Origin of the sequence: Microbacterium resistens (genome assembly GCF_031456305.1) — a bacterium.
GTDB lineage: Bacteria > Actinomycetota > Actinomycetes > Actinomycetales > Microbacteriaceae > Microbacterium > Microbacterium resistens_A.
On record NZ_JAVDUM010000006.1, the window covers coordinates 113,258 to 169,043 of the forward strand.

Here is a 55,786-nt window from a genome sequence, read left to right on the forward strand (position 1 = left end):
GGTTCAACCCCGCGGGGGAGGCCGACGACACCGTGACCGTGGGCCGGTTCAGCATCGACGGTGCGGTGGTCGCGACCCTGGTCAACTACGCCTGCCATCCCACGACCCTCGCCTGGGAGTGCCGCGAGGTGTCGCCCGACTACGTCGGCGCCCTGCGTGAGACGGTCGAGGCCGCCACCGGCGCCCCGTGCCTGTTCGTGCAGGGGGCCTCGGGCGAGCTCGCCCCGCGTGAGCAGTACACCGGCGACGTGACGGTCGCGGATCGGCACGGCCGCTCGCTCGGGCACGCGGCGCTCGCCGCGCTCGCCGCGCTGCCGGCGCCGGGGGACGAGGTCGAGCTGGTCGGCGTCGTCGAGTCCGGCGCGCCGCTCGCGATCTGGGCCGGACGCCCCGCCGCGGCCGATGCCACGGCGGTGGGTCTGATGGAGAGCGTGGAGCTGCCGCTCCGCGACCTGCCGACGCTCGACGAGCTCGCCGAGGAGTGGCGGGGCATCGACCCGCGCTCCCGCGAGGAGCGGCTGGGTCGTGCGCGGAACCTCCGCGAGGGGTACATCGACGGTCCGACGGTGACCCATCCGGTGTGGGCTTGGCGCCTCGGCGACGCCGTCGTGCTCGGGCATCCCGGTGAGGCGTACTCGCGGCTGCAGCGGACCCTGCGCGCCCGGTTCCCCAGGACGCCGATCGTGGTGATGAACCTCACCAACGGGCCGGGGTTCGTGTACCTGCCGACGCGCGAGGCCTATGCCCGAGGGGCGTACCAGGCCTGGCAGACGCCGTTGGCCCCTGGCGCGCTGGAACTCCTGGAGGAGCACGCCTGCACCCTGGTGCAGCGGCTCCTGGGTGACCAGCCGTCCGCCGACCACCTGCCCGCTGAGCAATCACCCGCCGAGCAATCACCCGCCGACTAAGCTTGCTATAGCAAATTTCGAGACCGCTGAGGAGAGACATGACCGTTCAGGCACCCGTCGCCGTCGTCACCGGAGGAGCCGCCGGGATCGGCTGGGAGATCGGACAGCGCCTCGCCGCGGACGGCTACGTCGTCGTCGCGGCCGACCGCGTCCCCGGGCTCACCGCCGCGGAGAACCCGGCGGGCGTGCTCTGGCGGGAGCTCGATGTCACCGACCACGCGGCGGTGGATCGCGTCTTCGGCGGGATCGAGGCGGAGGTCGGCCCGATCGCCGTGCTCGTCAACAACGCGGGCATCCAGCGCCATCGTGCGATCGAGGACCTCGCGTGGAGCGAGTGGCAGGGCGTGGTGGACGTGAACCTGCACGGCGTCTTCGCCTGCCTTCAGGCCGCCGGTCGACGGATGCTGGAGCGGGGCGGCGGGCGGATCGTGAACATCTCGTCCATCTCCTCCCGGGGCTCCGCCGGGCGCGCGCCGTACGCGACGACCAAGGCCGCGGTCATCGGCCTGACCGCCACGGCGGGGGCCGAGTGGGCCGCGCGCGGCGTGCGGGTGAACGCCGTCGCCCCCGGCTACGTCGACACCGGCGTCTTCCGCCAGGGCGTCGAGGCCGGCACGCTCAGCCTCGACACGATCCTGTCCCGGATCCCGGCCGGGCGCCTCGCCGAGGCCGCGGAGATCGCCGCGGCGGTGAGCTTCCTCGTCTCCGACCAGGCCCGGTACATGAACGGCCAGACGCTGTATGTGGACGGCGGGTTCATGGTCGACTACGGCGTGCCGCTCGCGAAGAGGCCCGAATGACCTCGATCACGGGCATCGGGACGGCGACCGCCGTCCTCCCCCTCCCGGCACCGTTGCGGTTGGGGGCCATGACGGTGACCCGCCGGGAGTACAGCGCCGTGCGGGCGACCGCGGACGACGGCACGCACGGGGTCGCCTACTGCCTCTCCCGCGAGGCGCCGATGGCCGAGATCGTCGATCGGCTGGTCGCGGCGCACGCGGCGGGGGCCGATGCCGATGCCCCGGCCGAGACGTGGGACCGGATGCTCCGCGGTAGTGCGATCGTGGGGCGGGTCGGCCTCGTCCGTCGGGCGATCGGGCTGGTCGACATCGCGCTGTGGGACATCGCGGCACGTCGTGCAGGCGTGCCGCTCTGGCGGATGCTCGGCACCGGCGACGAGCCTCGCCCCTCGATGCTCGTGGCCGCCTACCCCGCGCCGGGGCGCGCCCCGCGCGAGGTGGCCGACGAGGTCCTCGGCCAGGCGGCGGGGTGGACGACGGTGAAGATCTCCCGTCTGCTCGATCCCGCCTACATGCGCGAGCTCATCGCGATCCTGAACCGTGAGCTGCCTGCCGGGACCGGGCTCGTCGTGGACGTCGGATTCGGCTGGCGCGACGCCGATCAGGCGATCGCCGAGATCGCGCAGTGGGGCGATCCGGAGCTGGCCTGGCTGGAGGATCCGCTGCTTCCCGAGGACGCCGAGGGCGCCCTGCGCATCCGCCGGGCATCCGGTCTCCCCGTGTCCGTCGGCGACGAGGTCACCGATCCCGCGGTGCTGCGCGCGCTCGTGGAGCGGGGAGGCGTCGACGTGCTTCGTCTCGACGTCGTCGCGATCGGCGGGATCACCCCTGCCCGCGAGATGATCGGCTGGGCGGCCGAGCGCGGGGTCCCCGTCTCCGGGCACGTCTATCCGGAGGTCACCGCGCACCTCGGGATCGGGGTGGAGACCTTCGCGCGTGCCGGGAACCCCTACGACCCGGCCCCGTCGTTCGTCCGCGGCGGCCCCCGCTTCGAGGGGCTGGTGCGTCCGTCTCCGGAGCCCGGCCTCGGCTTCGATCTCGATCCGGAGGTCTTCGACTTCGACGGGAGTGCCCGATGACGCCCATGCCCGACCAGAGCCCGAGCCAGAGCCCGAGCCCGAGCCCGAGCCCGAGCCCGAGCCAGAGCCCGGTGCCGGGTCCGCGTCCCGGTTCTCCGGGCCCTGCGGGCTCGCGCAGCGCGGTCGTGACCGGATCCGGCAAGGGGATCGGCCGAGCGGTGGCCGAGCGGCTCACCGCCGACGGCTGGCTCGTGGTCGGCCTCGAACGCTCGCCGGGGTCGGGGTCCGTGGAGGACGGCGCCGTCGCCCAGGTCGTGCTCGGCGACGCCTCCGCCCGCGAGGCGCACCAGCGCGCGGCGGAGGCGGCGATGGCCCTGGCGCCGCTTGCGGGATGGGTGAACAACGCCGGGATCACCAAGCGGACGCCGCTGCACGAGCTGGACGAGGACGTGGTCCGCGAGATCCTGGGCATCAACGGCTTCGGTTACGTGTGGGGATGTTCGGCCGCGGTCACGGCGTTCCTCGACCAGGGCGTCGCCGGGGCGATCGTGAATGTCGGCTCGATCCACGGCAGGGCGAGCCATCCCGACCACGCGGCCTACGAGTTCACGAAGGGCGGCATCGACGCGCTGACCCGCAGCGTCGCCGTCACCTACGGCGGTCTCGGCATCCGCGCCAACGTCGTCGCCCCCGGCGGCGTGCGCACCCCGCATCTGGAGGCGCAGATCGCGGCCTCCCCGGACCCGGTGGCCGCCGAGCGAGCGCTCGCCGAGGGCCCGCCGATGGGGAGGATCGCCCGGGCCGAGGAGGTCGCCGCCCTCACGGCCTTCCTGCTCTCGGACGCAGCGCCCTACGTGACGGGGCAGTCGATCGCCGTCGACGGCGGCTGGACCTCCTCGTTCGGCGACGTCTCCCCGGATCCCGCCCTCCTCGCCCGCTTCAACGCCCCGCCCCGCTGACCCGCCCCGGCCTGCGCCTTTCCCGCGAGACTGCAACTGCGTCTCGAGACTGCGTGAAAATCGCGCTGTCTCGTGGCGCAGATGCAGTCTCGCGGGTCGGGCCGGGCCGGCGAGGCGAGAGGGAGGAGCGGGCCGGCGCGGGCGAGGCGAGGGGGAGGGGAGGGGAGGGCGAGAGGCGAGGGAGATAGGAGGGTCAGGCCTTGAGCATCGAGGCGCGGGAGATCAGGCCGTCGACGACATCGAAGGTCGCGATCGTCTCCGTCGCGACGCCGGCGTTGATCACCCGCTCCTGGGCGACGACCCAGCGGGTGCCGAAGAGCACGCTCGTGTCGATCACGCAGGACAGCTCGGGGTTCTGGAGTCGCGGCTCGTAGAAGGCGCGGATCGCGTCGGCGCCCTCGATCGGCTCCGGGCCGACACCGGTGATGACGGCGTCGGGGGCGTAGGTCGAGACGAAGGCCGCGAGATCGTGGGCGTTGAACGCGTCCAGCTGCGCCTGGACCGTGTCCATCGCCGAACGCACCGCACCCGCCGCACGCTCCGCACCCGCCGCACCCACCAAACGCACCGCACCCACCGAACCCGCCAAACCGGCGCCCGCATCCTCAGTCAATGCGCACCCCGCCGTTCACGTCGTACGTCGCGCCGGTGACGAACCGGGCGCGCTCCGAGGCCAGGGAGGCGATGATCCAGGCGACGTCCTGCGGCTCGCCGAACGCGCCGAGGGGGATCGACCGCTCGAGCCTCTCCCGTCCCTCGCCCTGCAGCTGGTCGGTGATCGCGCTCGCGACGGGACCGGGGGTGACGGCGTTGACGCGGATCCCCTCGCCGGCGAGCAGCCGCGCGAAGCTGCGGGTGATCGCGAGCAGCGCACCCTTGCTCGCGGCGTAGTGCATGCCCGTCTGGAGCGCGCCGACCTGCCCCGCGATCGAGGAGACGTTCACCACCGATCGGTCGCCGCCGGCGGCGCGCAGCAGGGGGAGCGCCGCGCGGGTGAGGAGGAAGGTCCCCCGAGCGTTGGTCTCCATCACGAGGTCCCACTCGTTGATCTCGATCTCGTCGAACGGCACGTACGGGCAGACACCGCCGTTGTTGACCAGGACGTCGAGCGCTCCCCAGGCCTCGGCGACCTCGGCGGTCAGGGCGGCGATCGAGGAGGGATCGCGCAGATCGAGCCGGGAGACGCGGGTATCGGGGGAGCCGGCGGCGCGGCATTCCTCCGCGATCCGGGCCGCCTCCGCGGCGCGGCCGGCGTAGGTGATCCAGACGGCGGCGCCCTCGCGGGCGAGCTCCAGAGCGGCGGCGGCTCCGATGCCGGAGCTGGCGCCGGTGATGAGGGCACGGCGAACAGTCATGGGAAAACGCTATAGCAAAATCACGGGCAAGGGAACTACTCGCCCAAAGCTTGCTAGATGCTATAGCATTCCATCTCATGGCTGAGCCTCTGATCCTCATCACCGATTGCGACCTGCCCGGCGACGCCGCCGAGCGCACCCTCCGTGCGGCCGGCCTCCGGGCCGAGCGCGCGCCGGAGACGTCGTCCGCGACCCTCGCCGACCTCGGCGCCGAGGCCGAAGGGCTGATAGTCCAGTGGCACCGCATCGACGGCGACCTGATGGATCGGATGCCGCGCCTCCGGATGATCAGCCGACTCGGCATCGGCTACGACATGGTCGACGTCGCCGCGGCCACCGCGCGCGGCATCGCGGTGGCGAACACCCCGAGCTACTGCATCGAGGAGGTCGCCGCGCACACCGTCGCGATGATCGTGGCCCAGGGGCGCGCCCTCCCCGCCTACGACCGCGCGGTCCGCGAGGGCGTGTGGAAGGCGGTGGACGCGCGGCCGATGGCGGTGCGCCCGTCGCGCACGACCGTCTCCGTGCTCGGGTTCGGGCGGATCGGCTCCCTGGTCGCCCGCGGCGTCCGCGGTCTCGGGTTCCGCGTTCTCGTCGCCGACCCGTACGCCTCCCCGGACGTCGTGCGCGCGGCCGGGTGCGAGCCCGTCTCGATCGAGGAGGCGATCGCGGCCGCCGACATCCTCACGCTGCACGTGCCGCTCACCGCCGACACGCACCACCTGCTCGACGCCGCGGCGCTGGCGACCATGCGGCGGGGCGCGGTCGTGGTGAACACCTGCCGCGGACCGCTCATCGACGAGGCGGCGCTCGCCGAGGCGCTGGGCTCCGGCCGGCTCGGCGCCGCGGCGCTGGACGTCTTCGAGGCGGAGCCGCTGCCCGCCGGCTCCCCGCTCCGCGAGGCGCCGAACGTGCTCCTCACCCCGCACGCCGCCTGGTACTCGCCCGAGGCGCTGGAGGACCTTCCGGTGCACGCGGCGGAGAACCTGATCCGCTACCTGGGCGGCGAGCCGGGAGCCGCCATCGTCAACCCCGCCTACGCGGACGCCCGCTGAGCCGCGGGTCGAGAGGAGCAGTCATGGAGTTCATGAGGATCGGCCCCGCGGGGCACGAGCGCCCCTACGTCCGCGACGACGACGGGGTCGTCCGCGACCTCTCGCCGCTGACCGCGGACATCGACGGCGCCTTCCTCGCCGCCGACGGGATCGCCCGGGTCCGTGCGGCCCTCCGCGACGGCGCGCTCGCCGCGGCGGACGTCGACGGGATCCGGATCGGCGCGCCGGTCGCGCGTCCGGGCGCCGTCGTCTGCATCGGCCAGAACTACGCCGCCCACGCCGCGGAGTCGGGGTCGGAGCCGCCCGCGCAGCCGATCGTGTTCTTCAAGCACCCGAACACCGTGGTGGGTCCGGACGACACGGTCCTCCTGCCGCCCGGCGCGCGGAAGGTGGACTGGGAGGTCGAGCTCGCCGTGATCATCGGCAGGCCGGCGCGTTACCTCCCCTCGCCCGAGGCGGCGCGCGATGTGATCGCCGGGTACGCGATCTCGAACGACGTGTCCGAGCGGGACTACCAGCTCGAGGTCTCGGGCGGGCAGTGGTCCAAGGGCAAGTGCGCGGAGACCTTCAACCCCCTCGGGCCCGTCCTGGTGCCGGCCGACGAGGTCGATCCGCAGGCGCTGCGGCTGCGCTCGTTCGTCAACGGCGAGCCGAGGCAGGACTCGAGCACCGCCGACATGATCTTCCCGGTGCTCCGGCTCGTCCACGACCTCAGTCAATACATGGTGCTGGAGCCGGGCGATGTGGTGAACACCGGGACCCCGCAGGGCGTCGCGCTCTCCGGCCGGTTCCCGTACCTTCGCGACGGGGACGAGATGACCGTCGAGATCGAGGGGCTGGGGCGCCAGCGCCAGCGCACCGAGCGCGTGCGCCTGTCCTGATCCGGGGTCGCCCCGCCCGAACGGGGCGGCCCCCTCGCTGTCGGCGGCCTGCGCCTGCGGCACGGTCCTTCCCGCTGAGTGCGACCGTGCCGTGGGCACAGGCCGTCGGCCGGTGAGGCCTCAGCCGGGGGAACGGCGAGGCTTCAGCCGGCGAATCGGTGCGGTCGCGGCTGTTCCCTGCCCGGGATCGGCGGGCCTCAGCCTGCGAAGGGGAGCGCCGGAACGCCCTGCACGCCCGGCCGGACGGCGTAGACCGATCCGGCCTCGGTCCCGTGATCCCGCGGCAGCCCCTGCGCGGATGTCGTGATGAACAGGGTCCCCAGATCGTCCGTCCCCGCACCCGTCCCCGGATCGCTGCCCCCGAAGGTGCAGGCGCTCACCTGGGGCACGGGCAACGCGATCCGCTCGCGGAGCACGCCGTCCTCGTCGAAGCCGAGCACGGCGCCCCCGCCCCAGACCGCGACCCAGACGCCGCCGTCCGCCGCGACCGCCAGCCCGTCGGGGAGTCCCTCGCCCTCCGGGATGCGTGCGAAGACCCGCCGCTGGACGAGGCCGCCGCTCTCGTCCACGTCGAAGGCGTCGATCCGTCGCGTCGTGCTGTCCACGTAGTAGGCGCGGGTCCCCTCGGCGGTGAACCCGATCCCGTTCGACACGGACACCCCGGACAGCACGGTCGTCGTGTCCAGCGCGGGGCCGATGCGCAGGAGGGAGCCCGCGCCGGAGGAGCCGTCGTACGCCATGGAGCCGGCGAGGAGGCGGCCGCGGGGATCGCAGCCGCCGTCGTTCATCCGCACGGCCGGGTCGCCGCCCAGGCCGAGCGCGGCTCGCGCCGGGCCGTCCGGCCGGTCGGCGAGGTACAGATCCCGCGCTCCGACCGCGACGAGGCCTCCGCCGGCGCGCGGGCGCACGAAGGCGAGGTACTCGTCGTCCAGGTGCTGCCGGCCGATGCCGTCCCGGCCGAGGGACAGCAGATCCCCGGCCTCGGCGTCCACCCAGCGCAGGCCGCCCCAGGCGGGCCACCAGACCGGACCCTCCGCATGTCGCGAGATCGGCCCGGTGACGTTCTCCGGGATCATCGGAGGTCGGGCTTCGGCGCGCGCAGCGGCTCCGCGATCCGCGCGTCCGTCGTCTCCGCCGTCGGCTCGATCTGCAGGGCGACCCGCTTCTCCAGGTTCTCCACGGCCTCGTCCGAGAGCGAGATGAGGCCGTCCAGCTCCTCGCGGACGCGACGGTACGCGGTCTGCCGCTCGGCGGCGGTGGCCGATTCGTCGATCGCGACCTTGAGCATGTGCTGCGCGCGGTCCAGGCGCTTGCGCTCGGCCTCGGTGAAGGTGGAGTCGCGGAGCCGGCGGGCGTCCTTCTCGGCGATCTCGAACGCCACGGCGTAGGCGCCGACGGCGTCCAGGTACTCCGATACCTGCTGCTCGGTCACCTTCGCGCCGGCGGACGGAGGGCGCAGGGCGTCCGCCGTCTTCCTGGCGCGCAGGAACGCGGCGGTGAGGGGCTGGCGCCCATCGCTCATCGCGGGGAAGGCGATGAGCTTGGCGACGTCCAGCTCGTATTCCAGCCAGCGGGCGGTGATCTCGTCGTGCTCGGCGAAGAGGCGGGCGAGCAGGTCGGCGGAGGGGAGGGAGGAGCCCGTCGTCGAGACCGTGCGCGCGTTCGCGGGGACGCCCCGCGCCGCGATCTGCGCCGCCTTGATCTGACCCTTGACGCGCAGGGTCTCCAGGCGGCGCTCGTGACGTCGCCTGGCGCTCCGCTCCCAGGTCTTCGCGAGGCCGCCGGCCACGCCGAGGATCGGGAAGATCAGCCACCAGTAGTCGCGCGCGAACTCCCCGAAACCAGCGATGAACTCCTGCATGATCCCCTCAGCCTAGTGATGCCGGCGCCGGGCCGCAGGGGCGATCGGCGGCCGAGGATGCGGACCTCGCCGCGGGTCCGGATTCGGGTCCGGCCCGGGTGCACGATCCGGGCACACCTGCACGACGGATCGTCCGGTTTGGTCGTGCAGATGTGCCCCGGTCGTGCATGTGTGCCCGCGTGGGCGGCCCGAGACCGACCCAACCCGACCCCGACCCCGACCCGACCCACCCCGGGCCAGGACCTCAGCCCGGGGCGGGGATGAGGCCGAGCCCGGCGGCGGCGCGGGCGGCGAGGGCGTCCGGTGGCTCGTCGGCGTCGACCGTCACGCCGGGCTCATCGGGGGCGAGCGGTTCCAGGGCGTCGAGCTGGGACTGCAGGAGAGCCGGCGGCATGAAGTGGTCGCGGCGCCGCGATGCCCGGTCCGCGATCAGGGCGGCATCGGCCTTCAGATGCACGAACCGGGTATCGGGGGCGTGCCCGCGCAGCACATCGCGGTAGGCGCGCTTCAGTGCGGAGCAGGCCATGACGGTCCCCGGCCGGAGCGCCTCCCCGACGCGGTCCAGCCAGGGGGCGCGATCGTCGTCGGTGAGCGGCTCCCCGGCGGACATCTTCTCGACGTTGGTCCGCGGGTGCAGGTCGTCGGCGTCCGCGAACGTGCCGCCGATGAGCTCGGCCAGCGCCCGTCCCACCGTCGTCTTGCCCACGGCCGAGACGCCCATGACCACGATCGGTGGTGAGTCCATCAGTCTGCTCACCAGTCGTGGACGGTGCCGTCGGCGAGGCGGTTGTAGGGGAGGTAGGCCTGTTCGTAGGGATACCTGCCGGCCTCGTCCACGTCGAGCTCGACGCCGAGCCCCGGGGCATCGCCGGGATGCAGCATCCCGTTGGTCCAGGTGAAGGACTGCTGGAAGACCTGGTCGGTGCGGGCGCCGTGCTGCATGTATTCCTGGATGCCGAAGTTGTGGATCGCCAGGCCCAGGTGCATCGCGGCGGCCATGCCGACGGGGGAGATGTCGGTGGGGCCGTGCATGCCGGACTTGATCTGGTACATCGCGGCGTAGTCGAGGGTCTTCTTCAGTGCGCTGATGCCGCCCATGTGGGTGACGGCGCCGCGGACGTAGTCGATGAGCTGGTCGCGGATGATGTCCTTGAAGTCCCAGACGGTGTTGAAGATCTCCCCGATCGCGAGCGGGGTGGTGGTGTGCTGCCGGACCAGGCGCAGCGCCTCCTGGTTCTCGGCGGGGGTGCAGTCCTCGAGCCAGAACAGGTCGTACGGCTCGAGGTCCTTCCCGAGCCGGGCGGCCTGGATCGGCGTCATCCGGTGGTGGCCGTCGTGCAGCAGGGGGATGTCGGGACCGAACTCGTTCCGCACGGCCTCGAACACCCCCGGAAGGTGGTTCAGGTACGCGCGGGTGTCCCAGTCCTCCTCCACCGGCTTCGCGCCGCGGCGGGCCGGCTCATGGTCGTAGCGGGCGTCACCGCCGCCGGTGTCCGCCGACTGCGAGGCGATGCCGTAGATCGCCTGAAGGCCGGGCACACCAGTCTGGATCCGGATCGCCCGGTACCCCTTCTCCAGATGCGCGCGCACCGAGTCGAACAGCTCCGGCAGCTCCTTCCCCGACGCATGGCCATATGCGAGCAGCCCGGTCCGCGACGCCCCGCCGAGCAGCTGATACACCGGCATCCCGGCCTGCTTGCCCTTGATGTCCCACAGCGCCATGTCCACCGCCGCGATCGCCGCCATCGTCACCGGGCCCCGCCGCCAGTACGCGCTGCGATACAGGAACTGCCACGTGTCCTCGATCCGCCGCTCATCCGCCCCGATCAGCAGCGGCGCGACATGATCACGGAGATAGGACACCACCGCGAGCTCACGACCGTTCAACGTCGCATCGCCCAATCCGGTCACCCCGTCGGCGGTCGTGATCTTCAACGTCACGAAGTTGCGGTCAGGACTGGTGACGATCACCTCGGCCTTGTCGATGGTCATGCGGGGGTTCCTTCCGGGGTGAGGCGGGCGATGACGGCGTTCCGACGCTCGGAGGGAGCGAGCGCGTCGAGCTCGCGGGCGAGCGCCGCGTCGGCGGCGTCGGTCGGCTCGAGGGTGAGGAGGGAGGCGATCCAGGCGTCGAGGGCGGCGTGCTGCGCGTCGCCCGCCCCGAGTCCCGCGGTCTCGCGGCGGGTCAGAGGGGCGAGCAGTCGCACGGGGATCTTCGCCGTGCTGTCGCGGCGGATCTGGTCGAGCCGATGCGCGATCCGCGGATTGTCGAAGCGCACGCGCAGCGCGTCGAGCCAGGCGTCGACCTCGCCGGGCGGCAGATCGATCACCGCTCGGTGATCCGCCCAGAGCGCCTCGGTCGCGGCCCGGAGCGACGGGACGGCGAAGGCCTCGGCGATCGTGTCGCACCCCGCCAGGCGTCCGGCGGCGGCGAGGTAGCTGTGCGCGGCGTTGAGCAGCCACAGCTTGCGCTCCTCATAGGGGCGGACATCCGGGACGAAGCGTGCGCCGCCCGCCTCCCAGGCGGGGCGCCCCGCGGGGAACGCCCCGGCGAGCACCCACTCCGAGAACGGCTCGGTCACCACGGCGGCGGGGTCGTCGAGGCCGGTCAGCGCTCGGACCGCGTCGATGTCCGCGGGGGTCGTCGCCGGGGTGATCCGGTCGACCACCGTGTCCACGAACGACACCGCGTCGGCGATCCAGCCGGCGTCCGTCCCCGCGCGCGCGAGAACGGCGTCGCGCAGCACGCGGCCGTTGCCGAGCAGGTTGTCGCAGCTGACGACCGCGAGGGGGCCCGCCCCCGCGGCCCGCCGGGCGGCCAGCGCCCTGGCGATCCGCTCCGGAGGCCCCGACCCCGGCCGGTAGCCGGTCTCGGTGACGGTGACGGTGAGTACCGAGACCTCCGGATCGGCGACGGCGGCGAGCCACGCCCGATCGTCCGATCCCGGCACGGCGCGGACGATCGACTGCACGGTCTCCGTGCGGTCGCCGTCCGCCGAGCGCTCGGCGAGCGTGTAGACGCCGTCCTGCGCGGAGAGCCGAAGGGCCGCATCGGGCGTCCGGCCGGTGAACGCGACGATCCCCCAGGGACCGTCATCGTTCACAGCGCCATTCACAGCTCCATCCGCAGGGACGCGGGCGTCGTTCGCGCGCTGGGTGTACCAGGCCTGATGTGCGCGGTGGAACGCACCGAGCCCCAGGTGGACGGCGCGCGGCGGAGGGTGCTCGGTGCGCTGCGGGCCGCTCACGGCGTCCTCGACGCCGCGAGCGCCGACCGCAGGTACGCGAGGTCGTCGGCCAGACGCTCCTCCAGCGGGAGCGCGGTGGAGAAGTCCTCCAGCGTCACCCAGCCGTCGTAGCCGAACGCGGCCAGCGCCCGGAAGTAGTCGGGGACGCTCGCGATGCCCTCGCGCAGCGTGGCCCACTGCGCCTCCCACAGGACGTCTCCGTCCGCGCCGACATCGCCGGTGCGCGCCCAGAGCGCGTTCTTCACGTGCACGTGCGCGAGGTACTCGCCGAGGATCTGCAGGCCGGAGAGGGTGTCCTCCTGTCCTTCGATGAGCAGGTTGCCGAGGTCGTGGATGACGCCGATGTGCGCGGGGTCCAGCCCGTCGACCAGCCGGAACGCGGCGGACGCCGAGGACGAGATGGTGCGGTGGTGCAGCTCCACCAGGACCTTCACGCCACGCCCTGTCGCGTGCTCGACCGCTGCTTCCAGGTCGCGACGGGTCCGCGCGAAGACGGTCCGATAGTCCTCCGACTCGGGGAAGGGCACCCGCACGCGGACCTGGCGCGCGCCGAGCGTCGCCGTGGCGTCCAGCATCCGGCGGACGTCCTCGTGCTGGTCGGACATCGCGTAGCCGCCGATGCCGCTGAACTCCAGACCGGCCTCGCGCGTGATCCGGGCGATCTCCGGGAGGGAGTCCTCGAGTCCCGTGAGCGGCCAGGTGGCGCGGTTGCCGGCCCAGAAGCCGGGGGCCTCGGCCGGGTCCTGATCGGTGACGCGCCACTCGATGCCGTCCCAGCCCTGTGCGGCGATGCGCTCGGCCGCCTCGGCGGGCGTCCAGTCCGGGGTCGCCGCGGTGAAGACCGAGAACCTCATGCCAGGCCTCCCGTCCGGACGTCCGCGTCGTCGGTCCGTCCGTCCAGGACGTCGGCGATTCGCACCGGCGCACCGGTGGTCGCCGACACGTACACGGCCCGGACGACGGCGAGGGCGAGCAGCGCCTCCGGCACGCCGACCCTCGGCTCCCGGCCATCGCGGATCGCGGAGAGGATGTCGGACCACTGCCTGGCGTGGCCCTCGACGAAGTCGTCCTCCGGTCTCTCGTCGCCGAGGCGGTGCCCGACCGGGGCCGCGTCGAGGGTCAGATCGGTGCCGTCCCCGTCGACGCTCAGCCAGGCGAGCCTGTCGTCCTCCACGACGCCGGACCCTGCCGAGCCGTGCACCTGCACGCGGACGGGAAGGCTCGGGAAGGCCGCGGTCGTCGCATGCAGCACCGCGAGGGCGCCGGACTCGAAGCGGACGGTCGCGACGGCGACGTCCTCGACCTCGACGCGCTCGTGCGCGAGGAGGCCGGTCTGCGCGTACAGCTCCACCGGCGTCCCGAGGAACCAGAGGAGCAGGTCGACCGTGTGGACGCCCTGGTTCATCACGGCGCCGCCGCCGTCGAGCGCCCAGGTGCCCCGCCACGCCCCGGAGTCGTAGTACTCCTGAGTGCGCCACCACGGCACGCTGGCCACGGCGCTGGTGATCCGTCCCAGACGCCCCGAATGCGCGGCGTTGGCCACGGCGACCGCGGCGGGGTCGTAGCGGTGCTGGCTGATGACCGAGATGCTGACCCCGCGCTCCGCCGCCTCGGCGGCGAGGGCGGCGAGACGACGGCCGCGCTCCATCGACACGTCCAGCGGCTTCTCCAGCACCACATGCCGTCCGCCGGCGATCACCCGCTCGGCGAGCTCGACGTGCGTGCCGCTCGGCGTGCAGACGGCGACGATCGAGACGGACTCCGGGAGTCCCTCGACCGATGCGGCCTCCACGGGGCGCTCACCGCCGAGCTCGTCCGCGACGAGGTCCGCGAGCGCCTGGGCCGCCTCCGGCACGTCGTCCACGACCGCCGCGATCCGCAGACCGGGGATCCGCGCGATCGCTCTGGCGTGGTTGACGCCGATGATCCCGCAGCCGACGATCGCGACGCCGTGCCCGCGATCCGCCTCCGGGACGTTCAGGTTCTGCTGCGTCATGACAGGGTCACTCCGATCTCGTCGGTGAGGGTGCGCAGGGCGCGGGCCGCACGGCCGAAGGCGGCCGGGCCCGAGTACCCGCCGAGCGCGGTGAAGTCGGTCAGGTGCGGTTCGAGCGATGCGAAGCCGGCGTAGCCGTCGTCGTGCAGCGCGCGCAGGGTCTCGCGGAGCTCGCCGTCCCCCTCGCCGACCGGCACCACCGCGCCGGTCGCCGCGATCGCGTCCTTGAGCTGGAGGTACTCCAGGTGCGGACGGAGCATCGCGTAGCCGTCGGAGTAGGGGCGGACGCCCACCTGCACGAAGTTCGCGTTGTCCCAGGCGACGCGCAGACGCTCCGAGCCCACCGACTCGATCACGTCGAGCACGCGCTCGGGGGTGTCGCCGTAGATGTCCTTCTCGTTCTCGTGCACGAGGGTGATCTCCTCCTCCTCGGCGACGCGGGCGAGCGCCGCCATCCGGACGAGGACGTCGTCGCGGACCGCCTCCGCGGGCACGCCTTCGGCGCGATAGAAGGAGAACAGCCGGATGTAGCCGGAGCCGAGCGCCCGCGCGGCGCGGATCGCGAGACGCAGCCGGGCGACCTCGTGCTCGACCGGCAGCGAGACGTCCACCTTGCCCACGGGGGAGGCGATCGCGGAGACCGCCATCTCCCGCTCGCGGAGGACGCCGGCGAGGCGGTCGAGCTGACCGTCGTCGAGGTCCACGACGTTCACCCCCCAGGCGCTGCGCACCTCGATGTGCCGGGCGCCGAGCGCCTGCAACACGGCGGTCTGCACGACGGGGTCGGCGTCGATCTCGTCGCCGAAGCCGGACAGGGCCCAGGTCGCTCCGCTCACGTCAGTCCTCTCACTCACTTCACTCCTCCTGCGGTCAGGCCTCCGACGAGGTAGCGCTGGAACACGAGGTACAGCACCACCACGGGCGCGGCGCAGATGAGGGAGGCCGCCATCATCTGTCCGTAGAGCGGGACGGCGCCGGTCTCCTGCGTGGCGCCGAAGATCTGCAGCGCGACGGCCGCGGTGCGGCTCTCGCGGTTGGTCATGACCGAGGCGAACAGCACGTCGTTCCAGCCCTGCAGGAAGGCGAAGATCGCCGAGACCACGATGCCGGGCCAGCTCAGCGGGAGCACGATCCTGGTGAGCACGCGGAAGTTGGAGGCGCCGTCCATGCGGGCCGCTTCCTCCAGCTCGCGCGGGAGGCCGCGGATGTAGGTCACCATCACCCAGGTCGAGAACGGCAGCGCGAAGGTGAGATAGGTCACGAACACCGACCAGTGCGTGCCGATCGTGGGGACGCGGAGGATCGCCGACAGGGTCGAGAACATCACGAACACGGGCAGCAGCATGAGGGTGCCGGGGACCGACTGCAGGCCGAGGAGGCCGCGCAGGATCGTGACCCGGCCGACGAAGGTGAAGCGCACCAGCACCCAGGCGATCGACACCGCGACCGCGGCGCAGACGATCGCCACGGCGCCGCAGATCAGCAGGCTGTTGACGAGGCCGGCGCCGAGGTCGATCGTGCGCCAGACGGTGAGGTAGTTCTCCAGCCGGAGATCCTGCGGCCAGTATTCGCCCGCGGCGACGGCGATGTCGGAGTTGACCGACGCGAAGACCATGTACGAGACGGGACCCAGCACGAGCAGGCACAGCAGGACGTTCGCGACGACGAGCAGCGGACGCGGCAGCAGGCGCGTGATCTGCACGCTCCGGCCCGCTGTCCGCCGGCGCGGGTTGACCTGGGCGATCGTGGTCGTGGCGCTCATCGCTTCGCGTCCTCTCCGGTGTCCAGGCGCACGGCACGCAGGTAGATGAAGAGCGGGATCGCGACGATCGCGAGGGAGGCGACCGCCATCGCCGCCGAGAGCCCGAACCGGAAGCTCTGGAAGCTGGTGATGTAGGTGAGCACCGGCAGCACCTCGACGTCGGCGGGGGCGGGGATCCCGAACAGCACGAACGGCATCGTGAAGGCGTTGATGTTGTGCAGGAAGGACAGGATGAAGGCGAGGAGGATCGATCCGCGCAGATACGGCAGGATGACCTTCCGCAGTTTGATTCCCCAGCCGGCGCCGTCCAGCGCTGCCGCCTCGTGCACCTCCGCGTCCACGGCCTGGAGGCCGGCGAGCGTGAGCAGGTACACGAACGGCCAGCTCACCCACAGCTGCGCGATGATGAGCGTCCAGTAGCTCTGCGGGCCGTTCAGCCAGAGTCCCGGATTGATCCCGAACAGGCCGAATGCGCCGTCGACCACGCCCTCCGGCTGGAACATCGCGCGGAAGACCGTCGCCACCACGAAGGCGGGGAGGATGTAGGGGATGAGGTAGATCGAGCGGATCAGACCGCGACCCCGGAACGCGTTCTGGGTGGCGAGGGCGGCCACCACGCCGATCGGCACCGAGGCGACGGAGACGATCAGCGCGTAGCTGACGCTCAGCCAGACCCCGCGCAGCAGCGGCGAGGACGACACCGCCTCGACGAAGTTGCCGATGCCGATGAAGGGCGCCTGCGTCCACTGCCGGATCGTGTACTGGTCGAGATCGAGCAGCGAGATCCAGAACGCCAGGACGAGCGGCACCAGGATGACGAGCGTCATCAGGACGCCGCCGGGGATCAGCATCCACAGCGGCCGGGGGCGCTCGCTCGGCGGCGTGCCGGGGGAGCGGCGCCGAGCCCTCCCCGACGCGTCGACAGGGGGGTCGACGCGTCGGGGGACCTGTGTCGGCGTGCCGGGGTCGGCGTCGGTGAGGGAGGTCATCGGCGGCTCGTCACTTGGACTTGTCCAGGGCGGACTGGGAGGCGCCGGCGGCGTCCTTCACGGCTGCCGCGATCGCGTCATCGGAGAGGGAGCCGGCCTGGAGCGCCGGCAGCGACTGCACCACGACGTTCGTGAGCGCCAGCTGCGTGTCGCCCCAGGCGCCGGTGAACGGCGTCGCGACCGACTTCGCCGCGGCCTGCACGTTGGCGCTGAGGTCCGGGTTGTCCTTCTCGACCTGGGCCGCGGCCTCGGCGCCCGTGGGCAGCTCGCCGAACGTGTCGAAGTACTCCTTCTGCCACTCGGTGCTCGTGATCATCTCGATGAGCGCGAAGGCCAGATCCTGGTTGGGGGAGTACTGCGCGACGACGAGGTTGTCGCCGGAGAGGATGCTCGCGGCCTCCTTCCCGTCGGCGCCGCGCGACGTCTCCCCGGGCGGGACGGTGGGCAGCAGCGCGTAGGCGTAGGAGGAGGCGACGGGGGAGGAGGCGAACGTCGCCTTCGAGACGGCGGAGGTCATCGGCAGGAACGCGGCCTTGCCCTCGGCGAAGGCGGCCACGGCCTGGGCGTTCTTCCATCCGACCGCCGCCGGGTCCACGAGTCCGTCGCGGTACCAGCCGAAGTAGGTGTCGTAGGCCGCGGTGACCGCCGGGTCGTCGATGGTCGACTTCTTGTCCTTGACGTCGACGAGCGGGTTCCCGGCCTGCACCGACATGCCCCAGATGAACTTCCACGGGTCGTAGTTGTCGGCGTAGGCGACGGCGAGCCCGTGCACGTCCCCCGTCGTGGTCTTCTTCGCGGCGGCGGTGAGCTCGTCCCAGGTGGTCGGCGGCTCCGTGATCCCGGTGGCGGCGAGGAGGTCCTTGTTGTAGGCCATCACGAACGGGCGGCTCGCGAACGGGATCCCGACCTCGTCCTTCTCGCTCGGCCCGGAGATGCCGAGGAGCGACGGGGTGAACCGGTCGCGCCCGCCGACCTTCTCCCACTCGGCGTCGCCGAGCTTCACGAAGGCGCCGGTGGCGTATGCGGTGGGCGTGAAGGTCGTGCCGAGGCCGTAGACGTCGGGCCCCTGGTTGGAGAGCACCGAGGTCTGGATCTTGGTCAGCTCGTCGTTCGCCGAGGCGAACGTCTCGAAGCTGACCTTCGCGCCGGTCTTCTCCTCGAACGCGTCGGAGACCTTCTGGAACCACTGCTTCTGCTGTTCGGGGTAGAGGCCGTTGGCGGACATCATGACCGTCAGCGTCTTGCCGGTGCCGTCGATCGCGCCGCCGGCGGGCGCTCCGGTGCTGCCGCCGCCGGTGGATCCGGAGCAGCCGGCGAGCGCCACGGTCGCCGCGGCCGCCACGGCGACCGTGGCGAGAAAACGTCGGGACATCATTGGACTCTCCCTTGAGTCGGTGAGTGCGTGTGTGGCCACGGTAGGCAAACTCGGCAAATTGATGCAATCACTTGCCAGAATTTGCCACCTGTGCTTGCCTGGCACTCATGTCAGACCACGAGACCGCGCCGACCGGCCGTCGCGCGACGCTGGCCGACGTGGCCGCGGCCGCCGATGTCGCGCTGTCCACCGCCTCCCGGGCGCTGTCGACACCGGGCCGGGGGAGCCCCGCGACCAGGGAACGCATCGAGCGCGTCGCCAGGGAGATCGGCTACACGTCCTCGTCCGGGCGGAACGGCGGGCGCTCGCGGGTCGTCGCCGTGCTCGTCTCGGACGTGACGAACCCCTTCTACTTCGGGATCATCCGCGGCACGCAGCAGGCGCTGCGGGTGGCCGGGTACTCGCAGCTGCTCGTGCACACCGAGGAGTCGGACGAGATGGAGGAGAGCATGCTCGCGGAGCTGCGCGGCTCCTATGACGGCGCGATCCTCGCCGCCTCCCGTCTCTCGGACAAGAGGCTCGCCCAGCTCTCCGCGCAGACGCCGATCGTCGCCCTCAACCGGGCGGTCCCCGGCGTCCCCTCGGTCTTCATCGACACCCCGCACGGCTTCGACCAGGCGATGGAGCATCTCGCCTCGCTCGGCCACCGGCGCATCTGCTACGTCGCCGGGCCCACGAACAGCTGGGCCAGCGACCTGCGCTGGCGGGCGGTCACGAGCGCTGCGAAGAGGCTCGGGCTGGAGTGCGTGCGGGTCGGCCCGTTCTCGCCGCGGAAGAACGCCGGGGCCGCGGCCGCGGACGCCGCGCTGAACACGGGTGCGACCGCCTGCGTCGCCTTCAACGACCTCCTCGCGATCGGGATGCTGATGCGGCTGCGCGAACGAGGGGTCCGCGTCCCCGAGGACATGAGTATCGTCGGCTGCGACGACATCTTCGGGGCGGACTTCTGCAGCCCGCCGCTGACCACGCTGACCGCACCGATCGAGCAGGCCGCGCGGATGGCGGTGGCGATCCTCTTCGACCGGCTCCAGGCGGAGCGCACCGTCTCCGGCGTGCCGCGGCATCGTCAGGCGGCGGTGCTGCCGACGCATCTGACCGTCCGGGCCTCGACCGGCCCCGTGGCGGACGCCGGGTCCGGCGCGTCCTCATCGCGCGCCGGCGCGTCCTCATCGTCCGCGTCCGCGCGGCCTTCCGCGTCCCGGCGGGGCGCTTCCGCTTCGACCCGAGGAGATCGATGACGTCCGCACCGCTGACCCCCCACCCCGATCGGCTGCTCCCGGCCGACCCCGGAGTCCGGCGCATCGCCCGCGCGCTGTACGCGGAGGTCGCCGACGCCCCGATCCTGTCTCCGCACGGGCACGTGGACGCCGCGCTCCTCGCCGACGACCTGCCGTTCCCCGATCCCGCGACCCTCCTCATCACGCCGGACCACTACGTGCTGCGCCTGCTCCACGCGACCGGGACGAGCCTGGACGCGTTGGGGCGAGGGCCGGCGCCCGCCGATCCGCGGGACGTCTGGCGGGCGTTCTGCACGAACTGGGATGTGTTCCTCGGCACGCCGGTGCGGTACTGGTTCGAGACCTCGCTGTCGGAGGTTTTCGGGGTGACCGAGCAGCCGAGCGCCGGCAACGCGGACGAGCTCTACGACCACATCGACGGACAGCTGCGCACGGACGCCTTCCGGCCCAGGGCGCTCTTCGAGCGTTTCCGGATCGAGGTGCTCGCGACCACCGACGACCCGGCCGCCGACCTCGGCGCGCACGCCAGGCTCCGTGAGGACCCGTCCTTCCGCGGGCGGGTGCTGCCGACCTTCCGCGCCGACCGGTACATGGATCCGGGGGCGCCGGGATGGGCGTCGGCGCTGGACGAGCTGTCGGCGTCCGCGGGAGTGGACGCCGGGTCCCGGGCCGGGCTGCTCGCGGCGCTGCGGGCGCGACGGGAGGCGTTCCTCGCCGCCGGGGCCACCGCGACCGACACCGGTGTGCTCGATGCCGGATCCGATCCGCTCGCCCCCGCCGAGGCCGAGCGCATCCACGCGGCGGCCCTCCGCGGCGAGGCGACCCCGGCCGAGGCCGTCGCGTACCGCAGGGACATGCTGTACCGGCTGGCCGAGATGGCGGCGGAGGACGGCCTGGTGATGCAGCTGCACTCCGGCGTCATCCGCAACCATCACCGCGCGACGCTGGAGCGCTTCGGCCCCGACTCCGGGCACGACCTTCCGGACGTCGCGGCGTTCACCCGGCCGCTCACCCCGATCCTCGAGGCCTTCGGGACCAGCGAGACCTTCCGGATGGTGCTGTTCACGGTGGACGAGACCGCCTTCAGCCGTGAGATCGCCCCGCTCGCGGGGTTCTATCCGAGCGTGTACGCCGGAGCGCCGTGGTGGTTCATCGACACCCCCGACGCGATCGGCCGGTTCCGCCGCGCGGTCACCGACAGCGCGGGCTTCGTCAAGACGAGCGGCTTCATCGACGACACCAGGGCGTTCTGCTCGATCCCGGCCCGCCACGACATGTCCCGCCGCGTGGACGCGGGGTATCTGGCGGGCCTGGTCGCCGAGCACCGCCTCGACGAGGGCCAGGCCCTCGTGCTGGCCCACCGCCTCGTCGACGACATCCCCCGCGCCACCTTCCGCCTCTGAGCCCTGCCCTCTCCTCCGCTGGCCTCGGGCTCGCGCTGCTCTCTCCTGCGCTCGCACTGCAGCTCTCTGAACCGTTCCCGCGCCGCGTTGCCCGCGCTGCCTTTTCCTGAGTCGTCCTCAGCTCGCGCTGCTCTTTCCGGACCGGCTCCTCGCTCGCGCTGTCTTTTGCTGCTTACGCGCCATGGATTTCCGCCGCGCGTGCAGTTTTCGACAGCGCGAGCCCGGATGTCGGACGGCCGGGCGGCGACTCGACGGCACCTGTGCCTGTGCGCCTCCTCGGTGCCGGCCCGTTCTCTTCTGCTCCCGTCGCGATTTCGGCCGCTTCTCGGGCTCGCCAGCGGCCGAAATCGCGACGGGAAGCGTCGATCGAGTGCGGCGGGCGCGGGATCGACGGGCGACGGGTCGCCGAGCGACCGACGGCCGGGTCAGCCGAAGAGGACGGTGAGGGTCGTCGCGCCGCCGCCGACGAGGATCAGTGCGCCGATCGTCACCCAGGCGACGATGCGGATCCGGCGGTTGCGGCGTTCGCCGAGATCGCCGTAGTCCTCGCTGAGGTCGTCGCTCATGGGATCAGCCCACCGGCTCGGCGACGGTCGGGCCGAAGGCGGCGGGAAGGGTCGAGCGCGAGGTCTCGCGCAGCTCCGCCACGGTGACGGCGAAGACGTCCTGCACCTCGAGCGTCGGCTCGGAGTCCGTGACGCCGATCCGCAGCACCGGGTAGTCGCGACCCTCGCAGAGCCCGCGGAACTTCACGTCGTCCTCGCGCGGCACGGTCACGATCACGCGACCGGTCGACTCGGAGAACAGCGCGGTCGCCGCGTCCACGCCGTCGCGCTCCATGATCTCGGTGAGCCAGACGCGTGCGCCGATGCCGAAGCGCATCACGCCCTCGGCGAGGGCCTGCGCGAGGCCCCCCTCGGAGAGGTCGTGGGCGCTGGAGATCAGCCACTCGTCGCGCGCGGCGGCGATGAGCCCGGCGAGACGCTTCTCGCCGGTGAGGTCCACGGCCGGCGGGCGCCCGCCGAGGTGGCTGTGCACGGTGTCCGCCCAGGCGGATCCGGACAGCTCGGCGGAGGTGACGCCGAGGAGGTAGATGTTCTGCCCCTCGTCCTGCCAGCCGGAGGGGATGCGGCGGGAGACGTCGTCGATGATCCCGAGGACGCCGACGAGCGGGGTCGGATGGATCGGGACGTCGCCGGTCTGGTTGTAGAACGACACGTTGCCGCCGGTGACGGGGGTGCCCAGGGCGTAGCAGCCGTCGGCGAGCCCGTCGACCGTCTGGCCGAACTGCCACATGACCTCGGGGTTCTCGGGGGATCCGAAGTTGAGGCAGTCGGTGATCGCGGTGGGAACGGCGCCGGTGACGGCGACGTTCCGGTACGCCTCGGCCAGCGCCAGCTGCGCGCCGGCGTAGGGGTCAAGCTGGCAGTAACGGCCGTTCGCGTCGGTCGCGATCGCGAATCCGAGCCCCGACTCCTCGTCGACGCGGATCATGCCGGCGTCGTCGGGGAAGCTGAGGGCGGTGTTGCCGAGCACGTAGTAGTCGTACTGGTTGGTGATCCAGGAGGTGTCGGCGAGGTTCGGGGAGGCGACGAGCGCGAGGAACTGCTCGCGCAGCACGGCCGGGTCGCTCGAGCGGGGGAGGAGTTCCGCGGCGTCGGCCTGAAGGGCGTCGATCCACGTCGGGTAGGCGACCGGGCGGTCGTAGACGGGGCCGTCGACCGCGACCGTGGACGGGTCGACGTCGACGATGCGCTCGCCCTGCCAGTCGATGACGAGGCGTCCGTCGCCGGTGACCTCGCCGAGGACCGAGGTCTCGACCTCCCACTTGCCGGTGACGGCGAGGAACGCGTCGAGCTTCTCGGGGGCGACGATCGCCATCATCCGCTCCTGCGACTCCGACATGAGGATCTCCTCGGCCGTGAGCGTGGGGTCGCGGAGGAGGACGTTGTCGAGCGAGACGTGCATGCCGCTGTTGCCGTTCGCGGCGAGCTCGCTGGTGGCGCAGGAGATGCCGGCGGCGCCGAGGTCCTGGATCGCCTCGACGAGCTCGTCGCGGTAGAGCTCCAGGCAGCACTCGATGAGCACCTTCTCGGCGAAGGGGTCGCCGACCTGCACCGCGGGGCGCTTGGTCGGTCCGGCCTGGTCGAAGGAGTCCGATGCCAGGATCGACGCGCCGCCGATGCCGTCGCCGCCGGTGCGGGCGCCGAACAGCACGACCTTGTTGCCGACGCCGGTCGCGTTGGCGAGCTTGAGGTCCTCGTGGCGGAGCACGCCCACGGCGAGGGCGTTGACGAGCGGGTTCGCCTGGTAGACCGAGTCGAAGACCGTCTCGCCGCCGATGTTCGGCAGGCCCAGGCAGTTGCCGTAGAAGCTGATGCCGCTGGTCACGCCGTGCACGACCCTGGCCGTGTCGGGGTGGTCGATGGCGCCGAAGCGCAGCGCGTCCATGACGGCGACCGGCCGCGCGCCCATCGAGATGATGTCGCGGACGATGCCGCCGACGCCCGTCGCCGCGCCCTGGAACGGCTCGATGAACGAGGGGTGGTTGTGGCTCTCCGCCTTGAACGTCACGGCCCAGCCCTCGCCGACGTCGATGACGCCCGCGTTCTGCCCCATGCCGACCATGAGGCGTTCCTTCATCTCGTCCGAGACCTTCTGCCCGAACCGGCGCAGGTAGTTCTTCGAGGACTTGTAGGAGCAGTGCTCCGACCACATGACAGAGTACATCGCCAGCTCACCGGAGGTGGGGCGGCGGCCGAGGATCTCGCGGATCCGGGCGTACTCGTCGTCCTTGAGGCCGAGCGCGCCGTACGGCTGCTCCTTCTCAGGAGTCGCGATCGCGTTGGTGACGGAGTCGGGGACGTGTTCTGCGGGGGTGCTGGGCGTGGTCACGCAGGCTCCTGGAGACGAGGGCGGCGGGGCTTGTCCAGTCTACTGGGGCGGTGATGACGGGACGCGCGAGCGCATGGGGCCCGAGGTGAGAGAGCAGGCCGTCGTTTCGCCTCGGTCGTCTTCCGATACGCTCAGGGGCACGCGGAGGATCAACGGAGATCGGAAGAATGCCATGGAGTTTGCAGAGCGCCTTGAGTCCCTTGCCACGAAGGTGAAGAACCAGGCTGCGGCGATAGGCACAGAGGAAGCGACGAAGAACGCATTCGTCATGCCGTTTATCTCCACGATCCTCGGGTATGACGTCTTCGATCCTCTCGAGGTCGTGCCGGAGTTCACCGCCGATGTGGGCACCAAGCGCGGAGAGAAGATCGACTACGCGATCATGCGGGACAACGAGGTTCAGATCCTCATCGAGTGCAAGCCGTCGACGGGTGCCCTCAAATTCGAGCACGCCTCGCAGCTCTTCCGGTATTTCGCCGTCACCAATGCCCGTATCGCGGTGTTGACCAATGGGGTCCTCTGGCACTTCTACACGGACCTCGATGCGCCCAACCGCATGGACGCCAAGCCGTTTCTCGTTCTGGACCTCCTCGACATCGACGAGACGCTCATCCACGAGATCCAGAAGCTCAGCAAGGATAGCTTCGACTTGGAGTCGATCATCAGCGCTGCGGAGGAGCTGAAGTACATCGGCGCCCTCAAGCGGGAGATCGCGACGCAGTTCCGGGAGCCGAGTGACGAGTGGATCAAGTTCTTCACTGCTCGCGTCTATGACGGCGCATTCACGCAGCGGGTTCGTCAGCAGTTCACAGGTCTCGTGGGCAAGGCCGCTCAGCAGTTCCTCACCGAACGGGTGAACGACCGTCTGAAGATCGCACTCGGTGTCAGTGGAATGAACACCCCGGCCGTGGCCCCACCGGCGACCAGCGCGGAAGTCGCCGAAGAGGACCTCGACCGGGACACCGAGATCGTCACCACTCTCGAAGAGCTTGAGGGATATCAGATCATCAAGGCCATTGCATGCGGTGAGGTGAAGCCGTATCGCGTGACCCAACGTGATGCGAAGAGCTACTTCGCCGTCCTGCTCGACGACAACAATCGGAAGCCGATCGCGCGACTGCATTTCAACGGAAAGCAGAAGTACCTCGGACTGCTCGATGAAGAGAAGAACGAGACACGTCACCCGATCGACGATCTGGATGAGATCTACGGGCACGCCGACGGCATCCGCGAGGCCGTGCGACGCTACCAGTAGCCACGCTCACGCCCTTACTGGACCGACCACCCGCCGTCGGAGGCGAGGATCGCGCCGTTGATGTTCACGGCAACGACGGCGGCTTCGCTCCGCTGGCCATGCGATCACCGGGCCGCGGCGAGCGTCATCAGGCCGCAGCCGTACCCCTTGGCGCGCCCGAGCCCGAAGCTGAGCGTGTGCACGAACGCCTCGCGATCCGTGACCTCGAGGACGCCTTCATAGCTGGCGATCCGCAGGGTGACGCTCGTCTCGCGGCGGGAGAAGGACAGCGTCCGTCGGTCGGACACGATCAGGTCGTCGTCGCGGAGGCGGAAGCCGGATCGTTCGGATCTGTCCCGCAACCATCCCTCCTGCTGCGACACGGTGACGTGGCCATAGGTCTTGCCGCGGCCCCCCTCCACGTTCCGCTCCGTGCGAGTCGGGTTCGCCGTGAGCCGGAACTGGTACTTCTGCCCGTCGGCGATCCGGTCCAGGACCTCGTAGGGACGTGACTCCCACGCCTGTTCCAGAGTCGGCCATCCGGCCTGCTCGGCGAGGTGCGTGAGGTCGGGCTGTTGCGGGGAGACGACATACAGCAGCTTCTGGTTCCGGCTGCTGTCCAGACGCCACAGCACCCGACCGGTCTCCGTGGCCGTGGGGTCGGGGAATCCGGCGAGCACGGCGGCATGCAGGGCGTGGGGCGATCCGAGAAGGCGCTGCGCCCCGCGGCGGGCCGGGTTGAAGGTGAAGCGAGTCAGATACATCAAATCTCCTCGTCGGAGAGCAGGGAAAACGGATCGTGGTCCGTGGGCGAGCCGAGCAGCCCCTCCCGGACGGAGGAACGGCCCCCTCCCGGGCGGGGATCCGGATGGTCCACGAGCACGCGTCTGATGGTGACGTCTCGGGCGCTGTAGCGGCGTCGGCGGGGATCGAAGCTCTCCGGCACATCCTGTCTCGTCTCACCGGACGGCTCTCCTGCCGCTCGATCGGTGATCGTGGAGAGGGAGACCTTCTCTTCCGAGTGGGTCCGTCGGTGGTGAGGTCGAGCGCGCCAGGGTGCGTCGCGGAGTGCGTCGTTCAGAGGGGCGTCGACCAGTTCGGTGAGGATCGGTCCGCTCGGCGGGAAGGCGCGTCGACCCAGGAAGAGCGGGAAGTACGGCCGTGCGATGGCGGCGCGGAGCTCGACGAGTTCGTCGGAAGGGCCCTCCACGCCGACCAGGAACACCGCGTCGGCCAGGTAATAGCGCTGTGACAGCGGATAGGAGGTGGAGCCGTCGAACGAGCGAGCGGTCTGAAAATCGCGCTCCAGAGTTCCCGGCTGGTCCAGGCGCACGCCGATCCGGAGGTCGCGGAACCGATCTAGCGGCTCCGTCCGCTCCATGCCGAGCGCGGCGGCGAACAGCCCGATGACCCCACTGCGGGTGGGGGCGAGCTCCGTCGCGCGGGTGGCGTAGCGGCTGCGGGAACCCCAGGCCTGCTGAGGGCCGCTCAGCTCGAGAAGGAGGGTCGTCACGACGACGCCTGGAGCCGCTCTGCGACCACGTCCCCCAGACGCGAGACGGCCTCGTCCAGGGACACTCGTTCGCCGAGGGCGTCCAGCGCGGCAGCCCCGGGCGCGGCGCGAACGACCCAGGTCGCCACCGGCGTGGTGCCGTACGCCTCGTCCACCGCGGCGGCGTGCTCGGCGAGCGCCGTGCTCGCCCGCTTCAGACGCTGCTGATCGGTGATCGCCTCCTCGAATGCGCCGACGAGGTTGACGGACTGGGTGTCGCGGACGCTGATCACGATCGCATCAGGCAGCGTCCGGTTGGCGAAGGTGTTCTGCTTGCCGCTGGGCAGGCTTCTGCTGAAGGACTGCACGAACGCCTCGACAGCCCGGCGGGTGGCCCTTGCGTCGCCCAGGTTCTCCAGCAATCGGTTCCCATCCACCGTGGCGTAACGGTAGAGGGTCGAGGAGGTGAACTCCACCACCCCGATCATGCCGGCGCCCGCGTCCTCCTCGTCGTCTGCGTTCTTGTGGTCATCGACCGCGGTGAAGTAGTCGAACTCCGTCGCCGCCGAGTGCACGCTGATGGCGTGGGCGACCTGCGCGGCAGCGTCGACGTTGAGGTCGGAGGCATCGGCGACCATGCGGCCGAAGAGCGCGAGATCGACGGAGTGGTCGAGGTCGAGCGACTTCTTCAACCCAGCGGCCTTGAGCGCGGCGGCGGCGTCGTCGCTGCCGTTCGCCTCGATCGCCGCCGCCGCGAGCCGGTCGATCTGACGGGAGCTGAGGAACAGCAGGTATCCGGACTCCTCCGGGAGCGGGTTCTCCTTCGTCGAGCGGCGGGGTGCGGAGAGCTTGATCCCGGCGGCGGGAAAGGCGAGCGTCGCGAGCTCCTCGGCCCGCTCGGGGGTGATCGATCGGTCCGTTTCGACGATCCGCTCGGCGAGCAGCTCCACGACCCGCTTGGTGCGGGTTCCCAGCTCGCTCCGGTCCAGCCGGCTCTCGAAGTCCTTCCGGGTGGCGCGCTTCCAGGCCTGGCTGGAGACGCGGGCGCGGCTGACTCCGCCATAGATCGCGGTCTTCGGGCTGCCGGTGTCGTCTCGGTTGAGGTTCGACGGCGGAACGGTCTGCAGAATGTTGATATCGATGATGGTGCGGGACATGTCGGTCTCCTCCGGAGGTCAGTCTTCGGGTGTCGTGGTGGTCGCGTCGTCGGTGTCGGCGGCGTCGTCGTCAGGGTGGTGGACGCGGAAGTAGTCCCGTCCCCATCGCGCTCGCACGCGGTCGGCGAACGGTCCGTGGAGGTCGAGGAGATCGCGGGCGAAGGCGCCGTAGTCGAGGGGTATCCGCTTCTGCCGGAACTGCTGGATCAGGCCGCGTGCATGACGGAGCGTCTCCTCCCGCGTGGACGCCGTGCCCAGCGCAGTGAAGCGTCGACGTACCGCGTCGTCCGTGCCGAGAAGACGAGAGGAACGGCCGAACGAGTAGCCGCGCCGATGCATCGGGGCATCGCGTCGTGACTGCTGGTGCAGGGCGAAGAGCGTGATGGCATCGAAGGCCGCACGTTCCTCCGGGGCGATCTCGTCGCCGCGGAGGTCGAGCAGATCGTAGAGCGAGTCTGCCTGGTCCTTCTGGGATGGCGGGAGTTGAAGGGCGAGTCCGAGCAGCTCCAGATCTGCTCCCGGTTCGCGTCCGATCCCGCGGCGGAGCCGCGCCAGGGCGGAGACGGCCGAGGCGACATTCTTTTGATACTGCGCCTGCAGGGCGCTGACGCGGGCGGCGACGAAGTCGGCCGTCCGGTCAGCACGCTCCTGATAGTCGGTCATGCGATGTTCCCCTCTTCCGGCTTTTCGTCCTGACCTTCGCTCGACGGGTCCTCGATGGCGAAGGTCTTGTGCAGTGCGCGGAGGAACCTTCCCTCGGCGCGTGGAGTGTTCAGGAGCTCCCCCTGGACCTCTCGCCCCGCCCATGCGGCGGGGCTCGCGTTGCTCACGAGGTCGGCGCCCAGACGACGCAGCAGGCGGTGCGCGTCGTCGCGCCATGCCATGATCGCCTTCTCGGTGTCCGTGCTGTCGTCGAGACCCGCCAGCCACTCGCGGTACATCCCGTCGAAGTGCGCATAGGCGGTCGCCTCAGCGCGTTCGCGTGGCCCCTCGCCATCTCCTCCCGCCGCGCGGGCGAGGTTCTCCGCCAGGTAGCGGAGTACGCGGACCCCTTGATCGGCGAGCGAGACGGCACTCTCGGCGATGGCGGCCAGGGCCGGGCGCTCGCGGCTCAGGAGTGTGAGTGCGAGCGTGATGCGGTCGTCGATGATCTCGTCGATGACCGAGTTGTTGCTGCCGTAGATTACCCCGATCGCGCGGACGCGCACGCGCCTTCCGGATCCGAGCGTGTCGATCCGCCTCTCGGCGGATTCGAGCACGGCAGGCGCACGGAAGCGCTGATGCGGGTTCTTCTTCGCATCACGGATCATCTGGGTTTCTGCCCGACTCGGCAGGAGCCCGCCGATGCCCCGCCAGAAGGCGCGGTCGGGCTGATGCTCGCGGGGCATGTAGGTCGTGACGCCCGCCTTCTTCGACTGGGGCTCGCTGTACCGCCAGCCCGTCATCGGCTCGTGGTTCTGCTGGTTCTGCGGGGTCAGCGCGTCGCCGTTGGCGAGGACGCAACCGGTCACGCGCTCGCCGTCTGTCACGAGGCGGATGCGGCGGGACTGCCAGGTGAACAGGCGCACCGGGCCGGTGGGCGCCAGCGCATGCCGGACGGCGGCGGTATCGGGCGCGTCGTCCTCCCACGGGGGAAGGTCCAAGCGTCCTTCCGCGTCGATGTCGACGCCGGGGAGTGCGAAGTTCAGCAGCAGCGTCTCCTGAAGGGTGTCGCCTTCGACGAGCACCCCGCCGAGCAGCCCGGACCAGGAGACGCCGATCGGATACCCTCTTCCGCCTTTCACCCGATCGTCTCCGACCGCTCCGGACTTGATGCCGGAGGCGTCGAAAGCCTGCGCGTTCACCAGCCAGCGCGCAGCCTCGGCGAAGGGGAGTCGTAGAGACTCCGCACCCGAGCGGGTGGTGAAGAGGCGGTTATTGCTCGGCAGGTCGAAGACGAGCGGTGCAGTGTCCTTCGTCTCGCCCGAGCCTGTGCGGAGGTCCGGCACCTGGAAGAACGGCCGTTCGGGATGGAACAGGTCGAAGCGCTCGGCGAACTCGTCCAGGTAGTCGTCGATATCCTCGGTGGGCAGCCCTTCGTTCCACCAGAGGGCCCAGTCGTCGTGCCAGCGGTCGTTCTCCTCGTCGTAGGAGGCGCGGTACAGGATCGCCAGCAGCAGTCGGGTCAGAGCGAACGTCTGGGTCGGCAGTTCTCCATCGATCCCCCGGATCGTCGAGGCGTCTCGGAACGCGGACCGGACGGAGACCTCAGAGGTGCTCCCGTCGACATACCGGACCGGGATCCAGGGCTCCTGCAGAAGATCGAAGCGTGCAGGGGTCATAGCGGGAGCTCGCTTTCGGAGGAAGACCGGGAGAAGGACAGGCCGTCTTCCCGGGTGTAGAGGAGGTCGAAGGGCTCCAGGGTCACCCGGCCGTCGACATCCAGGACGAGGATCAGCTCTCCCCGGAGTGCGTGGCTGCCGTGCCAGGCGGGAGCGGGATAGCGGTGCTCCAGCGTGCGGATGTGCTGGTCGATGTGCTCTCCGCGGCAGAGCGCGAGGGGAAGCCGCAGGGAGCAGCCGAGGATCACGTCGCTCAGCCACGGCGCGGGCAGGGACTCGGTCGGCACGGCGGCGCCCCCGTGCCTCCTGAGCCAGGATGGCGTCCGGAGAACCCCCTCCTCATCCTCCTGGAGGACGAGGACCTCCAAGGTCTCCTCGGTGTCTCGAACTGCTCCGCGGGCGGAAGGGTCCCGATCCGGGTCCCCAGCGTCGTCCTTGATCCAGTTCAGCAGGTTCGCGCTGTCAGCGGTGTTCACCGTGTCGAGCCGATAGGTGGTGGCCTTGGCGCGCGCTTTCGCCTTGCGATCTTCGGAGCGAAGACGTGCGTCTTCCTCCGGAGAGGACCAGTGGAGGGGGGTGGCGGGCTCTTCGTAGACCTCCTGGACGAGGGACGGGGTGTCCCTAGGGAGATCGAGGGAGCGGCGGTCGGCGAGGACGGCGAGAGTCCGCAACAGAATCGACCGGTCATAGACCCGCTCGTTGTCGCGATAGGTGCGAGGCGGCTCCTCGCTCCATTCGGCGCCGGTGAGGACGAGGCGTGGCTCTCGGAGCAGGGGAGGGCGGCCTGTTCGGGGGTGCCGATGCAGCCGTCCGACGCGTTGCAGCAGAAGATCGATCGGAGCGATATCGCTGATCATGATGTCGAAGTCGATGTCCAGCGACTGTTCGACGACCTGGGAGGCGACGACGATATGCAGACCGGGGCGTGCGCCCCTCGGGCCGAAGAGATCGAGAAGGCGCCGGTCGCGGGCTGCGCGATCCAGACCGAGGAAGCGGGAATGAGCGACGGTCACTGCGTCGCCGCCGAACTGCTCGCGCAGGTCGGCGGCGGTTTCCTGTACGCGGCGCACGGTGTTGCGGATCACGACAGCGCACCCTCCGTCGACGAGGGCGTCGGCGAGGAGAGCGCGCAGCGACGCAGGATCGTCCTCGACCCGGTCGAGCACGATCCTGCGCTCACGACCGGTATCGGCGGGGTGGACGATCAGCGGGTCAGCGTGGGCGCGCGAGACCACGATCGAGGGGTAGCCGATGTCTCCGGCGAGAACGTCCGTCGGCGCGGGACCGGTCGCTCCTGCTTCCGCGGCTGCGCGCCGAGCAGCTCGGCCGCGCCGGACGATCGGCCGCGGGCGCCCGCTCTCGTAGGCCTTGACGAAGCTCTTGCGTCGCTCGGCGGGCAGCGTGGCCGAGAGCATGATGACGGGCACGTCGTAGGCGCCGAGCCAGTGCAGGATCCGCTCCATGTACTGGTTCATGAAGGTGTCGTAGGCGTGGACCTCGTCGAGGATCACCACTTTTCCGGCGAGGGCGAGGTGGCGAAGAGCGACGTGACGGGTCCGCAGCGCACCGAACAGGGCCTGATCGATCGTGCCGATGACCAGGGACGAGAGCGGGCCGCGTTTCGAGTCCGCGAACCAGGTGTGCGCCGTCACCAGGTGGTCTTCGGAGGCATCGTCCATCGCGACGGATCCGAAGGCGGTGCGGAGCAGTCTGGCGTTCTGCTCGTTCAGGCGGGCCTTGCCGTGGGCGAGGAAGACGTTGAGCGGCTCGTTCAGCTCGAGACGTTCGGCCCAGGACAGGATGCGGGTGAACATCCCGTCCGCCGTCGCCTGGGTCGGGAGTCCGAGGAAGATTCCTGAGCGGTCGAACCGTTCGCAGAGGATCTCCGCCGCCGCGAGTGCCGCTTCGGTCTTGCCGATACCCGTGTCGGCTTCGAGGATGATCAACGTCGGGGCATCGATCTCGCGGGCCAGGCGCATCATCTCGCGCTGGATCGGGCGGGGTTCGGCGTCGATCCCGAACCGGGTGCGGAACAGTTCGCGATCGTCCGCCGGCGCATGGGCGGTCCACGGGGGAGGCATGGCGAGCTCCCGCCAGGCCCGGGTGGCGCGGACGGCGGCGGATTCCGTCGGCTGGGTGCCGGGCGCCGCGAGCGGGAAGTGGTCGCTGCTGGCGATCCAGTCCGCGACGATGACGAACGCGCTGAGGAGAGCGAGAGTCGGCTGGGTGATCGTCGATTCGCGCCACCAGGCGGGGTCGATATCGAGCTCGGCGGTGATGGCCTCCAACAGCTCGACGCGGGCGTGCGCCCAGAGCCCGTCTCCGTGCAGGCGAGCATCGCTTGCCGTCTGCCGAACAGCGGAGGGACCGGGCGGACGGCCGTGGTGGGCGGCGAGGACACTGCCTAGCTTGTCCGCGGTGGGCATGCCGTACCCGTGGACATCGCGGAGCCAGGCGGTGACGGCCAGGTGGCTGACGATCTCGTGCCGCGCGACTCGTCGCTCCTCCGTCCCCTCGATGGATCTCGCGATGTTCAGTCCTTGCGACTGCATCGGGTGAGCGAGTGCGCGCACCTGCACCGCGAACGCCGGTGAGATCTTCCCGAGGTCATGGGTGCCGGCGAGCCAGACCGCGAGAGATCGCGCATGTTCTGCCGATCCGACATCCTTCGCGATGAGGCGTTTCACCGAGGGGGACAGCCATCGGTCCCAGAGGAGCCCGGCGATCGCCGCTGTGTCCGCGAGGTGCTGGTAGACCGGAAGCCAGCCCTTCACCTCCTGGGTCACTGGGTCCATGTCGGACTTCGCCCAGGCGACACACACCGTTTCACTCAGCCCTTGGAAGGGGTCGGGTGCGGTGTCGCTGGTCACGTGAGCCTCTTCCTCGGGGGCCGTCGTCATCTGCAGGATAGGGGATGGCTGGGAGCCCCGAGGAAGCGTCGCTCGCCTCGGGCGCGGCGGGCACGGGTGTTTCGGCGAGGACAGCGGAGTCATCAGCGATGGCCTGCATGGTTACGTGTGGTTCGGCCTGTGGTTCGGCCGGCCACCGGTGCGGACGTCAACGGGCCGGAGCCCTTAAGGCATCGTTCGTCCGGCACCGTTGACGGGGCCCGTTGTCTCCTCGAGGGGTGACGTTTTTGGACTGCGAGCGAGGCACCCAACCTTCTGGTCTGTAGCCTGCCCGCCCGGATCATCCCCGCAGAGGCGGGGAGCACCCGAAGGTGTGCTCGACAATGGTCGTGAAGCCGGGATCATCCCGCGGACGCGGGAAGCACGGCGCCCATACGCATCAGGAGCAGATCGACATCGGATCATCCCCGCGGACGCGGGGAACACGGGATCGTGATCAGCGTCTCGACCCAGAGGTACGGATCATCCCCGCGGACGCGGGGAGCACCGGGACCGATCATCGCCCGCTCGTCACCCCACGGGATCATCCCCGCGGACGCGGGGAGCACTCTTTCTGATCAGGAGTTTATCGCCGGGTGTATGCGTTTCTTCATCAGTTTCAATCGGGTGGTTCCGTTCGAAGCGGAGCAGGAACCGCGCTCATACGGCCTGCGCAGGTCATGGCTGAACGGACGTCCGCCCTTCTCGATCGTCCCGACCGAGAAGGGCAACACGTCACGCTCACGCCCTTACTGGACCGACCACCCGCCGTCGGACGCGAGGATCGCGCCGTTGATGTTCACGGCGTCGTCGGAGAGCAGGAAGGTGATCGAGGCGGCGAGGTGCTCGGCGGTCGCCACGGTCGGGATCGCCTGCTGGAACGGGGCGAGGCGTCCGGATCCGTACTCCGACATGTGCGGCGGCATCGGGATGCCGGTGGCGACGCCGCCCGGAGCGACGGAGTTGACCCGGATACCCTTCGGGCCGTACATGAACGCGGCCGACTTCGTCACTCCGACGATGCCGTGCTTGCTCGCGGTGTAGGCGTTGCCGGAGGAGTTGCCGCGCAGCGCCGCCTCGCTCGACACGTTGAGGATCGCGCCGGCGCCTGCCGCCTCCATCGCGGGGAGCACGGCGCGCATGAGCTTGAACGGCGCGGTCAGGTTGATCGCGATGACCCGGTCCCACACCGCGTCGGGGGTCTCGCCCGCGGGGGAGAAGTCGTCGTTGATGCCGGCGACGTTCGCGAGGCCGTCGATCCGCTCGCCCGCCGCGGCGACGACGCGGTCGATCGCGTCCTGGCGGGTCAGGTCGCCGTCGACGGTGACGATGTCGGCGTCCGGGAGCTCGGCCTTCAGGGCGTCGAGCTTGTCGGCCGCGATGTCGCAGGCGATCACCCGGCCGCCTTCGCGCGCGATCCGCGATGCGGTCGCCTTCCCGATGCCGGACGCGGCCCCCGTCACGATCACCGTCTTGCCGGAGAAGCGGCCGGGCGCGATCCGCTCGAACCATCCCGTGCCCGCCTCGTCCTGGGGGATCTCGCCGCCGTTCGCCGCGCGCACGAGGTCGTCGACGACGGACTGCGGCATCGCGCCCTGGCTCATGACGACCAGCTGCTGGAGGGGGAGGCCCAGCACGGGGGTCAGGGACTCGGGGTCGGCTCCCGACTGCGCGAGCAGGCCGCGGATCAGGTCGCCCCCGGTCGGGTCGGCGAGCCAGTCTCCAATGGAGGAGTGCGCGGTGAGGGCCATGGTTTCTCCTGTTCGCTCGGACGTCGGTCGCGTTCGGATTACGCAACGATGCGTCCACTTATGGATCAGGCTACACCTCGATACGCTCGGGGGATGCCCCGTCCGCGCAGTGAGAAAGCCCGTCGTTCGGTGCTCGTCGCGATGCGTCGCGCGATCACCGTCGAGGGGTACGACGCGGTGACGATCGAGGGGCTCGCCGCCGAGGCCGAGGTGTCGAAGCAGACCATCTACCGCTGGTGGCCGTCGAAGGCGGCGATCCTCGGCGAGGCGCTGCTGGAGGGCTCCCTGCCGGGCATCGCCGACCCGGTGCCGACCTCGTCGGATCTGACCGCCGACCTGCGGGCGTGGCTCGCCGCAGTGTCGGACGGACTCGCGCGTCCCGAGGGCGTCGCGCTCGCCCGAGCCCTGATCGCCGTGACGGCGACGGACCCCGCGCTCGGCGATGCCCTGAACGAGCGGCTCGCCGGCCCCATCGTCGCGTGGATCGTGGAGCGGATCGAGCGCGCCCGCGCCGCGGGAGAGGTGCGAGACGACGTGGACGCCGAGGCGCTCGCGGATCAGTTCGTCGCGTTGGCGTCGTACGAGGCCTTGCGGGGCCGGCCTCTCGGCGCCGATCGTGTGGACGCGACGGTGAGGATCGCGATGTGGGGGATCGCCGCGGCCTGAGGCGACGCTGCGTGGCTACTCCGCAGGAGTGTCGTCGGGCAGGCGCCGTCGGGCTCGTCGTTCGTAGAACTCCTGCGACACCATCCAGATGATCATCGCCAATATGGCGGCAAGGACGTTCCAATAGCTGAATGGCATGCTCGACACGAGGGGGAGTAGCAGGAGGATGAGGGGAGCGGGCAGCCCCCAGAGGAACCTCCGTATCCACTTCATCATCGCCTCCTGGTTCTCACATTCAGGCTCCGTCCCATAGTCGCTCGAACGACGGGAAGCCCGCGTCCGCCGTTAGGGGGACATCTGCGCTCGAACCTTCCCATCCGATACATCCCGATATATCGTTAACTATCGCTCGCGCGGCACCGCGGAGCGGCATCCAACGAGGAGATCATCATGAACGGTTCGTTCGGGCAGGGCGGGTTCGGTGCGGGTGGGGGTCGCGGGTTCGGCGGTCCCGGCGGATTCGGGCGGCCGGGCGGTGGCCCGGGCGGCGCGCTCTGGGAGGCCATGGACCAGCTTCGGGCGACGTTCGAGCAGCGCGGCGGGACGCCGCGGATGGCCCGGGGCGACGTGCGGGCAGCGGTGCTCGCACTCCTCGCCGAGGAGCCGATGCACGGCTACCAGATCATCCACGAGATCGAGGATCGCAGCGGCGGATCCTGGAAGCCGAGCGCGGGGTCGGTGTACCCGACGCTCCAGCTGCTGGCGGACGAAGGGCTGATCACGGCCGAGGAGCAGAACGGGCGCAAGACGTACTCGCTCACCGACATCGGGCGCGAGGCGGCGGCGGACGCCGCGGAGAAGCCCGTGCCGTGGGAGACGTCCAGCAGCAAGCACGGCGCGCGCGTCACCGCGCTGCCGAAGGCGGGCATGGAGCTCGCCGGTGCGGCGGCCCAGGTCGGGCAGACCGGGAGTCCCGAGCAGGTGGAACAGGCGATCGAGGTGCTCGACGAGGCGCGCCGCAAGCTGTACACCATCCTCGCTCAGGGCTAACGTCGGCGTCGGACGGATCCGGCGTCCCGCCGCAGCGCGGCGCGCCCGGATCGGAAGGGGACCTCTCGATGGCTGACGGAGCACACCGCGCCCGCTATCGCCGCATCCTGCTCTTCGCCGCGCGCCATTTCGTGCAGATCTGGTGGTACGAGCTGATTCTGCCGAGGCTGGGGCTCGCCGCCGTGGCCGAGCGGACGAGAGCCGCCAGGATGACCCGGCTCGCCAAGCGCTTCCACGCGCTGGCGGTCGAGCTCGGCGGACTCATGATCAAGGTCGGCCAGTTCCTCTCCTCGCGCCTGGACGTGCTCCCGCCGGAGATCACCGCGGAGCTGGAAGGGCTGCAGGACGAGGTGCCGGCGGTGCCGTTCCCGGACATCCGCGCGCTCGCCGAGGCGGAGCTGGGCGTGTCGCTGGAACGCGCCTTCGCCGCCTTCGACGAGACGCCGGTCGCCGCCGCATCGCTCGGGCAGGCGCATCGGGCCCGGCTGTCCGCGCCCGACGCCGCCGACGCGGGCTTCGAGGACGTGATCGTCAAGGTGCAGCGGCCGGGCATCGACGAGATCGTGAAGGTCGATCTCGCCGCTCTCCGTCGCGTAGGCGGCTGGCTCCGTCGGGTCCGCTTCGTCGCCACGCGCGTCGATGCTCCCGCACTCGTCGAGGAGTTCGCGCAGACGAGCATGGAGGAGATCGACTACCTCCATGAGGCGGCCAACGCCGAGCGGTTCGCGGAATGCTTCGATGGAGACATCCGGGTTGGCGTCCCGCGGATCGCATGGGAGCGCACGACGCGGCGGGTGCTGATCCTCTCCGATGTGTCGGCCATCAAGATCAACGACACCGACGCCCTGCGGGCAGCCGGCATCGATCGGTCCGAGGTCGCGCACGTCTTCGCGGCGGTGATGTTCGATCAGCTCTTCACGCATGGATTCGTGCACGCCGACCCGCACCCGGGGAACATCTTCGTCACCCCGCTCCCCGAGGGGGAGGGCCCCGCGTGGCGGTTGACGTTCGTGGACTTCGGGATGATGGCCGAGGTCCCCGCCGAGCTGCGCAGCAGCCTCCGCATGCTCGTGATCGCCGTCGCCGCCCGCGACGGGCGTGGGCTCATCGACGCGGCGCAGCAGATGGGAGTGCTCCTCCCCACGGCCGACAGGGTGACGCTGGAGCACGCGCTCACCCAGCTGTTCGACCGGTTCGGCGGTATGAGCTTCACCGAGCTGAGGGACGTCGATCCGCGGGAGTTCCGCGACTTCGCCGTCGAGTTCGGCGACATGGTCCGAGCGCTCCCGTTCCAGCTGCCCGAGCGGCTGCTGCTCCTGATCCGCGCCGTCTCGCTCACCTCGGGGCTGTGCAGCGGGCTCGACCCCGACTTCAACATCTGGGACTCGGTGCAGCCGTACGCCGCGCGGCTCCTCCGCGAGGAGAGCGGCGGCATGATGCGCGACCTCGCCCAGGAGGCGCTGGCGAACGCCGGGGTGATCTGGCGGCTTCCGAAGCGCGCGGACGCCCTGATCACCAGGATGGATCAGGGGACCGTCACCTTCGACACCTCCCGCCTCGAGCGCCGCCTCGACCGGCTGGAGAGGATCGGCGTCCGCGTGCTCTCGGCGGTGCTGTTCGCCGCCCTCCTGATCGGCGGCGCGCTGCTGATGCCGGTCAACCCGGTGCTCGGCACCGTCCTCGTCATCGTCTCGGCGATCCCGCTCGCCCACACCCTGTTCGCCGGGCTCTTCGGGCGCGGGCCGCGGTAGTGCCACGGCCCGCGCGCGGATGCCCGAAGGCGCGCACGGCCCGGCGTCGGCCCGGCGTTGGTAGCGTCTGAGGATGGCATTCGCGACGGTCCTCAAATATGTGCTGATCGCGCTCGCCATCGTGGGGGTGATCGGCGTGGCCTGGTGGGCGCGCAGGCATCCGAATCGATCGAAGGAGCATCCGGATCGCGTGCGGATGCCCAAGCTCTTCCTGGTCCTCGCCGCTCTTCTCGTCGCCGCGGGGTTCCTCATGGGGCTCGCGGCGTTCACGGCGGAGGACGTTCCCGACCTGATCCCGATGAAGATCGCGGCCGTCGTGATCCTCCTCGGCGGACTCTTCCTCCTGATGATGTACCGCAACTGGTACGTCGCCCCTCGCGCGGACGAGGTGGCCTTCCGCACGATCCTCGGGCGTGAGCATCTGATCGCCTACACGGACATCGTCGACTACCGGATGTGGATGCAGAACGGCCGGCCCACGCTGAGCATCCGCTCCTCGACGGGGGCGAAGCTCCGCCTGAACCTCCGCATGTACGACATGACGCCGCTGCTCATGGCGATCGAGTTCCGCAGGAAGTCCGGCCGCTGGCCGCTCCGCGGCGAGATGGTCGCCGCCCCACCGAGCGGGCCGGGCGCGGGGCGTTTCGGCGGGCGTCCCCGGCGCTGAGACACGTCCGGATCGGCGTTCGCGTCAGCGTCCGGCGGCGTCGCGGACGGCGTCGACGAGGGTTCGCCACGGCCCGTTGAGCTGCGTCTCGGGCACCTCGCGCTCGCACCGGCGGGTCGGCATCCGCACATCGATCCGCCACACGAAGCGATCGGCCCCATGATCGGTATCGCGCTCGACTCCGCGATCGGTATCGTGCTCTGCTCCGCGATCGGCCTCGCGATCAGTGGGTGCGGGGGCGTCCCAGGGGCACAGGTCGACGAGCGCCGCCCAGCGCTCGGTGCCGTCCTGCGGCGGCTCGACCCGCCACTCCCGGCGGATTCCGGCGATGCCGCCGCTCCGCGTGACGATGATGACGATCGCGGAGGCCGGGGCGGGGCCGGGCTCGGGGCCGGGGGTGGGGCCTCCGTTCACGTTCTCCCCGCGGTCGTCATCGGGAGGCGTCGGATCGTGCATCGCCCTTCCCGTCCTCGATCACACCCACGGCCGTCCATGCTCGACGCAATGCCGCCACGACCCGGTCGCCGTCTGCTGCGGCGGCGGACACCGTCGCCTTCGCGAACGCGGCGAAGGTCGCCGTGGGGGAGAGGCCTCCGGTCAGCGCGCGGTACCAGACGCCGCCCGCGGTCTCCCAGGCGTTGCCGCCGAGGTCGCGGGCGAACAGCGCGAACGCGCGGTTCGGGATTCCGGAGTTGATGTGCACCCCGCCGTTGTCCTCCTCCGTGTGCACGAAGTCCCGCATGTGCGCGGGCTGCGGGTCCTTGCCGAGCTCATCGTCGTCATAGGCGGTCCCGGGAGCGAGCATCGACCGGAGGGCCTTCCCCTCGACCGCGGACGTGAAGATCCCCGCGCCGATCAGCCAGCTGGCGGCGGAGGCGGTCTGGCCGCGCAGGTGCTGCTCGGTGAGGGCGCCGAGCACGTCGGCGATCGACTCGTTCAGCGCGCCGGACTGATCCCGGTACTCCAGGCCTGCGGTGCTCTGGATCACGCCGTGGCCGAGCTCGTGCCCGATCACCGAGATCGAGGCGGTGAAGCCGTGGAAGACCTGTCCGTCTCCATCGCCGAAGACCATGCGCTGCCCGTCCCAGAACGCGTTGTCGTATCCGGTCCCGTAGTGGACAGTGGCATCGAGCGGGGCGCCGGCGCCGTCCAGCGAGTTGCGGGCGAACGCCTCCCCCAGTAGATCGAACGTGGCGCCGAGCCCGTCGAACGCCTCGTTGACCGCCGCGTCCGCGACCGGGCCGTCGTCCTCTCGGCGCACCACCGTGCCCGGGAGCTTCTCGGTCCCGCGCGCATCGCTGATCGTACGACTCGGCGCCGCCTCGATCTCGGCGACGAGGGTGCCGTTCTCGTCGATCGACAGCTCCAGGCGGGACCGGAAGACCGGCCTGCCGACCGTCAGCGTCTGTCGCGCCGCCTCAGCCGCCCTCGGGAAGCGCTCCGATCTGGCCAGCCGTGAGAGCAGATAGGAGGGGATGATCCCCTGTGCCTTTTCCATCCGTGCACCTCCGGTCGTGCTGTCCGGTGTCCCCTCTGGCGACGATACGCCTGCTCCCCGCCCACGGCACCTTCGTTCACCACGTTCCCGTTCGTTACCCACGTTCCCGTTCGCTACCCACGTTCCCGTCGCGAATTCTGCCGCCCGAGCGCGATGTGAGCGGCAGAATTCGCGACGGGAAGCGGATGGATCTTGACGAACCGCCGACCCTGACGTAACGTGCAACCAAATGGTTGCACAAACAGAGTTGAGCGATGAAGAGACCGACCGGGTGTTCCAGGCGCTGGCGGCCACCGTGCGGCGCGACATCCTGCGGCGCACGCTCGCCGAGGAGCGGTCGATCTCGGAGCTGGCCGGCGAGTACGACATGTCGTTCGCGGCAGTGCAGAAGCACGTCGCCGTCCTGGAGGCCGCGCACCTCATCATCAAGCGCGCCGAGGGGCGGGAGCGGCTGGTCCGGGCGGATCCGACCATGATCGCCCGCGCCAGGGCGCTGCTGGCCCGATACGAAGACCTCTGGCGGGCGCGCGTCGATCGCCTCGATGCGCTGCTGGCCGAACCGACCCCCGAACCGATACATTCCGAAGGAGCCTGACCATGCCCGTGACCTCCGTCACCACCGACCCCGAGAACTTGACGATGACCCTCGTCGCCGACTTCGCCGCGCCGGTCGAGCGCGTCTGGTCGGCCTTCTCCGATCCGCGCCAGCTCGAGCGCTTCTGGGGCCCGCCCGGATGGCCCGCCACCTTCTCCGCCTTCGATCACACGGTCGGCGGACGGGCGAGGTATCACATGACCAGCCCGAAGGGGGAGAGTTCCGCGGGGTCGTGGGAGTTCCTGGCGATCGAGGAGCCGAGCCGCTTCGAGGTCCTCGACAGCTTCGTCGGAGACGACGGCGAGCCGCTCGACGGCTTCCCCTCAATGCGCATGTCGTTCGACTTCGCCGCCACCGCCGACGGCACGCGAATGACGAACACCACCTACTTCACGTCGGCGGAGGCGCTCGACCAGGTCGTCGCGATGGGTGCCGTCGAGGGATCCACCATGGCCATGAACCAGCTCGACCGTGTGCTGGAGGGGCTGCGCGCCTACGCCCAGGGGAAGGGCACGCAGACCGAGCTGCTCGACGACACTCACGTGCGCATCACCCGCCTCGTCGAGGGGCCGCGCGAGCTGGTCTGGCGAGCGCACCATGAGGAGGAGCTGCTGCGGCAGTGGATGCTCGGGCCCGATGGCTGGGCGATGACCGTCTGCGAGCCGGCGACCGAGGTCGGCCGGGCCTACCGCTACGCCTGGGAGCCGATCGGCGACACCGAGGGGCAGGGCTTCGGGTTCGACGGCGAGGCACTGCTGATCGATGCGCCGCGACGTGCCGTGACGACCGAGCGCATGACCGGCGCCGGCGGGCCGTCCACGCTCAACGACCTGAACCTCGACGAGGAGGACGGCGCCACGCTCATCACCCTCCTCATCGAGTATCCGGACAAGGAGACCCGCGACATGATCCTCGCCACCGGCATGACCGACGGCATGGAGGCCTCCTACGCCCGCCTGGAGGCTGCGATCCTCACGGTCTGAGCCTTGTCGGGCTTAGGCCGGGGCTGGTTCCGGTCTGGTTTTGGTTCCGATTCCGGTCCGGTTCCGGGCTGAGTCGGTCGGGTTTCTGACTCCGGTTCCGGTTCCGTGACCGGGTGTGCGCGGGGCCTCGGGTGCAGGTCCGGGCACGGATGCACGACTTGGACACGGGTGCACGATGATGTGGTTGATCTCGTCGTGCATCTGTGTCTTGGTCGTGCGGATGCCCAGGCGCAGGTATGGCCGCGCGGACAAGCCTCGGGTCCCGCCACGGGGCGGCCGCCATGGGGTGGGTGAGGGCAGATGCACGACCTGGGCACGGGTGCACGACGATGTGGTTGATCCCGTCGTGCACCTGTGTCCCCGTCGTGCGGTCGTGTCCGGAATGGTGGAACGACCCGATGCGATCGGACCCACCCGATCCCGACCTCGGCCTCGACCCCGGCCCCGGTTGAAACCCTGACCCTGGCCGCGCCCCCACCCTCCGGCATGTCCGAGGCTCATGCTTCGATAGACGAGATGGATCAGGTCGAGAAGCTGCGGCGCGAGACGCGAACGGTCGTGGCGACGGGCGTCTGCTTCGTCGTCGGCGCGATCCTGGGCGCGCTCGTGCTCGGCGGCGTTCCGCGGCCGCTGGCCGGCGCCGGATCCCTCGGTCTGCCTGCCGCGCTCATCGCGGGCGCGGTGTCGGCGGCGGCGTTCCTGGTCAGCACGATCACGAACCGGCGCGGCGAGACCAGGGCGATGCCGCGATGGCAGACGATCGTGTCGGATCTGGCGAGCACCGCGGTCACCGTGGCGTTCGGCGCCGTGTCGGTGCTCGGTGTCCTCCTGGCCGGTCAGGTGCTGGCTCAAGGGTTGCAGGGGCTGGAGGTCGCGGCCATCGGCGGCGGCCTCTTCACCGGCGCGGTCAGCGCCGTCGGCGGGCGTTTCGCCTACAGCGCGGGAATCGATCTGCGCACCCGCGATCTTGCCGGCCTCGTCTTCGGCTTCCTCATCATCGGCACGCTCTTCGCCATGCTCACAGCCACCGAGCCGCGTTGGTGGGAGAACAACTTCTCTCAGCTGGGGCTCGGCGAGGGCGGGTGGGCGTTCAACGGCACGCTCGTGGTGGCAGGTTTCCTGATGGCGACGGTCGGCTCGTACATCGGACGCGACCTGCATCGTCTCCTCGGAGACGGGGCACTTCCGCGCATCACCGTCGCAGTCTCCCTGTGGGCGGCCGCGGGCATCGCACTCGCCCTGGTCGGCGCGGTCCCGGTCGAGCCGATGACGGTCCTGCACGTCATCGCGGCGGTGGCGTCCCTCGCGTTGTTCCTCGCGGCGGCGTCGGTCACGGCGTGGATCCTCCCGGGCCCGCCCCGCGCTCTGTCGCTCACGACCTGGGGGCTCGGCGTTCTCCTCGTCGGCTCGGTGATCCTGTGGATGCCGATGCGGATACTCTCCGGCGCGGCGCTGGAGGCGATCGCCGTCGGGCTGGCCCTTCTCTGGATGACGACCCTGGTCCGCGTCCTCGGAGCCCTCGCGCCCGCAGCCTCCCGCCCGTCCTCCCGGCGAGCCCTGCTCCACGCCTAGGGGCCCGGGCGGGGGCGTTGTGTCCGGAGGGGGCTTGGACCTCCGGGATTTGGACTTGCCTTGGGTCTGCCGCCGCGCCTTTTGCTGGCTCACGACGCGCAGGCGACCAAAGCCTCGCGAGACTGCAACTGCGTCTCGAAACAGCGCGAATTTTCTGCTGTCTCGAGACGCAGTTGCAGTCTCGCCGATGAGGCTGGTGGATCATCCAGACGGTGAGGAGCGCAAGCTCCTCCCGATCTGGACCGAGCTGCCAGGCAGGCCATCCCCAAGTACGCGGGGAGCACCCACGCCCGCCCGCGAGCCGCTCCGACCGGGTGGGATCATCCCCGCGTACGCGGGGAGCACCAGAAGCTCCCGGCGACGACCGGCGCGTACCTGGGATCATCCCCGCGTACGGGGAGCACCCCGGCGAGACTGAGGTCGACGTCACTATGGGCGGATCATCCCCGCGTACGCGGGGAGCACGAGAGCGGCGGCAGGGTCCGGCTTCAGGCGGAGGGATCATCCCCGCGTACGCGGGGAGCACTGCTCGATGCCGACGAGACGGCCGGCACCGCTGGGATCATCCCCGCGTACGCGGGGAGCACGTCGCCATGTCCGACCTCGACAGAGTGCCCCGGGGATCATCCCCGCGTACGCGGGGAGCACCCTCTCTCTCACCGGAGCAGAGCATTCAGCCGGGGATCATCCCCGCGTACGCGGGGAGCACCGGGTGCCCTCTGGGGCCGAGTAGCCGTAGTGGGGATCATCCCCGCGTACGCGGGGAGCACTCTTCCTGACCTGGGCTTTCCGTGGAGGAAGAGGGAAACTGAGTTCACTTTAGAGCCAACCGAGAGGTCAAGACGCTGAGTCGGTTCCGTTGCCGCTGCGGCGAGTGCCTTGGATCGGGGTCAGCCCGATGTCGACCCACTGTCCCAAGACCGCGTCGACACCGTCGGACATCCGCGGCGGACCACCGCCGACCCACGACACCCAAAAATTACTTAGACTGTCTAAGTAATGACTGCGCCTGAAGATCCCCTCTCCCGTACCGCCACCGATCTGAGGTTTGCCGCGTTCCGCCTCGCGCGACGCCTCCGCTCCGTCCGTGCGGTGGACGCGATGAGCGACGCGCAGCTCGCCGTCCTCGCGGCCCTCCGCATGCATGGGCGGCATTCGATCACGGCGCTCGCCGTCCGCGAGCGGGTGACCGCGCCGTCGATGAGCGCGATGGTGAGCGGCTTGGAGGAGCAGGGGTACGTCACGCGGATCCCGGATCCGGATGATCGCCGTCGCGTCCATGTGGAGATCACCGAGGTCGGGGCCGAGATCGTCGTGGAGACCATCCGGCGGCGGGACGAGCTGCTGGCGGGGAAGCTCGTCGAGGCCGGCCTCACCGAGCACGACCTCGCGGTCCTCCGCGAGGCCAGCGCCCTGATGCGGAGGGTGGCCGAGCAATGAGCGCGATGTTCCGATCCTTCTCCTCGTTCAACTATCGGGTCTGGTTCCTCGGCGCGATCATCTCGAACATCGGCGGCTGGATGCAGGCCACCGCCCAGGACTGGGTGGTGCTCACCGAGCTCACCGACAACGATGCGACGGCCATGGGCGTCACGATGGCGCTGCAGTTCGGCCCGCCCCTCGTGCTGGTGAGCCTCACCGGCTGGGTCGCCGACAGGTTCGATCGACGCATCGTGCTCTTGACGACGCAGTCCGCGCTCATGCTGCTGGGTCTCGGTGTCGCCGTGCTGCTCCTCACCGGCGTCATGACGCTGCCGCTGATGCTGCTGTTCGCCCTCGGGTTCGGCATCGCGAACGCCTTCGACGCCCCCGCGCGGCAGGCCTTCGTGTCCGACATGGTTCGGTTGGAGGACACCTCCAACGCCGTCGCCTTGAACTCGGCGTCGTTCAACATGGCGCGGCTGATCGGCCCGGCCGTCGGCGGGCTCCTGATCGTCGCGATCGGATCGGGCTGGGTGTTCGTCGCGAACGCGGCCACGTTCCTCGCGATGATCGTCGCGCTGCTCCTCATCCGCAGGAGCGAGCTCACGCCGCGCGGCAAGCACCGCCGGTCCGGCGGGCTGGCCGAAGGCTTCCACTACGTGCGGGGCAGGCCCGATCTGATCGTCGTCTTCGCGATGGTCTTCCTCATCGGCGCGTTCGGCATGAATTTCCCGATCTTCGCCTCCACGATGGCGTTGGAGTTCGGGCGCCAGGCCGACGGGTACGGCCTTCTCAGCTCCGTCCTCGCCATCGGCTCCCTCACCGGCGCCCTGCTCGCCGCGCGACGGGATCGGGCGCGCGTGCGGGTGCTGGTGATCGCGGCGGCGGGGTTCGGCGTCGCCTCGATCGTCTCCACCTTCATGCCCACCTACTGGTCGTATGCGGCGGTGCTGATCCTGGTCGGCTTCTCGACCGTCACGATGCTGACGACCGCGAACGGCTATGTGCAGACCACCACCGATCCGGCGTTGCGCGGACGAGTGCTCGCGCTCTACATGGCCGTGGTGATGGGGTCGACGCCCATCGGCGCGCCGATCGCCGGCTGGATCGTCGACGCGTTCTCGGCGCGAACCGCGATCGCCGTCGGTGGCGTCGCGGGCCTCCTCGCTTTCGCGATCGGCATCACCTGGATGTCCATGTCCGGGCGCCTGCATCGTCGTGACGACACCCGCTTCCTGCTCACGCTCGACGAGACGCGCCCCCTCTCGGTCGTGCGCGCCATGGATCCCGCCGCTTTCCGCGACGAGAAGGCCGCGACCACCGTCACGACGCCGATTCGCGTCGAACGCAAGGACCGTCCGGGGGAGGGGTGACCAGCCTCTCGACGTGACGGAGGTCGTGAGGGTGACGCCTCAGGCCTCAGGCCTCAGGCCTCAGGCCTCGGTGCCTCAGGCCTCTGTGCCGTTTGCGCCGCTGTCTTCTGGGCTGTCGGACTCGCTCGACGGTGTGATCTCTGTCTCCGGCGGTTCGTCACCGGAGATGGCCGAGGGGGTGATCGAGATGCCGATCGACGTCACCGCCGCGGCGCCGAGGCCGATCGGATCCAGGGCCGGGGTCTCGGGCAGGTCGAAATCGTCGGTCTCGTCGAGCGGCTCGCCAGGAAGCGCCGCCCAGGCCGAGGGTTCCTCCGGCCGCTGTGTGAAGAGTCCCATTCCTCCATTGTGCGCCGGATTTGCGGGATCGTGCTCGTCCGCGCGTCGGAGCGCCGGGCGGGGCATGGTGAAGCCGGAGGCGCGGCGGCAAACTGAACGAGTTTCGGGGTGGGGCGCGGATAAACTCCTGATCAACAAGTGTGCTCCCCGCGTATGCGGGGATGATCCCGGCCCGCACGTCATCGCCCCGCTGATCCCCGCGTGCTCCCCGCGTATGCGGGGATGATCCCGGCGGCAGCGAGACCACGACCTTGACCGTCATGTGCTCCCCGCGTATGCGGGGATGATCCCCCTGGACGCTAGCCTCTCCTGGGACATTCGCGGTGCTCCCCGCGTATGCGGGGATGATCCGGCGGGGAGCACACGATCACTCAGGCGGACGTCGTGCTCCCGCGTACGCGGGGATCATCCCGACTACCAGGGGCACTTCTCGGTATCCCAGTAGTGTTCCCCGCGTACGCGTGGATGATACGACGACGTGCGCGCACTCGTACCCGATCGTGTTGTACACGCCGCATCTGAGGGAATGATCCGGCCCAGCCGTCGTGTCGGATACCCCTCCGGCGATGACGATCCCCGGCGCCAGGCGTGCGCTCATCCGGATCGCGCAGGTGTCCTATACGGAGCGTTCCGGATAGCGTGACGGCATGGAGAAGGTCCCCCTCGCGCCGCACGAGGCGAAGGCGCTGCAGGACAGGATCCGCGCGCAGATGCTCGCCGCGGACACCCGTGCGTACGCGCTCACCTCGCCGGACTGGCATGGTGCGTTCATCGAGTTCCCGCTGGATGTGCCGCGCGCCTACGCCTGGACCGGGTTCTGGCCCGCGCCTCCGCAGGGATCGGGGCGGCGGCCGACGGTCAGGATCGGCTCGGCGCCGGCCGTGGAGGCCGAAGTGCTGCGGGTGCGAATGGGCCTCGACCCGGCGGGCGCCGCCACGGCGTCAGCGACGGTCGTGCACTTCGTCGGCCGGAGCGCGACCGTCGACGCGACGCTCGCGGAGCACGACGACGACTCGGCGAGCGTCGAGCTCCGAGACGGCGACACCGCGGTCGTCCTGGTCGCCACGGCTCTCGGCGAGCTGCCGGAGCGGATCGTGGTCGAGCGCGTCGAGGACATCAACCCGCTCATCGATGGGTGGATTGGCCTCTAGCCGGCCTCGGCGGTCCTGATACGCGACCGACCGCGATCGTTGCCCCGCCGTCATCGCCGAAAGGTCGGAGGAATGAACGGAGCACCTCCGGAGAGCGGGAAGAATGGAAGCATGACGATCGCCCTTGAAGTCGCCGTTCAGGATGCCGCCGGAGTGCGGGTCGCCCGAGAGATCGGCGCCGCGCGCGTCGAGTTGGCCCAGGCCCTTCCGCTCGGAGGTCTGACCCCCTCGCCGGCCACGCTGGCGCAGGCCCTGGAGGCGTCCGGCGACGACGGTCCCGAGATCCATGTGCTCGTCCGGCCGCGTGCTGGGGGCTTCCACTACGACGCGGAGGAGCTGGCGGCCAGCGTGCACGATATCCGGGTCGCGGTCGGAAACGGCGCAGCCGGCGTGGTGATCGGCGCCCTCGATGCCGACGGCAGGGTCGACGTCGATGCCCTCGCCCGCCTGCGCGACGCCGCGGACGGCGCTCCGGTCACCCTGCACCGCGCGATCGATGTGACCCCCGATCCGCTCGCCGCGCTCGCCGCAGCCATCGACCTGGGCTTCGCACGCGTGCTGACCTCGGGCGGATCCTCCGCGGCGATCGACGGGCTGGACATGCTGCGCGCTCTCGTCGCCCTCGCCGACGGACGGATCCAGGTGATGGCGGGCAGCGGCGTCAACGCCGAGACCGTCGCCGAGATCGCCGCCACCGGGGTCGACGCCGTGCACTTCTCGGCCAAGCGCACCGTGCTCGCGGACGGGGGCGTGCGGATGGGATCCGCGGACGACGGCGTGGGCGGCCACGAGGTGACCGACCTCGATCGAGCGCGCGCCGTCCGCCGCGCGCTCGGACTCTGATTCCGTTCCGCGTCGGCGGGGGATCGCGGACGGCGCTCGATCCGTAGACTCGGGGCATGGCCGAGTTCCGCACCGCCGAGTTCACCGATGCGCACGGCATCGCGATCGTCTACGACGTCCATCCGGCAGCCGGAGGCCCGGATGATCCCGTACGGGGCGTCGTCCAGCTCCTGCACGGCGTCGGCGAGCACGCCGGGCGGTACGGCGCGCTGATCGCCGCGCTCACCGCCGCCGGGTTCGTCGTATACGCCGACGACCACCGCGGCCACGGACGCACCGGGATGAAGCAGCACGGCGACGCGTCGAAGCTCGGGCGTCTCGGGCCCGGCGGATTGCGTGCGGCGGTCGCGGCGGAGTGGCAGTTCACGCAGATCATCCGCACCGAGCACCCCGACCTGCCGCTCGTGCTGCTCGGACACTCCTGGGGATCCTTCCTGTCGCAGATGCTCCTGAACGAGCATCCGGACGCGTACGACGCCGTGATCCTCAGCGGCTCGGCGCTGCGCACCCCGCGCTTCCTCAACTCGCGGCCGCTGAACGCGCGCTGGGCGGGACCGGATGCGACCGGACTCGAATGGCTCTCGCGAGACCCCGCAGTGGGGGAGGCGTTCCGGAACGACCCGCTCACCACGGAGGTGCCGCTGCTGAAGCTGTTCGGCCTGGCCGAGGCCGCCAAGCTCTACGGTCGCCCGCGCAAGGACCTCGGGGTCGACGTGCCGATCCTCCTGCTCGTGGGGCGGGACGATCCGGTCGGCGGTCCGCGCAGCGTGCACCGGCTCGCCGACGAGTACCGCACGCGTTCCGGACTGACGGACGTGACCACCCTGGTCTACCCGGACGCGCGGCACGAGGTGTTCGCCGAGCTCCAGCAGGACGAGGTCCGCGCGGATGTGCTGGCCTGGCTCGACAAGCACGTCCCCGCGCGCTGATCCGCCGATGCGCGCCCGCGCGTAGGCTGAGTGCGTGCACGGTGAATACAAGGTCCCAGGTGGAAAGCTCGTCGTCGTCGACTTCGAGGTGACGGACGGCTCGATCGCCGGTTTCCGGCTCGCCGGCGACTTCTTCCTCGAACCGGACACCGCGCTCGACGACATCAACGCCGCAGTCTCGGGCCTGCCCGTCGAGACCGACGCGACGGGCATCGCCGCCGCCGTCCGTGCTGCGCTGCCGGACGGCGCCCAGCTCCTCGGGTTCACGCCGGACGCCGTGGGGACCGCCGTCCGCCGCGCCCTTGTGACCGCGCCGGGATGGCGTGACTTCGACTGGGAGGTCGTGCACGACAAGGCCGTGTCGCCGCGCATGAACCTCGCCCTCGACGAGGTGCTCACCACCCGCGTCGGCGCCGGGCTGCGTCGGCCGACCCTGCGGATCTGGGAGTGGGAGGAGTCCGCGGTCGTCATCGGCTCGTTCCAGTCGTACCGCAACGAGGTCGACCCCGAGGGGGCGGCGAAGCACGGCTTCGAGGTCGTCCGCCGGATCTCGGGCGGCGGGGCGATGCTCATGGCCGCCGGGCAGATCATCACCTACTCTCTGTATGTGCCGGCCTCGCTGGTGCAGGGAATGACCTTCGCCGACTCCTACGCGTTCCTCGACGACTGGGTGCTGCAGGCGCTGCGCTCGCTCGGGATCGACGCCGTCTACCAGCCGCTGAACGACATCGCAGGTCCCTCCGGCAAGATCGGCGGGGCAGCGCAGAAGCGCTTGGCGAACGGCGGAGTGCTCCACCACGCGACCCTGTCCTACGACATCGACGGGCAGATGATGACCGAGGTGCTGCGCATCGGCCGCGAGAAGCTCAGCGACAAGGGCACCGCCTCGGCGGCCAAGCGGGTGGATCCGCTGCGCAGTCAGACCGGGCTCTCCCGCGCCGAGATCATCGATCGGTTCATCAGCACCTTCCGCGGTCTCACCGATGCCGAGGACGGCACGATCTCCGCCGACGAGTACGCCGAGGCGGAGGCGCTCGTGGAGTCGAAGTTCGCGACCGACGCCTGGCTCCATCGCGTTCCGTGAGCGGGTCGGGGCCGAAGCCGGGGCCGGGGGGATCGAGGCCGGAGGCGGGCGCCGCTGAGGTCGGTGCGGTCGAGATCCTCGAGGGTGACAGCCTGGCGGCTGCGGCCTCGTTGCCCGATGGATCGTTCACACTGGTCTATCTCGATCCGCCGTTCAACACCGGCCGAACGCAGGAACGTCACGCCGTCTCAGCGCGGCGAGCCGATCCGCCCGTCGCAGCGGACGCCGCGGCCGAGACGGAGGGCGCGGTCGGGGTAGCGGTCGAGGTCAATCGGGGCTTCCACGGGCACCGCTACGAGCGGGTGCGGAGTCTCCTGCACGCCTACGACGACCGGTTCGACGACTACGGCGACTTCCTCATGCCCCGGCTGGAGGAGGCGTGGCGGCTCCTCGCGTCCGACGGCACCCTCTACCTGCACCTCGACTATCGCGAGGCGCACTATGCCAAGGTGATGCTCGACGCCGTGTTCGGTCGCGACCATTTCCTCAACGAGATCATCTGGGCCTACGACTACGGGGCGAAGCCGCGGACGCGCTGGCCCACGAAGCACGACACGATCCTCGTCTACGTGAAGACCCCCGGCGAGCACGTGTTCAACGTGGACGACATCGAGCGCGAGCCGTACATGGCCCCCGGCCTGGTCAGCGCTGAGAAGGCTGAGCGCGGCAAGCTCCCGACCGACGTGTGGTGGCACACGATCGTGCCGACCTCCGGCCGGGAGAAGACGGGCTATCCGACGCAGAAGCCCGAGGGAGTCCTGAGGCGGATCGTGCAGGCCTCCAGTCGTCCAGGCGATCGGGTGCTGGACCTGTTCGCGGGCAGCGGTACCACCGGTGCCGTCGCGTCCGCGCTGGGTCGGGACGCGGTGCTCGTCGACCTGAACCCCGAAGCGATCCGGGTGATGCAGGAGCGGATCCCGCACGCGACGGTCCGCCGGCTCTGACTCGGGCCGGGCCTGCGGGTCGTTTCTGGCCCGGACTGGGGGTGGTCGCCGTTTCTGGCCGGGCGGCTGTTGCGGGCCGTTTCTGTCCCGCCGTGGCACTTCTTGTGGGTTCAACCCCCATCGAACCCACGGAACCTGCCACGGCGGGGCAGAAACGGTGGTGGCGGGGCGATGGGGCTCACGGTCAGCCTCTGGCCCGCCCGAAGTGCCCCAGCGTGGCAGGTTCTGCGGGTTGACACGCCGCCCAACCCGCAAGAAGTGCCACGGCGGGGCATCGCAGCGCCGAGGGAAGCAACTCCAACCTCAACCCCCGAACCGCCCCGGCCATCAGGCCCGGAGGGGGAAGGCGTCCTGGAGGGCGGACTGGACGAGGGCGATGGCGTCGGACTCGCGCGCCGCCTCGCGCACGGCCGTGAAGATCTCGCGCACCGGGGTTCCTGGCAGGTCGGCGAGCGTCACGCCGGGGCGGTCGTCGCCCCAGATGAGGTCGGGCAGCATCCCGACCGCGTGGCCGGCCGCGATCAGGCGGACGTGCGCCGTGAGATCGGCTGCCTCGAACCGCACGTCCGGCTCGAAACCCGCCGCGCGGCACTGCTGCACGGCCCACTGCCGCGCGGCGGATCCCGGAGGTTCCATCACCCACGCCCGATCCCGGAGCCGTGTCAGGGGAACGGGGTCCTCGGCGGGCGGGAGGACGAGACGGATGGGGTCCTCACCGATCAGCGTGTGCACCGTCCCCCCGCGACGCTCGCGCGTGTGCCCGGGGTACTGCTCGGCGATGACGAGGTCGAAGCGGCGCGCGGTGAGCTCGAACAGTCCCTCCTCCGGCGGCGCCTCGGCCATCTCCACCCGAAGATCGGGAGCGCGGACGGCGAGCAGGCTCAGCGCCGAGGGAACGAGGGACTCCGCCGCCGTGGGCATCGCGCTGATGCGCACCGGCTCGGCGCGCCCCGGGGTCGTGGCGAGAGCCTGACGCGCCGCCTCGTCGAGCTCCAGGATCCGCGCGGCGTGCTCGGCGAGCAGCCGCCCTTGCGCGGTGAGACGGATCCGGCGGCCGTCCGGCTCCAGGAGGGCGGTCCCGGCCTCGCGCTCCAAGAGGGCGAGCTGCTGCGACACCGTGGACGGGCTGTAGGAGAGGCTCGCGGCGACCTCGGCGATCGTGCCCCGCAGCGCGAACTCGTGCAGCAGGCGCAGTCTGCGCAGCTCGAACATGAGACCTCCCAAAGCATCGACGATATCGAAGATTATCCGTCACTAATCATCGCTTTTCATAGATGGTGAAGAAGTCCAGGCTGGGACCGATACCTGCACGCCTCCCGCGTCCTCCTCCCTTCCGACTCCCCTTCCGAATCCGAGGAACCATGACCGTCATCGATCCCTCCGTCAGCGCCGCGCCGGGCGCCGACTCCGCAGATCTCGCCGCCCTCGCCGACGATGCCGTCGCGCTGGTCCGCCGCTGGCTCGTCGAGAGCCGCGAGGTCCCCGTCGACGCCGCGGCGCAGCGCCTCGCCGGCGTCCTCCGCGACGAGAACGGCCTGGACTTCACGGTCGGATTCGTCGACGGCGTCGTCCGCCCCGAGGACACGAAGGTCGCCGCCCGGAAGCTCCGCGAGCTCGTGCCGCTCACGCCGAAGTTCCTGCCGGCGCCGCTCCGCGGGGCGATCGCCCTCGGCGGGGCCTTCGCCCCGGCCTTCCCCGGCATCGTCGTGCCGATCAGCCGCCGGGTGCTGCGCGGCATGGTCCGCCACCTCATCGTGGACGCCCGCGACGACAAGCTCGGCGCCGCGATCCGCCGGATCCGCGAGGCGCAGGACGTGCGCCTGAACGTGAACCTCCTCGGAGAGGCGATCCTCGGGCGCGACGAGGCCGCCCGTCGGCTGGAGGGCACCCGCCGCCTGCTCCTCCGCGACGACGTCGACTACGTGTCGATCAAGGTCTCCTCGACCGTCGCCCCGCACAGCCCCTGGGCGTTCGACGAGGCCGTCGACCACGCCGCCGAGGCGCTCCTCCCGCTCTACCGGATCGCGGCGACCGCGCGGTCGGGCCGGAAGTTCATCAACCTCGACATGGAGGAGTACAAGGACCTCGATCTCACGATCGCGGTCTTCACCTCGATCCTGGACCGGCCGGAGTTCCGCGACCTCGAAGCGGGCATCGTCCTGCAGGCCTACCTGCCGGACGCCCTGGGCGCCATGGCGCGCCTGCAGGAGTGGGCGGCCGCCCGCGTCGCCTCGGGCGGGGCGCCGATCAAGGTGCGGGTCGTCAAGGGCGCGAACCTCCCGATGGAGACCGTGGACGCCGAGACCCACGGCTGGCCGCTCGCCACCTGGTCCTCCAAGCAGGAGTCCGACTCCTCCTACAAGGCGGTGCTGGAGTACGCCCTGCGCCCCGAGCACATCGGCAACGTGCGGATCGGCGTGGCCGGTCACAACCTGTTCGACATCGCTCTGGCATGGCTCCTCGCGGAGAAGCGCGGCGTCACGAAGGGCATCGAGTTCGAGATGCTGCTGGGCATGGCATCCGCGCAGGCGACCGTCGTCAAGCGCACGGTCGGCTCGCTGCTGCTCTACACGCCCGTCGTCCACCCCGACGAGTTCGACGTCGCGATCGCCTACCTGATCCGTCGCCTCGAAGAGGGGGCGTCGTCGGAGAACTTCATGTCCGCGGTGTTCGACCTCGACGCCGACCCTGCGCTGTTCGACCGCGAGAAGGAGCGCTTCCTCGCCTCCGTGCGGACCGTCCCCGTGGGCATCCCGGCCTCGAACCGCGTGCAGGACCGCACGGCGGCGGCCGAGCCCGGTCTGCGCGGCGGCTTCCTGAACGCGGCCGACACCGATCCCAGCCTCGCGCCGAACCGCGCGTGGGGAGATGCGATCCGCTCCCGGATGGAGGGCTCGACGCTCGGCGACGAGACGGTCCGGGCGCACACGCTGTCCACCGTCGCGCAGGTCGAGTCGGCGATCGCGACCGCCGTCGCCGCCGGCGAGTCCTGGCGCGCGCTGGGCGCCGAGGGGCGTGCCGAGATCCTGCACCGCGCGGGGGACGTGCTCGAAGCGCGCCGCGGCGACCTCCTGGAGGTCATGGGCTCCGAGGCCGGCAAGGTCCTGGAGCAGGGCGACCCCGAGGTCTCCGAGGCGATCGACTTCGCGCACTACTACGCCGAGAGCGCTCGCCGCCTCGTCGACGTCGACGGCGCGGAGTCCCGGCCGGTGGGGCTCACAGTGGTCACCCCGCCGTGGAACTTCCCGGTGGCGATCCCCGCGGGATCCGTGCTCTCCGCCCTCGCGACCGGCTCGCCCGTGATCATCAAGCCCGCCCGCCAGGCCCGGCGCTCCGGCGCGGTGATGGTCGAGGCGCTGTGGGAGGCGGGCGTTCCCCGCGAGGTGCTGCAGTACGTGCAGCTCGACGGACGCGACCTCGGCACGGCGCTGGTGAGCGACCCCGCCGTGGGGCGCGTGATCCTCACGGGCGGGTACGAGACCGCCGAGCTGTTCCGCGGCTTCCGCCCCGACCTGCCGCTCCTCGCCGAGACCAGCGGCAAGAACGCGATCATCGTCACCCCGAGCGCCGACCTCGACCTCGCCGCGAAGGACGTCGCCTACTCGGCGTTCGGCCACGCCGGACAGAAGTGCTCGGCGGCCTCGCTCGTGGTGCTCGTCGGATCGGCCGCACAGTCCGAGCGCTTCCGCCGCCAGCTCGTCGACGCGGTGCGCTCCTACGACGTCGGTGCCCCCAGCGACGGCTCCAGCCGCATCGGACCGCTGATCGGCCCGGCCGAGGGCAAGCTCCTGGGTGCGCTCACCGAGCTCAAGGGCGGGGAGCGCTGGCTGCTCCAGCCGGAGAGGCTCGACGCCGCGGGGCAGCTCTGGCGTCCCGGCATCCGCGAGGGCGTCGTGCGCGGCTCCGAGTTCCATCGGGTCGAGTACTTCGGTCCTGTCCTCGGCATCATGACCGCGTCCACGCTCGATGAGGCGATCGACATCGTCAACGACATCGACTACGGCCTCACCTCGGGCCTGCACTCGCTCGACGAGGACGAGGTCCAGCGCTGGCTCGCACGGATCGAGGCGGGCAACGTGTATGTCAACCGCGGCACCACCGGCGCGATCGTGCAGCGTCAGCCCTTCGGCGGCTGGAAGAAGGCCGCGGTGGGCGCCGGCTCCAAGGCCGGCGGCCCGAACTACCTCGTCGGTCTCGCCGACTGGGCCGACGCACCGGTCCGCACCTCGCGGACGCTCGACGCCCTCGCCTCCTCGGCCGTGGCAGCGGTGGCGGCTGCGGACGGCGATGCTGCGGACGCCGACTGGCTTCGGGCGGCGCTCGCCACGGACATCGACGCCTGGGAGTCGGAGTTCGGGATCGTGCGCGATGCGACGGGCCTCGAGACCGAGC

Annotated in this window: 51 protein-coding genes and 1 CRISPR repeat array (2 of these 52 cut by a window edge); of the genes, 24 read left to right on the forward strand and 27 right to left on the reverse strand. The window is 70.7% G+C overall.

Going from position 1 to position 55,786, the window contains the following annotated elements; translation table 11 throughout:
* The 4 genes in view from J2Y69_RS08420 to J2Y69_RS08435 are tightly spaced (at most 38 nt apart) and all read left to right on the forward strand, a layout consistent with a single transcriptional unit that may run on beyond the window.
* Positions 1-908: the 3' portion of a hypothetical protein gene (locus J2Y69_RS08420; RefSeq protein WP_310019541.1), read on the forward strand. 556 nt of this gene lie to the left of the window's left edge; the window shows 908 of its 1,464 coding nt (coding positions 557-1,464); the start codon falls outside the window, past its left edge; the stop codon is at positions 906-908.
* A gap of 38 nt (positions 909-946) precedes the next feature.
* Complete coding sequence (locus J2Y69_RS08425; RefSeq protein ID WP_310019543.1) at positions 947-1,708, forward strand: SDR family NAD(P)-dependent oxidoreductase; 762 nt, start codon at positions 947-949, stop codon at positions 1,706-1,708.
* Positions 1,705-2,787: an enolase C-terminal domain-like protein gene (locus J2Y69_RS08430; RefSeq protein WP_310019546.1), complete on the forward strand. Its 1,083-nt coding sequence runs from the start codon at positions 1,705-1,707 to the stop codon at positions 2,785-2,787. Before J2Y69_RS08425 ends, J2Y69_RS08430 begins: the two co-directional genes overlap by 4 nt.
* Complete coding sequence (locus J2Y69_RS08435; protein ID WP_310019547.1) at positions 2,784-3,686, forward strand: SDR family NAD(P)-dependent oxidoreductase; 903 nt, start codon at positions 2,784-2,786, stop codon at positions 3,684-3,686. The genes J2Y69_RS08430 and J2Y69_RS08435 overlap by 4 nt, the downstream gene beginning before the upstream one ends.
* 193 nt (positions 3,687-3,879) lie before the next feature.
* Here J2Y69_RS08435 and J2Y69_RS08440 read toward each other — a convergent pair whose 3' ends face one another.
* Together J2Y69_RS08440 and J2Y69_RS08445 are read right to left on the reverse strand one after the other, a co-directional pair.
* Entirely contained in the window at positions 3,880-4,197 is a 318-nt protein-coding gene (locus tag J2Y69_RS08440; protein WP_310019550.1) for a nuclear transport factor 2 family protein, read from the reverse strand.
* Positions 4,198-4,291: 94 nt separating this feature from the next.
* A complete protein-coding gene (locus J2Y69_RS08445) occupies positions 4,292-5,041 on the reverse strand; it encodes an SDR family NAD(P)-dependent oxidoreductase (protein ID WP_310019553.1) in 750 nt (249 codons plus the stop codon).
* Positions 5,042-5,118: 77 nt separating this feature from the next.
* On the opposite strand from J2Y69_RS08445, the gene J2Y69_RS08450 reads away from it, so the two are divergent.
* Together J2Y69_RS08450 and J2Y69_RS08455 are read left to right on the forward strand one after the other, a co-directional pair.
* The gene (locus J2Y69_RS08450; protein WP_310019556.1) at positions 5,119-6,096 is read left to right on the forward strand and encodes a C-terminal binding protein; all 978 of its coding nucleotides are present in this window, start codon (positions 5,119-5,121) and stop codon (positions 6,094-6,096) included.
* 23 nt (positions 6,097-6,119) lie between these two features.
* Complete coding sequence (locus tag J2Y69_RS08455; RefSeq protein WP_310019559.1) at positions 6,120-6,977, forward strand: fumarylacetoacetate hydrolase family protein; 858 nt, start codon at positions 6,120-6,122, stop codon at positions 6,975-6,977.
* 197 nt (positions 6,978-7,174) lie between these two features.
* Here J2Y69_RS08455 and J2Y69_RS08460 read toward each other — a convergent pair whose 3' ends face one another.
* The 11 genes from J2Y69_RS08460 to J2Y69_RS08510 all read right to left on the reverse strand — a co-directional run bounded on the left by J2Y69_RS08460 (position 7,175) and on the right by J2Y69_RS08510 (position 18,208).
* On the reverse strand, positions 7,175-8,053 hold the full coding sequence (locus tag J2Y69_RS08460; protein WP_310019562.1) for an SMP-30/gluconolactonase/LRE family protein: 879 nt from the start codon (positions 8,051-8,053) through the stop codon (positions 7,175-7,177).
* A complete protein-coding gene (locus tag J2Y69_RS08465) occupies positions 8,050-8,838 on the reverse strand; it encodes a hypothetical protein (protein WP_310019566.1) in 789 nt (262 codons plus the stop codon). The genes J2Y69_RS08460 and J2Y69_RS08465 overlap by 4 nt, the downstream gene beginning before the upstream one ends.
* A 244-nt stretch (positions 8,839-9,082) precedes the next feature.
* Positions 9,083-9,583: a gluconokinase gene (locus J2Y69_RS08470; protein ID WP_310019568.1), complete on the reverse strand. Its 501-nt coding sequence runs from the start codon at positions 9,581-9,583 to the stop codon at positions 9,083-9,085.
* 8 nt (positions 9,584-9,591) lie between these two features.
* On the reverse strand, positions 9,592-10,830 hold the full coding sequence (gene manD, locus J2Y69_RS08475) for a D-mannonate dehydratase ManD (protein ID WP_310019570.1): 1,239 nt from the start codon (positions 10,828-10,830) through the stop codon (positions 9,592-9,594).
* Entirely contained in the window at positions 10,827-12,086 is a 1,260-nt protein-coding gene (locus J2Y69_RS08480) for a mannitol dehydrogenase family protein (RefSeq protein ID WP_310019572.1), read from the reverse strand. Before J2Y69_RS08480 ends, manD begins: the two co-directional genes overlap by 4 nt.
* Positions 12,083-12,940, reverse strand: a complete 858-nt coding sequence (locus tag J2Y69_RS08485; protein ID WP_310019573.1) for a sugar phosphate isomerase/epimerase family protein — start codon at positions 12,938-12,940, stop codon at positions 12,083-12,085. The genes J2Y69_RS08480 and J2Y69_RS08485 overlap by 4 nt, the downstream gene beginning before the upstream one ends.
* A complete protein-coding gene (locus J2Y69_RS08490; protein ID WP_310019575.1) occupies positions 12,937-14,082 on the reverse strand; it encodes a Gfo/Idh/MocA family protein in 1,146 nt (381 codons plus the stop codon). The genes J2Y69_RS08485 and J2Y69_RS08490 overlap by 4 nt, the downstream gene beginning before the upstream one ends.
* On the reverse strand, positions 14,079-14,936 hold the full coding sequence (locus tag J2Y69_RS08495; RefSeq protein ID WP_310019577.1) for a sugar phosphate isomerase/epimerase family protein: 858 nt from the start codon (positions 14,934-14,936) through the stop codon (positions 14,079-14,081). The genes J2Y69_RS08490 and J2Y69_RS08495 overlap by 4 nt, the downstream gene beginning before the upstream one ends.
* Positions 14,933-15,844, reverse strand: coding sequence for a carbohydrate ABC transporter permease (locus J2Y69_RS08500; RefSeq protein WP_310019578.1), 912 nt, complete (start codon positions 15,842-15,844; stop codon positions 14,933-14,935). The genes J2Y69_RS08495 and J2Y69_RS08500 overlap by 4 nt, the downstream gene beginning before the upstream one ends.
* Entirely contained in the window at positions 15,841-16,833 is a 993-nt protein-coding gene (locus tag J2Y69_RS08505; RefSeq protein WP_310019580.1) for a carbohydrate ABC transporter permease, read from the reverse strand. Before J2Y69_RS08505 ends, J2Y69_RS08500 begins: the two co-directional genes overlap by 4 nt.
* A 10-nt stretch (positions 16,834-16,843) precedes the next feature.
* A complete protein-coding gene (locus J2Y69_RS08510; protein ID WP_310019582.1) occupies positions 16,844-18,208 on the reverse strand; it encodes an ABC transporter substrate-binding protein in 1,365 nt (454 codons plus the stop codon).
* Between the two features lie 107 nt (positions 18,209-18,315).
* Here J2Y69_RS08510 and J2Y69_RS08515 point away from each other — a divergent pair, with 107 nt between their 5' ends.
* Together J2Y69_RS08515 and uxaC are read left to right on the forward strand one after the other, a co-directional pair.
* Complete coding sequence (locus J2Y69_RS08515; protein ID WP_310019585.1) at positions 18,316-19,446, forward strand: LacI family DNA-binding transcriptional regulator; 1,131 nt, start codon at positions 18,316-18,318, stop codon at positions 19,444-19,446.
* Positions 19,443-20,849, forward strand: coding sequence for a glucuronate isomerase (gene uxaC / locus J2Y69_RS08520; RefSeq protein ID WP_310019588.1), 1,407 nt, complete (start codon positions 19,443-19,445; stop codon positions 20,847-20,849). Before J2Y69_RS08515 ends, uxaC begins: the two co-directional genes overlap by 4 nt.
* A 425-nt stretch (positions 20,850-21,274) precedes the next feature.
* Here uxaC and J2Y69_RS08525 read toward each other — a convergent pair whose 3' ends face one another.
* On the reverse strand, positions 21,275-21,415 hold the full coding sequence (locus J2Y69_RS08525; protein WP_310019591.1) for a hypothetical protein: 141 nt from the start codon (positions 21,413-21,415) through the stop codon (positions 21,275-21,277).
* Positions 21,416-21,419: 4 nt separating this feature from the next.
* Positions 21,420-23,744 (reverse strand): phosphoribosylformylglycinamidine synthase subunit PurL, encoded by a 2,325-nt coding sequence (gene purL / locus J2Y69_RS08530; RefSeq protein ID WP_310019594.1) that lies wholly within the window; start codon positions 23,742-23,744, stop codon positions 21,420-21,422.
* 172 nt (positions 23,745-23,916) lie between these two features.
* Here purL and J2Y69_RS08535 point away from each other — a divergent pair, with 172 nt between their 5' ends.
* A complete protein-coding gene (locus J2Y69_RS08535; RefSeq protein ID WP_310019724.1) occupies positions 23,917-24,999 on the forward strand; it encodes a type I restriction endonuclease in 1,083 nt (360 codons plus the stop codon).
* A 104-nt stretch (positions 25,000-25,103) separates the two neighbouring features.
* Here J2Y69_RS08535 and cas6e read toward each other — a convergent pair whose 3' ends face one another.
* The 7 genes from cas6e to J2Y69_RS08570 form a co-directional block, all read right to left on the reverse strand.
* On the reverse strand, positions 25,104-25,742 hold the full coding sequence (cas6e, locus tag J2Y69_RS08540) for a type I-E CRISPR-associated protein Cas6/Cse3/CasE (RefSeq protein ID WP_310019596.1): 639 nt from the start codon (positions 25,740-25,742) through the stop codon (positions 25,104-25,106).
* On the reverse strand, positions 25,742-26,491 hold the full coding sequence (gene cas5e / locus J2Y69_RS08545; RefSeq protein ID WP_310019598.1) for a type I-E CRISPR-associated protein Cas5/CasD: 750 nt from the start codon (positions 26,489-26,491) through the stop codon (positions 25,742-25,744). Before cas5e ends, cas6e begins: the two co-directional genes overlap by 1 nt.
* Positions 26,488-27,627 carry a type I-E CRISPR-associated protein Cas7/Cse4/CasC gene (gene cas7e / locus J2Y69_RS08550; RefSeq protein WP_310019600.1) on the reverse strand — a complete coding sequence of 380 codons (1,140 nt, stop codon included), beginning with the start codon at positions 27,625-27,627 and terminating at the stop codon, positions 26,488-26,490. Before cas7e ends, cas5e begins: the two co-directional genes overlap by 4 nt.
* An 18-nt stretch (positions 27,628-27,645) precedes the next feature.
* The gene (gene casB, locus J2Y69_RS08555; protein ID WP_310019602.1) at positions 27,646-28,290 is read right to left on the reverse strand and encodes a type I-E CRISPR-associated protein Cse2/CasB; all 645 of its coding nucleotides are present in this window, start codon (positions 28,288-28,290) and stop codon (positions 27,646-27,648) included.
* The gene (gene casA, locus J2Y69_RS08560) at positions 28,287-29,948 is read right to left on the reverse strand and encodes a type I-E CRISPR-associated protein Cse1/CasA (RefSeq protein WP_310019604.1); all 1,662 of its coding nucleotides are present in this window, start codon (positions 29,946-29,948) and stop codon (positions 28,287-28,289) included. The genes casB and casA overlap by 4 nt, the downstream gene beginning before the upstream one ends.
* Positions 29,945-32,818 carry a CRISPR-associated helicase Cas3' gene (gene cas3, locus J2Y69_RS08565; protein ID WP_310019606.1) on the reverse strand — a complete coding sequence of 958 codons (2,874 nt, stop codon included), beginning with the start codon at positions 32,816-32,818 and terminating at the stop codon, positions 29,945-29,947. Before cas3 ends, casA begins: the two co-directional genes overlap by 4 nt.
* Before the next feature lie 767 nt (positions 32,819-33,585).
* Positions 33,586-34,587: an SDR family NAD(P)-dependent oxidoreductase gene (locus J2Y69_RS08570; protein ID WP_310019608.1), complete on the reverse strand. Its 1,002-nt coding sequence runs from the start codon at positions 34,585-34,587 to the stop codon at positions 33,586-33,588.
* 93 nt (positions 34,588-34,680) lie between these two features.
* Here J2Y69_RS08570 and J2Y69_RS08575 point away from each other — a divergent pair, with 93 nt between their 5' ends.
* The gene (locus J2Y69_RS08575; RefSeq protein ID WP_310019610.1) at positions 34,681-35,253 is read left to right on the forward strand and encodes a TetR/AcrR family transcriptional regulator; all 573 of its coding nucleotides are present in this window, start codon (positions 34,681-34,683) and stop codon (positions 35,251-35,253) included.
* Positions 35,254-35,268: 15 nt separating this feature from the next.
* Here the strand turns inward: J2Y69_RS08575 and J2Y69_RS08580 are convergent, their stop codons facing one another.
* The gene (locus J2Y69_RS08580; RefSeq protein ID WP_310019612.1) at positions 35,269-35,469 is read right to left on the reverse strand and encodes a hypothetical protein; all 201 of its coding nucleotides are present in this window, start codon (positions 35,467-35,469) and stop codon (positions 35,269-35,271) included.
* Positions 35,470-35,643: 174 nt separating this feature from the next.
* On the opposite strand from J2Y69_RS08580, the gene J2Y69_RS08585 reads away from it, so the two are divergent.
* The 3 genes from J2Y69_RS08585 (at position 35,644) to J2Y69_RS08595 (ending at position 38,661) form a co-directional block, all read left to right on the forward strand.
* Positions 35,644-36,243: a PadR family transcriptional regulator gene (locus tag J2Y69_RS08585; RefSeq protein WP_310019614.1), complete on the forward strand. Its 600-nt coding sequence runs from the start codon at positions 35,644-35,646 to the stop codon at positions 36,241-36,243.
* Between the two features lie 68 nt (positions 36,244-36,311).
* Positions 36,312-37,994, forward strand: a complete 1,683-nt coding sequence (locus J2Y69_RS08590; RefSeq protein WP_310019617.1) for an ABC1 kinase family protein — start codon at positions 36,312-36,314, stop codon at positions 37,992-37,994.
* A 73-nt stretch (positions 37,995-38,067) separates the two neighbouring features.
* Positions 38,068-38,661: a hypothetical protein gene (locus J2Y69_RS08595; RefSeq protein WP_310019619.1), complete on the forward strand. Its 594-nt coding sequence runs from the start codon at positions 38,068-38,070 to the stop codon at positions 38,659-38,661.
* Positions 38,662-38,685: 24 nt separating this feature from the next.
* Here J2Y69_RS08595 and J2Y69_RS08600 read toward each other — a convergent pair whose 3' ends face one another.
* Positions 38,686-39,117: a protealysin inhibitor emfourin gene (locus J2Y69_RS08600; RefSeq protein ID WP_310019622.1), complete on the reverse strand. Its 432-nt coding sequence runs from the start codon at positions 39,115-39,117 to the stop codon at positions 38,686-38,688.
* Complete coding sequence (locus J2Y69_RS08605; RefSeq protein ID WP_310019624.1) at positions 39,092-40,159, reverse strand: M4 family metallopeptidase; 1,068 nt, start codon at positions 40,157-40,159, stop codon at positions 39,092-39,094. The genes J2Y69_RS08600 and J2Y69_RS08605 overlap by 26 nt, the downstream gene beginning before the upstream one ends.
* Positions 40,160-40,388: 229 nt before the next feature.
* On the opposite strand from J2Y69_RS08605, the gene J2Y69_RS08610 reads away from it, so the two are divergent.
* From J2Y69_RS08610 to J2Y69_RS08630, 5 genes are all read left to right on the forward strand, one after another.
* Positions 40,389-40,754, forward strand: a complete 366-nt coding sequence (locus J2Y69_RS08610; RefSeq protein ID WP_310019625.1) for an ArsR/SmtB family transcription factor — start codon at positions 40,389-40,391, stop codon at positions 40,752-40,754.
* 2 nt (positions 40,755-40,756) lie between these two features.
* Complete coding sequence (locus J2Y69_RS08615; protein WP_310019627.1) at positions 40,757-41,737, forward strand: SRPBCC family protein; 981 nt, start codon at positions 40,757-40,759, stop codon at positions 41,735-41,737.
* A gap of 516 nt (positions 41,738-42,253) precedes the next feature.
* A complete protein-coding gene (locus J2Y69_RS08620) occupies positions 42,254-43,309 on the forward strand; it encodes a DUF998 domain-containing protein (RefSeq protein WP_310019629.1) in 1,056 nt (351 codons plus the stop codon).
* A 316-nt stretch (positions 43,310-43,625) separates the two neighbouring features.
* Positions 43,626-44,079: a CRISPR direct-repeat array (repeat unit 29 nt; unit sequence GGGATCATCCCCGCGTACGCGGGGAGCAC).
* A 229-nt stretch (positions 44,080-44,308) separates the two neighbouring features.
* The gene (locus J2Y69_RS08625) at positions 44,309-44,749 is read left to right on the forward strand and encodes a MarR family winged helix-turn-helix transcriptional regulator (protein ID WP_310019631.1); all 441 of its coding nucleotides are present in this window, start codon (positions 44,309-44,311) and stop codon (positions 44,747-44,749) included.
* 5 nt (positions 44,750-44,754) lie between these two features.
* On the forward strand, positions 44,755-46,104 hold the full coding sequence (locus J2Y69_RS08630) for an MFS transporter (RefSeq protein ID WP_310019726.1): 1,350 nt from the start codon (positions 44,755-44,757) through the stop codon (positions 46,102-46,104).
* A 75-nt stretch (positions 46,105-46,179) separates the two neighbouring features.
* Here J2Y69_RS08630 and J2Y69_RS08635 read toward each other — a convergent pair whose 3' ends face one another.
* On the reverse strand, positions 46,180-46,443 hold the full coding sequence (locus J2Y69_RS08635) for a hypothetical protein (protein WP_310019633.1): 264 nt from the start codon (positions 46,441-46,443) through the stop codon (positions 46,180-46,182).
* 647 nt (positions 46,444-47,090) lie between these two features.
* On the opposite strand from J2Y69_RS08635, the gene J2Y69_RS08640 reads away from it, so the two are divergent.
* The 5 genes from J2Y69_RS08640 (at position 47,091) to J2Y69_RS08660 (ending at position 51,394) form a co-directional block, all read left to right on the forward strand.
* A complete protein-coding gene (locus tag J2Y69_RS08640) occupies positions 47,091-47,594 on the forward strand; it encodes a hypothetical protein (RefSeq protein WP_310019635.1) in 504 nt (167 codons plus the stop codon).
* Between the two features lie 111 nt (positions 47,595-47,705).
* On the forward strand, positions 47,706-48,437 hold the full coding sequence (locus J2Y69_RS08645; protein WP_310019637.1) for a copper homeostasis protein CutC: 732 nt from the start codon (positions 47,706-47,708) through the stop codon (positions 48,435-48,437).
* 56 nt (positions 48,438-48,493) lie between these two features.
* Positions 48,494-49,366 carry an alpha/beta hydrolase gene (locus tag J2Y69_RS08650; RefSeq protein ID WP_310019639.1) on the forward strand — a complete coding sequence of 291 codons (873 nt, stop codon included), beginning with the start codon at positions 48,494-48,496 and terminating at the stop codon, positions 49,364-49,366.
* A 34-nt stretch (positions 49,367-49,400) separates the two neighbouring features.
* A complete protein-coding gene (locus J2Y69_RS08655; protein ID WP_310019641.1) occupies positions 49,401-50,450 on the forward strand; it encodes a lipoate--protein ligase family protein in 1,050 nt (349 codons plus the stop codon).
* A gap of 74 nt (positions 50,451-50,524) precedes the next feature.
* Positions 50,525-51,394: a DNA-methyltransferase gene (locus J2Y69_RS08660; RefSeq protein ID WP_310019730.1), complete on the forward strand. Its 870-nt coding sequence runs from the start codon at positions 50,525-50,527 to the stop codon at positions 51,392-51,394.
* A gap of 327 nt (positions 51,395-51,721) precedes the next feature.
* Here the strand turns inward: J2Y69_RS08660 and J2Y69_RS08665 are convergent, their stop codons facing one another.
* A complete protein-coding gene (locus tag J2Y69_RS08665) occupies positions 51,722-52,618 on the reverse strand; it encodes a LysR substrate-binding domain-containing protein (RefSeq protein WP_310019643.1) in 897 nt (298 codons plus the stop codon).
* A 137-nt stretch (positions 52,619-52,755) separates the two neighbouring features.
* Between J2Y69_RS08665 and J2Y69_RS08670 the strand changes: the two genes are divergently transcribed.
* A protein-coding gene (locus tag J2Y69_RS08670) for a bifunctional proline dehydrogenase/L-glutamate gamma-semialdehyde dehydrogenase (protein ID WP_310019645.1) crosses the window boundary here: on the forward strand, positions 52,756-55,786 show its 5' portion. The gene runs 449 nt beyond the window's last position; the window shows 3,031 of its 3,480 coding nt (coding positions 1-3,031); the start codon lies at positions 52,756-52,758; the stop codon falls past the right edge of the window.

Coding starts and splice junctions, on each gene's coding strand:
- cas6e (WP_310019596.1), bottom strand. CDS start 25,742: ATGTATCTGACTCGCTTCACCTTCAACCCGGCCCGCCGCGGGGCGCAG.
- J2Y69_RS08590 (WP_310019617.1), top strand. CDS start 36,312: ATGGCTGACGGAGCACACCGCGCCCGCTATCGCCGCATCCTGCTCTTC.
- casA (WP_310019604.1), bottom strand. CDS start 29,948: ATGACCCCTGCACGCTTCGATCTTCTGCAGGAGCCCTGGATCCCGGTC.
- J2Y69_RS08430 (WP_310019546.1), top strand. CDS start 1,705: ATGACCTCGATCACGGGCATCGGGACGGCGACCGCCGTCCTCCCCCTC.
- J2Y69_RS08535 (WP_310019724.1), top strand. CDS start 23,917: ATGGAGTTTGCAGAGCGCCTTGAGTCCCTTGCCACGAAGGTGAAGAAC.
- J2Y69_RS08505 (WP_310019580.1), bottom strand. CDS start 16,833: ATGACCTCCCTCACCGACGCCGACCCCGGCACGCCGACACAGGTCCCC.
- J2Y69_RS08630 (WP_310019726.1), top strand. CDS start 44,755: ATGTTCCGATCCTTCTCCTCGTTCAACTATCGGGTCTGGTTCCTCGGC.
- J2Y69_RS08450 (WP_310019556.1), top strand. CDS start 5,119: ATGGCTGAGCCTCTGATCCTCATCACCGATTGCGACCTGCCCGGCGAC.
- J2Y69_RS08610 (WP_310019625.1), top strand. CDS start 40,389: ATGGTTGCACAAACAGAGTTGAGCGATGAAGAGACCGACCGGGTGTTC.
- casB (WP_310019602.1), bottom strand. CDS start 28,290: ATGACCGACTATCAGGAGCGTGCTGACCGGACGGCCGACTTCGTCGCC.
- J2Y69_RS08500 (WP_310019578.1), bottom strand. CDS start 15,844: ATGAGCGCCACGACCACGATCGCCCAGGTCAACCCGCGCCGGCGGACA.
- J2Y69_RS08615 (WP_310019627.1), top strand. CDS start 40,757: ATGCCCGTGACCTCCGTCACCACCGACCCCGAGAACTTGACGATGACC.
- J2Y69_RS08575 (WP_310019610.1), top strand. CDS start 34,681: ATGCCCCGTCCGCGCAGTGAGAAAGCCCGTCGTTCGGTGCTCGTCGCG.
- J2Y69_RS08625 (WP_310019631.1), top strand. CDS start 44,309: ATGACTGCGCCTGAAGATCCCCTCTCCCGTACCGCCACCGATCTGAGG.
- J2Y69_RS08490 (WP_310019575.1), bottom strand. CDS start 14,082: ATGACGCAGCAGAACCTGAACGTCCCGGAGGCGGATCGCGGGCACGGC.
- J2Y69_RS08510 (WP_310019582.1), bottom strand. CDS start 18,208: ATGATGTCCCGACGTTTTCTCGCCACGGTCGCCGTGGCGGCCGCGGCG.
- J2Y69_RS08470 (WP_310019568.1), bottom strand. CDS start 9,583: ATGGACTCACCACCGATCGTGGTCATGGGCGTCTCGGCCGTGGGCAAG.
- J2Y69_RS08435 (WP_310019547.1), top strand. CDS start 2,784: ATGACGCCCATGCCCGACCAGAGCCCGAGCCAGAGCCCGAGCCCGAGC.
- J2Y69_RS08600 (WP_310019622.1), bottom strand. CDS start 39,117: ATGCACGATCCGACGCCTCCCGATGACGACCGCGGGGAGAACGTGAAC.
- J2Y69_RS08465 (WP_310019566.1), bottom strand. CDS start 8,838: ATGCAGGAGTTCATCGCTGGTTTCGGGGAGTTCGCGCGCGACTACTGG.
- J2Y69_RS08585 (WP_310019614.1), top strand. CDS start 35,644: ATGAACGGTTCGTTCGGGCAGGGCGGGTTCGGTGCGGGTGGGGGTCGC.
- J2Y69_RS08645 (WP_310019637.1), top strand. CDS start 47,706: ATGACGATCGCCCTTGAAGTCGCCGTTCAGGATGCCGCCGGAGTGCGG.
- uxaC (WP_310019588.1), top strand. CDS start 19,443: ATGACGTCCGCACCGCTGACCCCCCACCCCGATCGGCTGCTCCCGGCC.
- J2Y69_RS08445 (WP_310019553.1), bottom strand. CDS start 5,041: ATGACTGTTCGCCGTGCCCTCATCACCGGCGCCAGCTCCGGCATCGGA.
- J2Y69_RS08570 (WP_310019608.1), bottom strand. CDS start 34,587: ATGGCCCTCACCGCGCACTCCTCCATTGGAGACTGGCTCGCCGACCCG.
- J2Y69_RS08460 (WP_310019562.1), bottom strand. CDS start 8,053: ATGATCCCGGAGAACGTCACCGGGCCGATCTCGCGACATGCGGAGGGT.
- J2Y69_RS08635 (WP_310019633.1), bottom strand. CDS start 46,443: ATGGGACTCTTCACACAGCGGCCGGAGGAACCCTCGGCCTGGGCGGCG.
- J2Y69_RS08525 (WP_310019591.1), bottom strand. CDS start 21,415: ATGAGCGACGACCTCAGCGAGGACTACGGCGATCTCGGCGAACGCCGC.
- J2Y69_RS08485 (WP_310019573.1), bottom strand. CDS start 12,940: ATGAGGTTCTCGGTCTTCACCGCGGCGACCCCGGACTGGACGCCCGCC.
- J2Y69_RS08605 (WP_310019624.1), bottom strand. CDS start 40,159: ATGGAAAAGGCACAGGGGATCATCCCCTCCTATCTGCTCTCACGGCTG.
- J2Y69_RS08455 (WP_310019559.1), top strand. CDS start 6,120: ATGGAGTTCATGAGGATCGGCCCCGCGGGGCACGAGCGCCCCTACGTC.
- J2Y69_RS08595 (WP_310019619.1), top strand. CDS start 38,068: ATGGCATTCGCGACGGTCCTCAAATATGTGCTGATCGCGCTCGCCATC.
- J2Y69_RS08640 (WP_310019635.1), top strand. CDS start 47,091: ATGGAGAAGGTCCCCCTCGCGCCGCACGAGGCGAAGGCGCTGCAGGAC.
- J2Y69_RS08425 (WP_310019543.1), top strand. CDS start 947: ATGACCGTTCAGGCACCCGTCGCCGTCGTCACCGGAGGAGCCGCCGGG.
- J2Y69_RS08580 (WP_310019612.1), bottom strand. CDS start 35,469: ATGATGAAGTGGATACGGAGGTTCCTCTGGGGGCTGCCCGCTCCCCTC.
- J2Y69_RS08620 (WP_310019629.1), top strand. CDS start 42,254: ATGGATCAGGTCGAGAAGCTGCGGCGCGAGACGCGAACGGTCGTGGCG.
- J2Y69_RS08515 (WP_310019585.1), top strand. CDS start 18,316: ATGTCAGACCACGAGACCGCGCCGACCGGCCGTCGCGCGACGCTGGCC.
- J2Y69_RS08650 (WP_310019639.1), top strand. CDS start 48,494: ATGGCCGAGTTCCGCACCGCCGAGTTCACCGATGCGCACGGCATCGCG.
- manD (WP_310019570.1), bottom strand. CDS start 10,830: ATGACCATCGACAAGGCCGAGGTGATCGTCACCAGTCCTGACCGCAAC.
- cas7e (WP_310019600.1), bottom strand. CDS start 27,627: ATGTCCCGCACCATCATCGATATCAACATTCTGCAGACCGTTCCGCCG.
- J2Y69_RS08440 (WP_310019550.1), bottom strand. CDS start 4,197: ATGGACACGGTCCAGGCGCAGCTGGACGCGTTCAACGCCCACGATCTC.